At 45.7% G+C, this 56,903-nt stretch carries 62 protein-coding genes (1 of these 62 running past the window's edge); 18 read left to right on the top strand and 44 right to left on the bottom strand.

The window, feature by feature from the left end; all coding sequences use genetic code 11:
- Together doeA and Q7V21_RS17170 are read left to right on the top strand one after the other, a co-directional pair.
- Positions 1-421: the 3' portion of an ectoine hydrolase gene (doeA, locus tag Q7V21_RS17175; protein ID WP_304918453.1), read on the top strand. It extends 839 nt beyond the left edge of the window; 421 of the gene's 1,260 nt are visible here — the last part of the coding sequence; its start codon lies off the left edge, out of view; its stop codon occupies positions 419-421.
- Positions 422-436: 15 nt separating this feature from the next.
- Positions 437-1,798, top strand: coding sequence for an NAD-dependent succinate-semialdehyde dehydrogenase (locus Q7V21_RS17170; protein ID WP_304918452.1), 1,362 nt, complete (start codon positions 437-439; stop codon positions 1,796-1,798).
- A 51-nt stretch (positions 1,799-1,849) separates the two neighbouring features.
- Here the strand turns inward: Q7V21_RS17170 and Q7V21_RS17165 are convergent, their stop codons facing one another.
- The 9 genes from Q7V21_RS17165 to Q7V21_RS17125 form a co-directional block, all read right to left on the bottom strand.
- Entirely contained in the window at positions 1,850-2,203 is a 354-nt protein-coding gene (locus tag Q7V21_RS17165; protein WP_304918451.1) for a DUF3325 domain-containing protein, read from the bottom strand.
- Positions 2,200-3,795 (bottom strand): PepSY domain-containing protein, encoded by a 1,596-nt coding sequence (locus Q7V21_RS17160; protein WP_304918450.1) that lies wholly within the window; start codon positions 3,793-3,795, stop codon positions 2,200-2,202. The genes Q7V21_RS17165 and Q7V21_RS17160 overlap by 4 nt, the downstream gene beginning before the upstream one ends.
- 4 nt (positions 3,796-3,799) lie before the next feature.
- Complete coding sequence (locus tag Q7V21_RS17155; protein WP_304918449.1) at positions 3,800-4,093, bottom strand: hypothetical protein; 294 nt, start codon at positions 4,091-4,093, stop codon at positions 3,800-3,802.
- Between the two features lie 5 nt (positions 4,094-4,098).
- Positions 4,099-6,525, bottom strand: coding sequence for a TonB-dependent receptor (locus Q7V21_RS17150; RefSeq protein ID WP_304918448.1), 2,427 nt, complete (start codon positions 6,523-6,525; stop codon positions 4,099-4,101).
- A 176-nt stretch (positions 6,526-6,701) separates the two neighbouring features.
- Positions 6,702-7,697 carry a FecR domain-containing protein gene (locus tag Q7V21_RS17145; protein ID WP_304918447.1) on the bottom strand — a complete coding sequence of 332 codons (996 nt, stop codon included), beginning with the start codon at positions 7,695-7,697 and terminating at the stop codon, positions 6,702-6,704.
- Positions 7,694-8,230, bottom strand: coding sequence for a sigma-70 family RNA polymerase sigma factor (locus tag Q7V21_RS17140; protein WP_304918446.1), 537 nt, complete (start codon positions 8,228-8,230; stop codon positions 7,694-7,696). Before Q7V21_RS17140 ends, Q7V21_RS17145 begins: the two co-directional genes overlap by 4 nt.
- Positions 8,231-8,375: 145 nt before the next feature.
- Complete coding sequence (locus Q7V21_RS17135; RefSeq protein WP_304918445.1) at positions 8,376-8,963, bottom strand: membrane integrity-associated transporter subunit PqiC; 588 nt, start codon at positions 8,961-8,963, stop codon at positions 8,376-8,378.
- A 12-nt stretch (positions 8,964-8,975) separates the two neighbouring features.
- Positions 8,976-10,649 (bottom strand): intermembrane transport protein PqiB, encoded by a 1,674-nt coding sequence (pqiB, locus tag Q7V21_RS17130; protein WP_304918444.1) that lies wholly within the window; start codon positions 10,647-10,649, stop codon positions 8,976-8,978.
- Positions 10,642-11,982 carry a paraquat-inducible protein A gene (locus tag Q7V21_RS17125; protein ID WP_304918443.1) on the bottom strand — a complete coding sequence of 447 codons (1,341 nt, stop codon included), beginning with the start codon at positions 11,980-11,982 and terminating at the stop codon, positions 10,642-10,644. Before Q7V21_RS17125 ends, pqiB begins: the two co-directional genes overlap by 8 nt.
- A 245-nt stretch (positions 11,983-12,227) precedes the next feature.
- Between Q7V21_RS17125 and Q7V21_RS17120 the strand changes: the two genes are divergently transcribed.
- The gene (locus Q7V21_RS17120; protein WP_304918442.1) at positions 12,228-12,482 is read left to right on the top strand and encodes a DUF4282 domain-containing protein; all 255 of its coding nucleotides are present in this window, start codon (positions 12,228-12,230) and stop codon (positions 12,480-12,482) included.
- A gap of 60 nt (positions 12,483-12,542) precedes the next feature.
- On the opposite strand, the gene Q7V21_RS17115 is transcribed toward Q7V21_RS17120, so the two are convergent.
- From Q7V21_RS17115 to Q7V21_RS17075, 9 genes are all read right to left on the bottom strand, one after another.
- Entirely contained in the window at positions 12,543-12,884 is a 342-nt protein-coding gene (locus tag Q7V21_RS17115) for a zinc ribbon domain-containing protein YjdM (protein ID WP_304918441.1), read from the bottom strand.
- 132 nt (positions 12,885-13,016) lie between these two features.
- Positions 13,017-13,487 carry a VOC family protein gene (locus Q7V21_RS17110; RefSeq protein WP_304918440.1) on the bottom strand — a complete coding sequence of 157 codons (471 nt, stop codon included), beginning with the start codon at positions 13,485-13,487 and terminating at the stop codon, positions 13,017-13,019.
- A gap of 1 nt (position 13,488) precedes the next feature.
- Positions 13,489-13,872, bottom strand: a complete 384-nt coding sequence (locus Q7V21_RS17105) for a YciI family protein (protein WP_304918439.1) — start codon at positions 13,870-13,872, stop codon at positions 13,489-13,491.
- Between the two features lie 58 nt (positions 13,873-13,930).
- Entirely contained in the window at positions 13,931-14,761 is an 831-nt protein-coding gene (locus Q7V21_RS17100) for a YciI family protein (protein ID WP_304918438.1), read from the bottom strand.
- A gap of 10 nt (positions 14,762-14,771) precedes the next feature.
- On the bottom strand, positions 14,772-15,209 hold the full coding sequence (locus Q7V21_RS17095) for a nuclear transport factor 2 family protein (RefSeq protein WP_304918437.1): 438 nt from the start codon (positions 15,207-15,209) through the stop codon (positions 14,772-14,774).
- A 109-nt stretch (positions 15,210-15,318) separates the two neighbouring features.
- Positions 15,319-16,545 (bottom strand): RNA polymerase sigma factor, encoded by a 1,227-nt coding sequence (locus Q7V21_RS17090; protein WP_304918436.1) that lies wholly within the window; start codon positions 16,543-16,545, stop codon positions 15,319-15,321.
- Positions 16,546-16,570: 25 nt separating this feature from the next.
- On the bottom strand, positions 16,571-17,239 hold the full coding sequence (locus Q7V21_RS17085; protein ID WP_304918435.1) for an SDR family oxidoreductase: 669 nt from the start codon (positions 17,237-17,239) through the stop codon (positions 16,571-16,573).
- 157 nt (positions 17,240-17,396) lie between these two features.
- On the bottom strand, positions 17,397-17,987 hold the full coding sequence (locus tag Q7V21_RS17080; RefSeq protein ID WP_304918434.1) for a DUF5610 domain-containing protein: 591 nt from the start codon (positions 17,985-17,987) through the stop codon (positions 17,397-17,399).
- A gap of 61 nt (positions 17,988-18,048) precedes the next feature.
- Positions 18,049-19,275 (bottom strand): MFS transporter, encoded by a 1,227-nt coding sequence (locus Q7V21_RS17075; RefSeq protein ID WP_304918433.1) that lies wholly within the window; start codon positions 19,273-19,275, stop codon positions 18,049-18,051.
- A gap of 416 nt (positions 19,276-19,691) precedes the next feature.
- On the opposite strand from Q7V21_RS17075, the gene Q7V21_RS17070 reads away from it, so the two are divergent.
- Entirely contained in the window at positions 19,692-21,797 is a 2,106-nt protein-coding gene (locus Q7V21_RS17070) for a TonB-dependent siderophore receptor (protein ID WP_304918432.1), read from the top strand.
- A 100-nt stretch (positions 21,798-21,897) separates the two neighbouring features.
- Here Q7V21_RS17070 and Q7V21_RS17065 read toward each other — a convergent pair whose 3' ends face one another.
- Both Q7V21_RS17065 and Q7V21_RS17060 read right to left on the bottom strand, forming a co-directional pair.
- Positions 21,898-22,461: a hypothetical protein gene (locus tag Q7V21_RS17065; RefSeq protein WP_304918431.1), complete on the bottom strand. Its 564-nt coding sequence runs from the start codon at positions 22,459-22,461 to the stop codon at positions 21,898-21,900.
- Positions 22,462-22,512: 51 nt separating this feature from the next.
- Positions 22,513-23,211 (bottom strand): hypothetical protein, encoded by a 699-nt coding sequence (locus tag Q7V21_RS17060; protein WP_304918430.1) that lies wholly within the window; start codon positions 23,209-23,211, stop codon positions 22,513-22,515.
- Between the two features lie 198 nt (positions 23,212-23,409).
- Here Q7V21_RS17060 and Q7V21_RS17055 point away from each other — a divergent pair, with 198 nt between their 5' ends.
- Both Q7V21_RS17055 and Q7V21_RS17050 read left to right on the top strand, forming a co-directional pair.
- Positions 23,410-23,934 (top strand): histidine phosphatase family protein, encoded by a 525-nt coding sequence (locus Q7V21_RS17055; RefSeq protein WP_304918429.1) that lies wholly within the window; start codon positions 23,410-23,412, stop codon positions 23,932-23,934.
- A gap of 190 nt (positions 23,935-24,124) precedes the next feature.
- Complete coding sequence (locus tag Q7V21_RS17050; RefSeq protein ID WP_304918428.1) at positions 24,125-26,416, top strand: mechanosensitive ion channel domain-containing protein; 2,292 nt, start codon at positions 24,125-24,127, stop codon at positions 26,414-26,416.
- A 46-nt stretch (positions 26,417-26,462) separates the two neighbouring features.
- Here the strand turns inward: Q7V21_RS17050 and Q7V21_RS17045 are convergent, their stop codons facing one another.
- Positions 26,463-27,317 carry a hypothetical protein gene (locus Q7V21_RS17045; protein ID WP_304918427.1) on the bottom strand — a complete coding sequence of 285 codons (855 nt, stop codon included), beginning with the start codon at positions 27,315-27,317 and terminating at the stop codon, positions 26,463-26,465.
- A 149-nt stretch (positions 27,318-27,466) separates the two neighbouring features.
- Between Q7V21_RS17045 and dbpA the strand changes: the two genes are divergently transcribed.
- Together dbpA and Q7V21_RS17035 are read left to right on the top strand one after the other, a co-directional pair.
- On the top strand, positions 27,467-28,849 hold the full coding sequence (gene dbpA / locus Q7V21_RS17040) for an ATP-dependent RNA helicase DbpA (RefSeq protein WP_304918426.1): 1,383 nt from the start codon (positions 27,467-27,469) through the stop codon (positions 28,847-28,849).
- 80 nt (positions 28,850-28,929) lie between these two features.
- Entirely contained in the window at positions 28,930-29,868 is a 939-nt protein-coding gene (locus Q7V21_RS17035; protein WP_304918425.1) for a sensor domain-containing diguanylate cyclase, read from the top strand.
- 148 nt (positions 29,869-30,016) lie between these two features.
- On the opposite strand, the gene Q7V21_RS17030 is transcribed toward Q7V21_RS17035, so the two are convergent.
- From Q7V21_RS17030 to Q7V21_RS16995, 8 genes are all read right to left on the bottom strand, one after another.
- Positions 30,017-30,364: a helix-turn-helix transcriptional regulator gene (locus tag Q7V21_RS17030; RefSeq protein WP_304918424.1), complete on the bottom strand. Its 348-nt coding sequence runs from the start codon at positions 30,362-30,364 to the stop codon at positions 30,017-30,019.
- Between the two features lie 141 nt (positions 30,365-30,505).
- Entirely contained in the window at positions 30,506-31,003 is a 498-nt protein-coding gene (locus Q7V21_RS17025) for an aminoacyl-tRNA deacylase (RefSeq protein WP_304918423.1), read from the bottom strand.
- A 57-nt stretch (positions 31,004-31,060) separates the two neighbouring features.
- The gene (locus Q7V21_RS17020) at positions 31,061-31,615 is read right to left on the bottom strand and encodes a TMEM165/GDT1 family protein (protein WP_304918422.1); all 555 of its coding nucleotides are present in this window, start codon (positions 31,613-31,615) and stop codon (positions 31,061-31,063) included.
- Positions 31,616-31,902: 287 nt separating this feature from the next.
- On the bottom strand, positions 31,903-32,403 hold the full coding sequence (locus tag Q7V21_RS17015) for a hypothetical protein (RefSeq protein ID WP_304918421.1): 501 nt from the start codon (positions 32,401-32,403) through the stop codon (positions 31,903-31,905).
- Complete coding sequence (locus tag Q7V21_RS17010) at positions 32,396-33,133, bottom strand: tRNA threonylcarbamoyladenosine dehydratase (protein ID WP_304918420.1); 738 nt, start codon at positions 33,131-33,133, stop codon at positions 32,396-32,398. The genes Q7V21_RS17015 and Q7V21_RS17010 overlap by 8 nt, the downstream gene beginning before the upstream one ends.
- A 74-nt stretch (positions 33,134-33,207) precedes the next feature.
- Positions 33,208-35,256, bottom strand: a complete 2,049-nt coding sequence (locus Q7V21_RS17005; protein WP_304918419.1) for a DUF3488 and transglutaminase-like domain-containing protein — start codon at positions 35,254-35,256, stop codon at positions 33,208-33,210.
- Positions 35,246-36,214 (bottom strand): DUF58 domain-containing protein, encoded by a 969-nt coding sequence (locus Q7V21_RS17000; protein ID WP_304918418.1) that lies wholly within the window; start codon positions 36,212-36,214, stop codon positions 35,246-35,248. The genes Q7V21_RS17005 and Q7V21_RS17000 overlap by 11 nt, the downstream gene beginning before the upstream one ends.
- The gene (locus tag Q7V21_RS16995; protein WP_304918456.1) at positions 36,214-37,125 is read right to left on the bottom strand and encodes a MoxR family ATPase; all 912 of its coding nucleotides are present in this window, start codon (positions 37,123-37,125) and stop codon (positions 36,214-36,216) included. The genes Q7V21_RS17000 and Q7V21_RS16995 overlap by 1 nt, the downstream gene beginning before the upstream one ends.
- A 94-nt stretch (positions 37,126-37,219) precedes the next feature.
- Between Q7V21_RS16995 and Q7V21_RS16990 the strand changes: the two genes are divergently transcribed.
- A complete protein-coding gene (locus Q7V21_RS16990) occupies positions 37,220-37,513 on the top strand; it encodes a ferritin-like domain-containing protein (RefSeq protein ID WP_304918417.1) in 294 nt (97 codons plus the stop codon).
- Between the two features lie 51 nt (positions 37,514-37,564).
- On the opposite strand, the gene Q7V21_RS16985 is transcribed toward Q7V21_RS16990, so the two are convergent.
- On the bottom strand, positions 37,565-38,329 hold the full coding sequence (locus Q7V21_RS16985; RefSeq protein WP_304918416.1) for a TatD family hydrolase: 765 nt from the start codon (positions 38,327-38,329) through the stop codon (positions 37,565-37,567).
- Between the two features lie 34 nt (positions 38,330-38,363).
- On the opposite strand from Q7V21_RS16985, the gene Q7V21_RS16980 reads away from it, so the two are divergent.
- Positions 38,364-38,825: a hypothetical protein gene (locus tag Q7V21_RS16980; RefSeq protein ID WP_304918415.1), complete on the top strand. Its 462-nt coding sequence runs from the start codon at positions 38,364-38,366 to the stop codon at positions 38,823-38,825.
- Positions 38,826-38,827: 2 nt separating this feature from the next.
- Here Q7V21_RS16980 and ggt read toward each other — a convergent pair whose 3' ends face one another.
- Positions 38,828-40,501, bottom strand: a complete 1,674-nt coding sequence (gene ggt / locus Q7V21_RS16975) for a gamma-glutamyltransferase (protein WP_304918414.1) — start codon at positions 40,499-40,501, stop codon at positions 38,828-38,830.
- A complete protein-coding gene (locus Q7V21_RS16970) occupies positions 40,498-41,496 on the bottom strand; it encodes a rhodanese-related sulfurtransferase (protein WP_304918413.1) in 999 nt (332 codons plus the stop codon). The genes ggt and Q7V21_RS16970 overlap by 4 nt, the downstream gene beginning before the upstream one ends.
- Positions 41,497-41,592: 96 nt before the next feature.
- On the opposite strand from Q7V21_RS16970, the gene Q7V21_RS16965 reads away from it, so the two are divergent.
- The gene (locus Q7V21_RS16965; RefSeq protein WP_304918412.1) at positions 41,593-42,039 is read left to right on the top strand and encodes a hypothetical protein; all 447 of its coding nucleotides are present in this window, start codon (positions 41,593-41,595) and stop codon (positions 42,037-42,039) included.
- A gap of 145 nt (positions 42,040-42,184) precedes the next feature.
- Here the strand turns inward: Q7V21_RS16965 and Q7V21_RS16955 are convergent, their stop codons facing one another.
- The 3 genes from Q7V21_RS16955 to Q7V21_RS16945 are packed head-to-tail and all read right to left on the bottom strand — an operon-like array spanning position 42,185 to position 44,831.
- Positions 42,185-43,147, bottom strand: a complete 963-nt coding sequence (locus tag Q7V21_RS16955; RefSeq protein ID WP_304918410.1) for an iron ABC transporter permease — start codon at positions 43,145-43,147, stop codon at positions 42,185-42,187.
- Positions 43,144-43,917, bottom strand: a complete 774-nt coding sequence (locus tag Q7V21_RS16950; RefSeq protein WP_304918409.1) for an ABC transporter ATP-binding protein — start codon at positions 43,915-43,917, stop codon at positions 43,144-43,146. Before Q7V21_RS16950 ends, Q7V21_RS16955 begins: the two co-directional genes overlap by 4 nt.
- Positions 43,914-44,831 carry an ABC transporter substrate-binding protein gene (locus Q7V21_RS16945; protein WP_304918408.1) on the bottom strand — a complete coding sequence of 306 codons (918 nt, stop codon included), beginning with the start codon at positions 44,829-44,831 and terminating at the stop codon, positions 43,914-43,916. Before Q7V21_RS16945 ends, Q7V21_RS16950 begins: the two co-directional genes overlap by 4 nt.
- A 66-nt stretch (positions 44,832-44,897) precedes the next feature.
- Here Q7V21_RS16945 and Q7V21_RS16940 point away from each other — a divergent pair, with 66 nt between their 5' ends.
- Positions 44,898-45,434 carry a hypoxanthine-guanine phosphoribosyltransferase gene (locus Q7V21_RS16940; RefSeq protein WP_304918407.1) on the top strand — a complete coding sequence of 179 codons (537 nt, stop codon included), beginning with the start codon at positions 44,898-44,900 and terminating at the stop codon, positions 45,432-45,434.
- Positions 45,431-46,165 (top strand): S-methyl-5'-thioinosine phosphorylase, encoded by a 735-nt coding sequence (locus tag Q7V21_RS16935; RefSeq protein ID WP_304918406.1) that lies wholly within the window; start codon positions 45,431-45,433, stop codon positions 46,163-46,165. The genes Q7V21_RS16940 and Q7V21_RS16935 overlap by 4 nt, the downstream gene beginning before the upstream one ends.
- Here Q7V21_RS16935 and Q7V21_RS16930 read toward each other — a convergent pair.
- Positions 46,149-46,784, bottom strand: coding sequence for a CsiV family protein (locus tag Q7V21_RS16930; RefSeq protein WP_304918405.1), 636 nt, complete (start codon positions 46,782-46,784; stop codon positions 46,149-46,151). The two genes, Q7V21_RS16935 and Q7V21_RS16930, sit on opposite strands and share 17 nt — an antisense overlap.
- 130 nt (positions 46,785-46,914) lie before the next feature.
- Here Q7V21_RS16930 and Q7V21_RS16925 point away from each other — a divergent pair, with 130 nt between their 5' ends.
- Genes Q7V21_RS16925 through Q7V21_RS16910 form a run of 4 tightly spaced genes read left to right on the top strand, consistent with a single transcriptional unit; the run spans position 46,915 to position 50,057 of the window.
- Positions 46,915-47,838 carry an SPFH domain-containing protein gene (locus Q7V21_RS16925; protein WP_304918404.1) on the top strand — a complete coding sequence of 308 codons (924 nt, stop codon included), beginning with the start codon at positions 46,915-46,917 and terminating at the stop codon, positions 47,836-47,838.
- Between the two features lies 1 nt (position 47,839).
- Positions 47,840-48,280, top strand: coding sequence for an NfeD family protein (locus Q7V21_RS16920; protein WP_304918403.1), 441 nt, complete (start codon positions 47,840-47,842; stop codon positions 48,278-48,280).
- 2 nt (positions 48,281-48,282) lie between these two features.
- A complete protein-coding gene (locus Q7V21_RS16915) occupies positions 48,283-48,882 on the top strand; it encodes a histidine phosphatase family protein (protein WP_304918402.1) in 600 nt (199 codons plus the stop codon).
- A complete protein-coding gene (locus tag Q7V21_RS16910; RefSeq protein WP_304918401.1) occupies positions 48,879-50,057 on the top strand; it encodes a cupin domain-containing protein in 1,179 nt (392 codons plus the stop codon). Before Q7V21_RS16915 ends, Q7V21_RS16910 begins: the two co-directional genes overlap by 4 nt.
- Position 50,058: 1 nt before the next feature.
- Here Q7V21_RS16910 and Q7V21_RS16905 read toward each other — a convergent pair whose 3' ends face one another.
- Positions 50,059-50,571 (bottom strand): zinc ribbon-containing protein, encoded by a 513-nt coding sequence (locus Q7V21_RS16905; RefSeq protein WP_304918400.1) that lies wholly within the window; start codon positions 50,569-50,571, stop codon positions 50,059-50,061.
- 70 nt (positions 50,572-50,641) lie between these two features.
- On the opposite strand from Q7V21_RS16905, the gene Q7V21_RS16900 reads away from it, so the two are divergent.
- Entirely contained in the window at positions 50,642-51,127 is a 486-nt protein-coding gene (locus tag Q7V21_RS16900; protein WP_304918399.1) for a disulfide bond formation protein B, read from the top strand.
- 44 nt (positions 51,128-51,171) lie between these two features.
- Here the strand turns inward: Q7V21_RS16900 and infA are convergent, their stop codons facing one another.
- From infA to dnaX, 7 genes are all read right to left on the bottom strand, one after another.
- The gene (gene infA, locus Q7V21_RS16895; RefSeq protein ID WP_009726411.1) at positions 51,172-51,390 is read right to left on the bottom strand and encodes a translation initiation factor IF-1; all 219 of its coding nucleotides are present in this window, start codon (positions 51,388-51,390) and stop codon (positions 51,172-51,174) included.
- A gap of 48 nt (positions 51,391-51,438) precedes the next feature.
- Positions 51,439-52,152, bottom strand: coding sequence for an arginyltransferase (locus Q7V21_RS16890; protein ID WP_304918398.1), 714 nt, complete (start codon positions 52,150-52,152; stop codon positions 51,439-51,441).
- On the bottom strand, positions 52,142-52,867 hold the full coding sequence (gene aat / locus Q7V21_RS16885) for a leucyl/phenylalanyl-tRNA--protein transferase (RefSeq protein ID WP_304918397.1): 726 nt from the start codon (positions 52,865-52,867) through the stop codon (positions 52,142-52,144). Before aat ends, Q7V21_RS16890 begins: the two co-directional genes overlap by 11 nt.
- A 3-nt stretch (positions 52,868-52,870) precedes the next feature.
- Positions 52,871-54,049: an EAL and HDOD domain-containing protein gene (locus Q7V21_RS16880; protein WP_304918396.1), complete on the bottom strand. Its 1,179-nt coding sequence runs from the start codon at positions 54,047-54,049 to the stop codon at positions 52,871-52,873.
- Between the two features lie 31 nt (positions 54,050-54,080).
- The gene (gene recR, locus Q7V21_RS16875; RefSeq protein WP_304918395.1) at positions 54,081-54,680 is read right to left on the bottom strand and encodes a recombination mediator RecR; all 600 of its coding nucleotides are present in this window, start codon (positions 54,678-54,680) and stop codon (positions 54,081-54,083) included.
- Between the two features lie 8 nt (positions 54,681-54,688).
- Entirely contained in the window at positions 54,689-54,997 is a 309-nt protein-coding gene (locus Q7V21_RS16870) for a YbaB/EbfC family nucleoid-associated protein (protein WP_304918394.1), read from the bottom strand.
- An 18-nt stretch (positions 54,998-55,015) separates the two neighbouring features.
- Positions 55,016-56,903: DNA polymerase III subunit gamma/tau (dnaX, locus tag Q7V21_RS16865; protein WP_370654082.1), on the bottom strand; the 1,888-nt coding region annotated here is incomplete at its 5' end.

Below are 56,903 nucleotides of genomic sequence, written 5' to 3'. Positions count from 1 at the left end.
TTTCCAACCGGGTATGACGGTATCAGATGCCGACAATATGATCCGCAATATCATTACCAAAAATGATATCGGTGCGCGGCTGGTGACGCGTTCTGGTTACTCAATTGGCATCGCCTTTCCACCCAGCTGGGATGAAGGCTATATCGTTAGTCTCAAGCAAGGTGAATCAGCCGTACTTAAACCGGGTATGACCTTCCATATCATTCCATGGATGTGGGGAGTTGATGGCGATAAAACATGCGGGATTTCTGACACCATCCACATTACCGAAGATGGTTGCGAGTCGTTTTTCACTATGGACCGGGATTTTGTAGTGAAAGCCGATCAGGGCAAACAAAAGCTCATCTCAGTGGATAAAAATCCTAAAAGCGAAGCGAAAGCCGACAAGCAAATCGAGCGCGCCCAGAATTCCGTCAGTTAATCTATAGAGGTTCTCATGTTAACCACAACCAATCCGTATACCGGTGAAAAAATCGATAGTTTTCCCTGCCTCACTAAAAATGAAATGTATGCCCGTATCGGTGAAGCCAACACAGCTTTTGCCGATTGGAGTGACCGTAGTTTTATTGAGCGTGGCGAGGTATTACATGCTGTAGCCAAACAATTACGTGCTGAAAAACATGATTTGGCACAATTGATGGCATTGGAAATGGGTAAGCCGATTAAAGAAGGTGTGCCCGAAGTTGAAAAAGCCGCTTTTTGTGCGGAATTTTATGCAGATAATGCCGAAAAATTTTTGAGCCGAGAAACCATCGAATCAGATGCGTCACTTAGTTATGTCTGCTATCAGCCATTAGGCACATTGCTTGGCATTCTGCCGTGGAATGCGCCGCTGTGGCTGGCTTTTCGGTATCTGGCACCAGCGTTGATGGCGGGGAATACCTGTGTGATGAAGCATGATCCGCATGTGCCACAAACAGCCCAAGCCATTGCCAATGCCTTTGTCAAAGCCGGTGCACCGGAAAATATTATGGTAAATCTGCCCCTGGAAACCCCAGAGGTCGAATTAGCAATTCGGGATCCACGCATTATGGCTATTTCGTTTACCGGTTCCGGTGGGGCGGGCAGGAAAGTCGCAGAACTGGCAGGCAGTGAAATCAAGCCTTGCGTGTTAGAGCTGGGTGGCTCCGATCCCAGTATTATTCTCGCAGATGCCGATCTGGAAACGGCAGCTGATGTAGTTTGTCTGTCCCGCGTCATTAATGCCGGTCAATCCTGTATTGCCGCCAAACGCATTATTGTCGAGGCTGAAATTTACGATCATTTTGTGGAGCTGCTTAAAACTCGGCTGAGCAAATTGCAACTGGGTGACCCATTGCAGCCCAATACCGATATCGGCCCCATTGCCCGTAAAGATCTGCAATTGAATTTGCACCGACAGGTTGAAGATACCGTCGCCGCAGGTGCCAAATGTTTATTGGGTGGTGAATTGCCTGATACCAAAGGTTTTTTTTATCCAGTGACCTTATTGACCGGGGTGACACCGACGATGTGTGCATTTCGTGAAGAAACCTTTGGCCCGATTATGGCCGTTATTAAAGCAGAAGATCACGAACATGCACTGGAGATGGCCAATGACACCGAATATGGGCTGGGAGCCAGTGTCTGGACTAAAAATAGCGAGTTGGCTCAACATTTAGCCATGCAACTTCAGTCTGGACAGGTCGCGATTAACGGCATTGTCAAAACTGATCCGAGATTACCTAGCGGAGGCATCAAAGGTTCAGGTTATGGCCGGGAACTGGGACCGCATGGAATTCGTGAGTTTGTGAATGCCAAGCAAATCTGGATTAAATAAACCGGCATGCCATTCGCTGGAATGGAAAGCTACATCTCCTCTGCAGAGATATCACCCAATTAAAAAAAGAATCATGGTGATACTGCCAACCAGCACAGCCGACCAGCCAAGCGTGATGACTGTTTCAGGTCTGTAAGTGAACAACATCGCAAGAGCGAATGTGGTTATTGTCAGGATGCCAAACCATAACACCAAGCCGTTACCCACTCCCTGACTGATAATGGCGGCAATAAGTGAAGCCGAAAGCAATAGGCTGGCAATAAGCGGAGAGAGTGAACGCCATTTCATGCGTTGAGAATGTTGTTTTGGTAATTGACGATAATGACGGTCCATATTCATTGCCAGACGGGTCATTCCGGCAAAGGCTAACGATATTGCGCTTAGGGTCGCAAGCAGTGTTGTCATTGAATATTGTCTTTGAGCAAACGGGATCGGAGAGGTCTGGTTGGGGTTGGGGTTGATATAAGCTTCTCTTTATGGTTGTTTTTTACGCGTTGTGCCGCAATCGCAAAAACCAGGCTTAGTCCCAACATAGTCAGATCAAAGCCAGCCAATACCCAGTCTCCAGCCTGCAAACTGTGAATTAAATGACGGTCAGAGGTGATCATGTTGACCAGCGGCACAGCGATAAACAAGCTGGTGGCAAGATAAAGCTGACCGCGCCAAACGGCATGTATGGGGCGACAGGCTGCATAAACAAACATCAAAGACCAGCTTATAAACATGACATGTGCTTCCCAGTCAGCGCGTTGAGCTAATTCGACAGGGAGTAAGCGATTGGCCAGAAAGTAGCAGGCAATAGCGATCGGCAAACCAACGATGGTGGCCACATTGAGTCTTTCAACCAGTTTCAGACCAAGATGTTCAGTATCTCGTTGTTTTTCAAACTTCTGACGGCGTTTTTTTGCCCAGAGAACCAAGCCCGTCGCAATCATCATTGCGCCCAGCAGACCAGAAAAGAAATACAACCAGCGTAGTAATGGGCCTGCAAACAGACCTTCATGCAAGCCCAATAAAACGTCACGGGTAGCTTTTACATTTGTCTCATAAGCATGGCGTATTTCCAGTTGCTCACCGGTGACCCCATCAAATATTAATCGATTACTGCTGCGCAAGGGGCCGGACGCATGGCTGTCAGAGATGATGACTCTTGCATGCTGGTCACCGGGATTTCGGATATCTACCAGCCTAATCTGGTCTTTGCCCAATACTGTTTCGGCCGTGGTTACTAATTTACTTAGCTCGGTAAGTTCAGCCTTTTGACCACTTGAACTCACCTCTGCCGCAGAACTAAAAACCTCCTGATTGAATTGCTGGCGTGCATCGTCTGCAAAACCATAATGCGCCGAGATAATCACCGGTACATAAGCCAACATCATAAACACCAGACCAGAATAGGTAATCATCAGTTGAAAAGGCAGTGACAGCACACTGCTCAGATTATGCAGATCCAGCCAGGAGCGGGATCCTTTGGCCGGACGAAAGGTGAAAAAGTCCTTAAAGATTTTTTTATGAATAATGATGCCGGTAATCAGTGCCAACAACAGAAACATGGTTGCGATGCCGACCACAATATCGCTGATGTTGCGTGACATATAATGCAAACGCCAATGCATCTGGTATAGCAGCTGACCGCCGCCGGTATCTCTGGCGGTGAGCAAAGTATTGTCTTCAGGACTGAACATTCCGCCATGAATGGCACCATCCTGCTGCCATAACACTCTGGGAAAGGGATCGTTACGGTCAAGTGCTCTGACAATCAGCCATCTGTCTGCTGGCAAGCCATTGTTGCTTAGAAAATCTTGTGCCTGACTGATAAATTCGCCGGTATCGGTATTCAGAACGGCAACAGGCAATTCTGGCTGCATCCAGCGATCAATTTCTGTATCGAAATAACCGGCTGTACCGGTAATAAACATAAAATAGAGCAACCAGGCAAATAGCAGCCCGGTCCAGGTATGTAAGCCTGACATGGATTGACGAAAGCTGGTCTTCATCGCATCAGATCACTAAAAACCATGCCAGACTGCCAGTTAAAGCAATTGTGGCTATCAAGCCGATGTAGATCTTGCCAATGCTTTTTTGATGGAAGACCCACAGTGGCACTACGATGAAACAGGCAAAACTCATCAACATTGCCGCTAATGCAGCATCTGCTGTCGAAGAGGTTACTGCGGCTGCCAGAATGATAGATAGGGTTACCCCCAAGACATAGCCGCCAAAGATAGCGGCTATGATGCGGAGCAGTAATGCTATCCAGCGATGGATATTTGAGTTAGCTGTAATTAATGACACAAATATCAGAACTCCAGTCTTACGCCGCCAAATACAGTTCGGGGAGCACCAACGCTGATACGGGTATTGCCGCCCGATGCAACAATATATTTCTCATCGGTCACGTTTTTGACCCCCAGGTCTAAGCGCAATTGCTTAGTGTGTCCAACAGGGAGGTAATACCAGAACCCGGCATCAACCAAGGTATAGTCACCGAGTTTGTAGCTATGCTGGTTATCACCATAACGATTGCTGGCATGGGTGATACCACTGCCAAAGCCCAATCCTCTGAATGCACTCTGTGGATTCTGGAATTCATAACTGGCCCACAGGCTGGCTGTGGTGTTGGGCACATTGCGTGGTCGATTACCATCAGTTGCTTCATTAGTGCTCTCTACCTGGGCATCAAGCATGCCAATTGCACCACGCAGATTGAATCCATCGACTGGGTTGGCGGTCATAGTAAATTCGACACCCTTGGAGGTTAGGCCTCCGACAAGCTCCGGCTCACCATTAACAAATTCAACCACGTTATCTTCACGTAAATCGAATACCGCGCCAGTAATGAAGTAGCGATTATCACTGGAACTCCACTTGACGCCGGCTTCAACCTGTCGGCCTTCACTTGGATCGGAGCGGAGCACACGTTGATCGCCAGAATAAATACTCTGCGGTTCGAACGTATCGGCATAGCTGACATAGAGGTTCAGACCTGGCAGCGTTTCCCAGACCAGACCCACACCTTTGGTCAATTTGCCGCTTCGCCCTGAGTCGCTCTTATTGGTCGTGCCTGCCAGGAGATTATTTTGCTCATTGTTATTACGGAACCGTTCATATCTCAAACCAACATCCAGCGTCAGTTTGTCGGTTAATAAGATATCCATGGCAGAAAAGAAACCATGAGATCTAACGTTGGTTTCACTTGCGCTATAGCTATTGGGTGTATTGATATCATTGATTAAGGTAAACGAATCAGGATCAAATACCGTTCCGCCTATTTGATTGCTGCCACTGGCGTTTTTCCACTTCTGATTAAACTCACGATATTCGATACCGGTTGCCAGTTGAACCGGCACGATGCTGTCGATCTCGCCAATCAATTGCGAGCGGATAAATTTATGAACAACTTCACTATCACTGTTTTTAATGACTCTTCTTGCCAGCACATTGTCAGCAAGACCGGAATCTGGTCCCACAGCAGAAACTTCAGCTTTGATATCCTCGCTGGTTTCCCGACTGTAGAACAGCTTGTTAACAACTTTCCATGCTGGATTAGCTAATGGAACGACGATATTAAGTTCGAGATGATTTACCTCGGAGTCACGCTCATTCGGGATATTGCCATCGTATCGAGTCTTGTGAGAGACATCGGCTATCTGGCGTTTTGAGTCGCCGACCGGGATGGTAATCAGGCCACGGTCAACTTCACGGCGGTCCCGGGTGTATTCATGGTTCAGACTGACCAGCCAGCCCGTGTCATCCTGCCAGAGTAGTGAAGAAGACAAAAACTGGCGATCTACTTTAGTATCACGAAAGGTATCGCTGTCTTCCAGGGATCCGGTCAAGCGATAGGCCAGATTCTCGCTGTCGTCGATTGGACCTGTGAGATCAATAACTCCACGACGCTGACCATGTTCATCAAATGTGGTTGAGATTGAACCTTCACGTTGGAACTTCGGTTGTTTGGTTTCGATATTAACAATACCGCCTGGCGACATGCGGCCGATATCTGCCACCGGCCCTTTGATGATCTGCACATTATCGATAGTAGCCGGATCCACGCGGCTGGAGTTTCCAGATGGCACGCCATTGCGATAGACATTGTCATTACGTTCGAAACCGCGGATCAGGGTATGTTCACGTGTACCACCGAAACCATCTGCAACGGCCATATTAGGTGAAAAACGAAAAGTATCAGCCATTTCACGCGCCTGCTGGTCGAGCATAAGCTGTTCAGGAATCACGTCAATACTGCGCGATACCTTGTCCAGGCTTTTGGGCAGTCTCATTGCCGTGTCGGCATAACGACTTTCATAGCGTGACTGAGGTGTGCCAATAACTGATAAAGCACCCAGTTGGTATGAACTATCCTCATTCTGCATAAGTGAGGATTCTGGCAATGGTTCGCGAATTGGTTGCAGCACATAGTTGTTATTGTCTCGAATGAACTCGATATCACTGTTTTTCAGCAATTCCTGCAACCCAGACTCAGCAGTGTGTTCACCTTCTAGTCCAAAACTTTGAATTCCCTCTATTAATTGAGCATCTGCCGACAGCAAAATCCCAGCCTGAGCAGCAAACTTGCTGAGCGTGCTGGAAAGTGGGCCAGCAGGGATACCGTAATATTTTGTTTCTGCGTAGCTAAATGCTGAAAAGCTTAATAAAGTCAAAATGAGTAAACCACTTAAAAGTTGCCGATGAGCCATTGATGCGAGCTTTACTGTTTTAGTCATGAAGGTATCCGTGTTCCCAGAAAGAAAAAAAGCTATTCATGGGTTACGCCGAACAACTCGCAAAAAAGTGAAACGATTTATAACTTTTTGTAATATCACCTAGAGTCTTCTAGGACCTGTTTTCTGAAAATTAAAGAAAATCTCAGCGTTAGTTTTGTGCAGATAAACATAATTGGTTAACGTCGCGAATCCACCCGCCAAATTTTCTCATTTACCTGCCAGAAATTTACCGGCAGAGATGATTCTATGGCACTGATGATCTGATATGTATCACTCAAGGGGTAGGCTCCAACCAGTTTGAGATCACTGATGTCGTTGGAACAGATAATGTTGCCTTGTCGATATCGGTTCAGCTCAGAAACAAAATCACATAAAGGCATGTTATCGGCGATTAATATTCCGCTGGTCCATGCTTCTCGGCTGTGATCTGCATCAAGCTCAGATTCAATAATCCTATTTTCATCAAATAGTCCTTGTCGGCCGGCAGTGATCACAGTGGTTGAATTTGCTTTATGAGGTTGAATTTTTACTGCTCCTTCAAATACATTCAGCTCAGTTGTTTGATTAAGATGCCGCACGGTAAATCGGGTGCCGATGGGTGTAAGCCGTCCGTCGGCAGTATCGATTACCATTGGTCTGGCTGGCTGGATATTGTCGGGGGCAGTAGTGACCATGATTTCACCTGAAGTCACCACAATTCTTCGAAGTTTTTCGCTATAAACTGTTCTGACGCGAGTATTGGTGTTCAGCGTGATTGTGGTGCCATCATGCAGTTTAATGGTGTTGATTTCACCAATCGCCGTTTGATAGTGAATTTCTGAAGAAGCAATGAGGTTGGGGGTGAGCTGGTACCAACCAACAGCGGCTACAAAGCACACAAAACAAAAAATAAACAAGTTCTGCACTATTACAGCAGATAATTTTGTACGTTTTGTTTTTGCCAATAATGCTCGTGTTGCCTGGCTATCTGAACGATCTTTTAATTTTTGAAATGATCCAGAAACCTGTTCAATCTGTATCCAGGCCTGTCTGTGCAACGCATCAGCCATGAGCCATTCCTGCCAAAGATTTTCATCTTCCTTGTTGACTTCACCCGATTGCAATACGGCAAACCAGTCTGCGGCTTGCATCAAAATAGTGTCATTTAGTGAATTAGCTGATTTGCTGCTCATTTGTCTGCAGACAGATTGATAATTCGTAAGCATTGCAACATGGCCTGTGACATATAGTTTTTTATAGTTCTTTCCGACACGGCAAGTTTTAAGCTTATTTGTTTATAGGTCAGGCCATCGAGTTGTGATAATAAAAATGCCTGACGTACTGGCGAGGACAAGGTATCCAGCATGGAATCGATTTGTAGTAAGGTTTCTATGATTTCGGCGCGTTGTTCTTCGGAGGGATAGGTAAATTCAGGGAGAGTGGCTAACGCTTCAAGATAAGCCCGTTCCAGCTTTTGACGACGCCAGATATCGTTGACCAGACCATGAGCAATAGTAGTGAGATAGGCTCTGGGTTCCCGCAATTGAGACAGCTCATCGCGTTTGAGTAACACCCTGACAAAGATACTCTGAATTACATCATAGGCTTGCTCATCACAATCGAGTTTTCGTTTTAACCAACGATGCAGCCAGCTTCGATGTTCTTGATACAGTGTGGCCACCGGATCGGAATCATAGACATGGCCGTTGCTCAAGGTCTGCTCCATAAATAGTAATGAGAATGTTTCTCATTATTTATTAAGAGTGAAAGACTGTCAATTTTAGGATCTGCTGTTATTCCATTGCCACATTAGATCGAGCTCGCTATACACGAATAATCTTTATGGTGATTCAGTTCAGTTTTGCAGTAAATTAGCGTTGCTTAATTTGCGATGCCAGCTGTACGGCCAGTTTATCCAGATTGCTGCCCAAAGCTCGAACCAGAGCGGGGTAGCCGTCGGAGGCCAGAGTGGTTTCAATGTTGAATGGTGCAATAACCAGCAGATTTCCCTGACTATCCTGGAGTTGCCATTGTCCACTGGTTATAGCTTTGCCATTAAAATGCCCTTGAAACTGTTCAATTTCCAGCTGTAGCGTCAATGTATCCTGTTTCAAGCCACGACTATCCGAAACCACCAGCCGATCCGGAAGCTGTGAACTCAACCGATTACGTAAGCCACGGCGAATTTGTTGCGCCAGATTTTCTGCCCAAAGATTTTCCCGTGCCTGATGCAGGGTAATATCATCCAGTTGCAGCACAATGCGATCACTGTCGAGAAATTCCGCCAGACGGATGGAGCCGATGACCAACACCTGTTCAGCACTAGTTGAAACCTGTGATGTGGTTTGTGCCGTTTCCGGCAGGTTATACCGCTCGGTAGTGACAGGTTTACCGGCGCAAGCCAACAGACTCAGTAGCAGCAGTGCGCTAAATAACGATTTAAAGAATGTTAATAACATGGGGCATCCTGATTATTCAGTCGGGGCTCTGGGTAAGGGATCGCTGCTGTTTCGACGATCAAAAATCAATGCATTGGGCTGTTCGCTCAAAGTCCGGGCAACGGGTTGAATATCACGCAGTAACTTTTCCAGTCGTTGCAAAGTGCCGGTCATCTCCTGATAGGCCGAAGAGTCCGGTGACAACCCTTGAAGAGTGGTACGTATTTCCGCCAGTGTCTGATTAATGTTTGCCGGTATTTCCTGTGTTTCTGAAGCATTGACCAAAGTTTGAATGCTGCCAGTCAGATCTCGGATTTCGTTGAGCATGGTTTCTGAGCTTTCCAGCGTTCGATCCATACTGGTTAATATTGGTTCAACTTCCAGCTGATTCAGTTTGTCCAGCAAATTAGAGACTTTTTGTTCTATTTGAGCCAGACCGGTCGAGGTGGTTGGCATCACCGGCAGTCCTTCAAATTTTCTGGCAACAAACTCAACCGATTCGTCACGCTGGAAATTAAGATCGACAAATAATGAACCGGTCAGCAGATTACCTGATTTTAACGTCGCTTTTAAACCGGCATTAAGCATCCGGTCAAAGCGGGCTTTCCATTCTTCAAGATTTACTTTTTCATTACTGCCCAGTCGTTGTGGCTCTAGGCGAATCAATACAGGAATTGCAAAACCGCTCTGTGCATTGCGTTCAGGCGAAGTAAATTTCCAAGGCACACTCGAAACAGTACCGATACGTATACCCCGGAATTCAACAGGCGCACCTTTGGAAAGTCCACGGACGGTATCCTCAATCAACAATACATATTCCAGATATTGGGTGTAGGCTTCCTGACGGGCACTTTCTTCATCACCATATAAAATAAATGTGCTGTCGGCTTCAGCGGGAGCGCCAACCGGTAAGTCTTCGAGCACACCAAAAGTGACGCCACCACCTAATAAAGCCTCAAGTGAAGCAATATTGACCTTGAACCCTTCGGAGTCTAACTTTAAATCCACGCCACTGGCCGACCAGAAACGAGTACTTTCGGTGACCAGCACATCGTAAGGACTTTCGATAAATAACTGGTGACGCATTTCACGGCGTTCACTATCAAATTCGGCGCTTTCAACCCGGCCAACATTAAACCCCTGATAATTGACAGGATCACCAACACGCAATGAATTACCTAGCTGGCTAATTAAGCTTATTCGTAAGCCCTTGGCCCCTAGTGTCGAGAGGGGGGGTTGTTCAAGAACAGCAAATTCTCGTTCGCTGATATCACTGCTACCTGGCTGTAATTGAATAAAGGCACCGGAAAGCACGGTATTCAATCCACTGATGCCTTCACGGCCAATACGTGGTTTAACCACCCAGAAGCGGGAATCTTCAACCAGCATCGGCTCTGCCTCGGGATTGATACGCGCAATGATTAAGGTGTGGGTTAAATCATCGGATAAACGAACCTGTTCCACCTGACCAATATCAACATTGCGGGTTTTTATCATGGTCTTACCGGCTTCGATACCTTCGGCATTGGCCATGGTTAGGGTGATTCTTGGCCCGATCCGTGTGTAATTGTCATATATCAGCCATATTCCAATCAGTAAGGCCACAATTGGCACAATCCAGATCGGTGAAAACCGGGATTGTTTACCAGATCTGGCTTTGTGCAGATCGGTTGGTTTTTCTTCACTGGTGACGGGGGCATCACTCATTTATGGTTTCCTTGGACGGCTGTTTCAGTGCTGTTTGGGGCGAGTCCCAAATCAACCGTGGATCAAAGGTCATCGCCGCTAACATAGTGAGTATCACAACTGCACCAAACGCTAATGCAGCCGGACCGGGTGTAATCGACATGAGATTACCGGCTCTGATTAATGCCACCAGTATAGCGACTACAAATAAATCTACCATGGACCAACGGCCAATAAATTCAGTTACCCGATATAGTTTGGTTCTTGCATTCGCTGTCAGTTCGTTACTTTTCTGTACCACAATAGATAGCCAGATTAACGCCAGTATTTTGCCCACCGGGACGACGATACTGGCGAAAAAAATCACGGCGGCGATCGGCCACGATCCTTTTTGCGATAATTCAATCACCCCCCCAATGATGGTGGAGGGATTACTTTGTCCCAATAATGTTGTGGTCATGATCGGATAAACGTTGGCAGGAATATACATCACGATAGCCGCGGCCAAAAGTGCCCAGGTTCGCTGCAAACTATGCGGTAAACGTAAATGTAAAGGTTCGCCACAACGTCGGCAGTGACCATGACCGATATCTGAAACTTCGTTAATGAGTCCACAGGTGGAACAACCTGCCAAGCTTTGAGATGCAGCAGTTTCTCCGGTGCGGATACCTTTAGGAGCCTGTGGCTCTCCCGCCAGTGAAAACCACATCCAATCAGCGTCAATTGAGCGGGTAGTCATCAATAGCAAAATAGCAAAAGCACAAAACGCCCAGAACGACACGCCTAATACAATCTGTGCCATACCGGCAATTTTAATCAGACTGACCAACGCCGCGATAATAAACACATCGGCCATCATCCAGGGATTCAAGTGGGTGAGCGAACGGGCAATGCCCCGACTGAATGGAAAGGGGGCTGCACGTAACAAACCCAGTTGCAGCCATATCACACCGCATAGATAGACCGCAGGCAACACAATGATGGTTAATGCAACAATGATCGCCACCAACGGCTGATGAAAACCAATCATGCTGGTGGCGGTTTGAGTGAGTTCGATGTTGTTGCCAATACCTCTGGCTTCAAAACTGACAAACGGAAATGAAATTGCCAGAATCAAGGCAATTAAGGCACTGATGGCTAAAGCCATGCTGCGTTGGGCGGGGCGAAAATGTCGACGTACCAAAATATGACCACAGCGGGGGCAGGTGGCATGTTCGCCGCCCCGAAGTGCTGGCAAAACCACTACCCAGTCACACTCATGACAAGCACGCATTCTTCGTAGTGAAATACGGCTTTCCGGTGAGGAAGGAGCAATATCAGCAGGGATATTTTCGACTGTAGCGGGCTGCTTCAAATCAGTTTTCCGTGACGTTGTTCGAGAAAGGAAAGGTGATAGCTGGCATTATACGCATTGGCAATAGATATGTTGGGTATCAGTAGACAGATGTTAAATACCGTTCTTTTGATATGACATTTAATTAAAAACGATGTTCATTTATTGCCACAGGGTGGTTCATTGAAGCACCCAAATACCGAAAAGGATGTTGGTTAACAAATCCCCGCATCCGCTGATATTAAACTTTTAAGGAGTATAAGAAAGTGAGAGATGTTCTGTTTTTTGATTCTATGTTAACGCCAAAAATTATTACATTGGTTTATTGGCTGCTGCTGTTTTTTGCGATTGTTTCTGGACTCGGAGCAATGTTTAGCGGCTTTGGCGGAGTAACCTTTGGCAAATTCGTTATGGGATTGGGCATAATTATTGGTGGTGCTGTGGGGGCACGAATCTGGTGTGAACTGCTTATTGTGTTATTCAAAATTCACGAAAACATCAAAAAAGTAGCGGACAAGTAAATCACACAAAAAAGGGCTCGTTTAGAGCCCTTAACTTTTTGTCACTATGCTATCGAAGTGTCAGACTTTTTTTACAAACTGCGATTTAAGTTTCATCGCACCGATGCCATCAATTTTGCAATCAATATCATGATCGCCATCCACCAGACGGATGTTTTTGACTTTGGTACCGACTTTTACTACCAAAGATGAGCCTTTCACTTTCAGATCTTTGATGACCGTTACGGTGTCGCCATCCTGTAAAACATTACCGTTGGCATCGATAATCTCATTTGAGGCTTCGCCCTTGTCCATCACCTGATCGGCTGACCATTCATAAGAGCATTCCGGGCAAATCAGAATATTGCCATCCTGATAGGTATATTCAGAATCACACTTCGGACAATTGGGTAAATCACTCATTTCAAACCTCATGGTACGTTGGCATAGCGCGATATAGTACGCCAGAAGCCATTTTTTTGCTGATAAAAAGAAGTTTAAAACAGCAGAGTCATTTTCTAAAAAACATTGTCCATGTTATTTTTGATAACTATTTTAGTTGGTGTGTTTGTATGCCTGTTGTAGCTGAAGGATATCCAGTTTGTTCATCGACAGTAATGCCGACATGACTGCCGGAGCGCGCTGTTTATCCTGCAACATTTTATCCAGCATAGCCGGCACAATCTGCCAGCACACGCCGAACTGATCCTGTACCCAGCCGCATTGCAATGTCATGCCACCATTGACTAACAGTCTCTCCCAAAGCCTATCTATCTCGGCCTGATTTTCACAGCTGACCAACAATGACAGAGCATGATTAAAGGCCACATCCGTACCACCATTCAACGCAATAAACTGCTGTCCTTCAATCTGAAAAGTAATCGACAGCAATGAACCTGCAGGGCCTGGACCCGCGCTGTTGTAATACAGCCGATCCACTTCCTCACCGCCAAATACCGACAAATAAAACGTAACGGCTTGCTGGGCATTGTCGTTGAACCACAGGCAGGGCGTGATTTTTTGCATCTCAGCCACCTTGACCGCCACTGCTGTTTCTCTCGGTTTGCAATTCACGCACCGGACGGATTTCAATACTGCCATAACGGGCCGGTGGAATATTGCCAGCCAGTTGAATGGCCTCATTGATATCGCGAGCTTCCAGTAAATAAAACCCGGCCAGTTGTTCTTTGGTTTCGGCAAACGGACCATCAGTCACCGTGACCTTGCCATTGCGAACCCGCAACGTGGTAGCGGTTTCAACTGATTGCAATGCATGGCCATCAAGCATATGGCCACTGTTTTGCAGTTTTTCACCACAGGCCATACATTCCTGATTCAGGTTGTCCCATTCCTGCTGGGTCATCGCGTTCATAATATTTTCCTGGTAATACACCAAAGCCAGATATTTCATCTCACTCTCCTTAGGGTCTGTTGACCTTATAGATACCATTTTTTTGGGGGGGGTATTTTTACAAGATACATTGGCCACAATTAATCATCCACGGTGTACCAAACCTATCGACCAGCATGCCAAACCGTTTGGCCCAGAACGTCGGTTCAAAGGGCATCTGTACCATGCCGTTCTCAGCCAGTTGATTAAAGATGGTTTCCGCCTGCTGTTCATCTTCAAAAGCAATCTGCACATGAAAGCCTTGTGGTTTTTCAAACATGCCGGGCGGACAGTCTGATCCCATTAACATCCAATTGCCGACTTGCAGAGAGACATGCATGATTTTGTCAGTAAACTCGGCAGGCACTTCCTCTGCCATTGGTGATTCAGCTCCAGTCATTATCATCACAATATCGCCACCCAACACCTCGGCATAAAACTCAAACGCTTCACGGCAATTGCCATCAAATAACAGATAAGAGCTGGTGGACAGCGGTTGTTTACGGAGTTTTTGGTCAAGATCAATATGTTTCTGTAGCCCAGGTCCATCAGCAAAATCGCTCATTTCATAAAGCTGTCTGAGTTCCAGTTCAACATTGCCATCAGCATCTTCTTTCGGCCAGCGTTTGACCCAGTCCAGCGCTTCCTGTTTGGAGTTGACTTCAATAATGGTAAAGCCAGCCAATAATTCTTTGGTTTCGGTAAACGGACCATCGGTGATGATTGGTTTGCCCTGCTGGAATTTAATACGTGCTCCATCCGCAGACGGTTTTAAACCTTCACCGGTTCGTAATATGCCTGCCTGCGCCAGTTGCATATTGTAGTCACCCATCGCGGATAACAACGCCTCACTGGGCATTACGCCATTTTCAGTATCTTTATCGGCCTTGCGTAAAATCATAAATTTCATTTTGGTCTCCTTACCATGATGTTTCGGGTGTCAGATGGAACATGGCGGTTCCGGTTGTCATATCAAAAGGCAATGAAAAATGCTCGTGAACAATCAGCCATTTGCCGTCACGCTTTTGATATACCTGTGTTCCACGGATCCAGCCGACTTGTTCTTCACCGGTTTTATTATCCTTACCACCACATTGATTAAGGAAAAAACACACGGCAAGCTCACCATCCACTTTGATATCAATCTGGCCGATTTCAAATTTAGTCATGCTGCACATCTGTAAGCAGTTTTGCCAGTGCGCCTGATACTTGCTGCGATTGGTAAATTGCAATTCAGCAATCGCATCAAATGCCCGGACATCTTCGGCATAACAAGGCATGATTTTTTCAAGATTCTGGCTGAGAACGGCCTGTTTCCAGTTTTCCAGTTGTTGTTCAACTTCAGTTTTCGCGTTCATTTATCTCTCCTGTTTAAAAGGCTCATAGGTGAGCCTTATTAAGTAGTCGAATGAAAAATTACTAAATCGACAGCAAGGAAATAATTTTTGAATAAAACCGATTTTACCGCTAGGACGGAGCGGGAAGTTCAGCTAACCGCCGTTGCAGAAAACGCTGTTCAGGGACTTGTTGAGTTAACGCAAGCGCCTGCTGATAGGCCAGACGTGCTGTATCAAATTGTTGCAGCCGTCGACATAAGTCAGCTTTGGCAGCATAAATCAGGTGATAGTGATTAAGCTCACCCTGCATCAGCAATGCCTCGATGAGGTTTAAGCCAACTCCCGGTCCTTCGAACATCGCGATCGCCACTGCCTGATTCAATCTGATAACGGGGGAATCGTTATATTGCAATAGCGCATCATAGAGCCCCACTATCTGTTGCCAATCGGTCTGCTCAAAGGACTTGGCTTCTGCATGCACGGCAGCAATAGCAGCCTGTATGGTAAACGGGCCAAATCGTTGGCTTGCCAAAGCCTGGAGCACCAGCTCGCAGCCTTGCACAATCTGTTGTTGATCCCATAAATCACGGTTCTGATCTTCCAGTGTAATCAGTTCGCCATTGGCATCCACCCGAGCGTGTCGTCTTGAGTCTTGCAACAACATCAATGCCAACAAGCCCGTTACTTCCGGTTCTGGTAACAATTGTTTTAATAATCTGCCAAGGCGGATCGCTTCGCTGGCTAAATCATGTTTAACCAGCAGATCACCATTGCTGGCGGAGTAGCCCTCATTGAATACCAGGTAAATGACCTGTAATACGGATTGCAGTCGTTCAGGCAATTGTTCTGCTGCTGGCACTTCATAAGGAATAGCGGCTTCACGGATTTTATTTTTGGCGCGGACAATGCGTTGTGCCAGCGTGCTGGGCTTTTGTAAAAATGCCCGGGCCACTTCTTCAGTGGTCATGCCGCAGACTTCTCGTAAAGTCAGTGCCAGTCTTGCTTCTTCAGCCAATGCCGGGTGGCAACAGGTAAATATCAGCCGTAATTGATCGTCTTCAATCTGCTGCTCATCAAACGTTGTTTCTTCTGCGGCCAATTCATCGATCACCGTATCCAGCGAATGATCAAAGCGTTTCTGTCGCCTGAGTTGATCGATGGCTTTAAAGCGAGCCGTGGATATCAGCCAAGCTCGTGGATTATCTGGAACACCATCCATTTCCCATTTCTGCAGGGCAATTGCAAAGGCCTCATGCATGGCTTCTTCGGCCAAATCAAAATCACCCAGCAAACGAATCAATGTGCTGAGAATCTGGCGTGATTCTGTTTGGTAAATCCGATCGAGCAACAGTTTCATTTATGCATTTTTAGGCTGGTCTTGTTTAACCTAACCGACCTTTTACAGATTTTATAAAAGCTTGTTGAATCGGCAAATCACCTTGATACAACTCTTCAATTTGATTAACCGTTTCAGAATGATCCAGACATTGAACAATGCAGGCGGCCACATCAGCTCGGGAAATAAACTGCTGCTGTTCATCAGCGGGACGAGTGGTGGTAATTTTGCCGGTTAACGGGCCATCAGTTAGTCTGCCGGGACGTAAAATGGTGTAGGGCAGATGACTTTCCATAAGGTGTTTATCGGCGAAATGCTTACAAATGTTGTAATGCTTGATGGCGGGGGTGCCATGTTCCGGATCGCCAGCATCGCGGGAACTGACCATAACAAACTGTTTAATATCGTGCTGCTTGGCTTTGTCGATGGCTTTGCAGGCGCCCCATAAATCCACCAGAATGGTTTTATCGGCACCAGTTTTACCTCCTGAACCGGCGGTAAACACGACTTTATCGCAACCAGAAAAGACGTCATCTGACAGTTCATTTTCCAGATCTGCAATCACTACTTCGACGCCTAACTTTTCAAACTCGGCTGCTTGTTCTGCTTTACGTAGCATGACTTTAACCGGCAGTTGTTGTTCGGCCATCATCTGAACCAACAATTTGCCAATTTGGCCATTTGCGCCGATGACAAGGGTCTGTTTCTCTTGCATGTTTATCTCCTGTGATTGAAACACGGGACGATCTGAGGGTAATTAGAAACCCTCGGAACATGAGAACAGAGTACGTCGAGTATCAAGCAGAACTCAAGAGCGGGGAATGAGGGTGGAGCGAAACCGCCACCCAAATTGGATGGCGGTAAAAAGCTTTTTAAGCTTCGCGTGAAGATTGATAATTTTGCAAAAAGGCCTGTAAACCTTGCTGAACTAAATCATAGGTTTTATCAATATTGCTGGCAATATCACCTTGCAGCACATTCAGTCCACCGAGAATACCGCGAGCTTCTTTGAAACCTTGATCAATACCGCCACCAATAACTTTGACGAATGATTCAAGTGCTTCATCCAGCGACATATTCTGGCGGGTGCTGTAATAAGCATCAAAAAAAGCGGTGCTCATCTGCACAATTCGATCGGCAGTGGCCTCAGGTGAGACATCAAGTCCAGAATCATAGGCTTTTTGAATTGCGTTATCACCGAACTCGGGACGCAATACATCATTAATGCCTTCCAGTGCTGTTTTGAAAAGCAAAGCCATCGCACCATCGCCATTGCCTTCACTGATATTAAAAGAAACCTGCAGAATCGATAAATTCAGTTGGCTGTTGGATTCGGAAACAGAAAACTTTTTTTCCTGTGCCAGAGCAGAAATCTGCTGGCCCAAAGGAACATCCTGCTTATTGACGGGATCTTTAGCCATCGAGCTGACGGTTTGCCCAAACGGGGCAGTATTGATAGTCATATTCTTGTCCTCAAATGGAACTACGCTAAAGTTAGCGGCCAGTTAAAAGGGGACTTTAATTTTAATTTGCAGTGTCGTTGAAAGCTTTTTCTGCTTCACGGATCGGAGCCAAGGCCATGCACCAGCCCACAGCCATAAATACCAGCATTCCAACTAATATGGTTTCAAACTGGATCCCGCCGTCAATTAAAAAACCTAAAACTGCAGGTGCCAGACCCGTTGAAAATACCATTAACGCCGATTTCACACTGCGAACTCGGCCCAGATGTTCACGTCCCCACAAAACTACCAGCAAGCTATCAACCACTGGTGAAGACATGCCAAGGGAAATACCTGCACCAATCATTAAAATCAGAATGCCTGCATTGCCACCGATCAACACTGCCAGGATGATCGAAAAGGCAAAAGGCATTAAGTAGAGTCTTGCCAACAATGCCACACCCCATTCATCTACCCAGCGTCCGCCCAGTAAGGAGCCGGGAAAACGGGCAATGCCCATCGCCGTTAACCCCAGCGCATAGGCTGTTGTGGTGGCATTTAAATCCATCGTCATTTGGGCCTGAAAGATAAAAATACCGGTCAAAGTGACTGGCAAAGCCATGGTCAATGGAATAATCAACCAGAATCTTTTTTCCAGCATCGGGTTGGGTCCCTGAATTTTGTTACCACTGCTATCGCGTTTGATTTCAGGTGCATCAGGCCACGGTGCCATAAACAGTAATACCACCCACAGCAGGAATATAACGGCAGCGACTCCCCACCAGATTTGCTGCCAACTCAGCCATCCGATTAACAAGGCGATAACCGGGGCTAAAATAATTTCTCCCAGCGGCATTCCCAGGCTAACCAAGCCTAAAGCTCGGCCACGATTAAGAGTAAATTCTCGGCCCGCCAGTGTGCTGCCAAAATGTGTCATCAAACCCTGGCCACATAAGCGTACTAAGCCTAAACCAATCACTGCCGGGATCAGCCAGGGTGAAGTAGTCAGTAAAATCACGCCAGTGAATAATGCGGTCAGAACTAACAAGGCATAACGTCGAGGCGCAATCCAATCCAGTTTCTGGCCGTAATGTAGCACCAGAAATCCACTAATCATAGTGAGGGCTGCATAGACAGCACCAAACTCACCCGCAGATAAATTTAATGAATTGGCAATATCGGACTGAAACAAACCAATAAAAAAGCTTTGTCCAAGATTGCCGGTAAACAGCGCGACAAAACCAATGGCCAACAGACCAAATTGATTGCGGATCAAACTGAAATAACTGTTTGTTTGAGGAGAATTCATAGATTCCGATGGTTATAGATAAGCAGACTGAAGTTTTCCCTGGGATGGGAAAGTCTATGGTTGGGAAAATTATAAAGCACTGAACTAAGTACAGGCTAATCAACTTAAACCTAGCCTGGTGATAAAACTACTTAAATTCTAGGCACTGGTTAAATCCATTTGTGTTGAACATTCTTTAGCTTCGTAAATGCATTGTCCAGAATCTCTATAGCTTGAATCCAAAGAATTCTTTTGAGGCCATATTTCAGCTTTAAAAGACTATCCCACCCGGTTAAATTGCTTGTTAGTTATCAGATTATGGCTAATGCATTCCAAAGAGTACTTGCTTACAATAATTTACATTAATACAAATGCAAATGATTTGTGTTAGCAAATATCGGCGTGTAAACTTTTTCAAATTTATTTCAGGTAAATTTATGAAAATTGGTACACGACGAGTCATCACATTTTCTCTAGCATCACTTTGCTGCGGAATGGCAATTGCTGATACTGAGCAGCAACCAATTACAGATCTGCAACAGCAAGAAACGTCTGACAATGTCAGTCTGGATTCTCTTCATGTATATGGTGAGCCAGAGGAGACCAAATCAGCTACAAAACTGGATTTGACCGTTTTCGAAACACCTCAAATCGTATCGGTTATTTCGAATGATCAGATCCAGGATTTCGCTTTACGAGATGTAAACACACTACTTAAATATGCCCCCGGAGTAACGGTAGAGCAGGTTGAAACGGGACGAACGTATTACACCGCACGCGGTTTTGACATAGTCAATTTCCAGTACGATGGTCTGGGAGTGCCTTTTTCATTCGGACTGACTCAAGGTCATGATGACACGGCGATATATGAAAAAGTTGAAGTTATCAAGGGAGCAAGTGGTCTGATTACCGGGCTTGCTAATCCTTCAGCGACAATTAATTTTGTTCGTAAACGGCCTACTGATGAGTTTCAGGCTTCTGCAAAAGCATCTTATGGCTCATGGAATACCCGTCGAATTGATGCTGATATTTCGGGACCGATTAACGATCGGGTGCGTGGACGTCTAGTCGTCGCAAAAGAAAAAGGCGATTCTTATCTGGACCGCTATACGACTGATCGGGAAGTGTTTTATGGCATCGTTTCAGCTGATCTGACAGATACAACCGAATTGACTTTGGCTCACAGTGTAAATGACACATACAGTAAAGGTAATTCTTCTGGTGCTTTACCGCTTTTTTACAGCAACGGTACTTTAACCAGCTACGATGTGTCGACTAATACTGCCCCAGACTGGGCTTATCAGGATGTGAAGCAAACACGAAGTTTTATCGAACTGGATCAGCAGTTAAGTGAGAACTGGTCAATAAAAGCTATCTATACGGAGAATAAACAAGAAAAACAGTGGGATTCATTCTATATAACGGGTAGCCCAGACGCAGTAACGGAAGAGGGATTAATTGCTCACGCCAGTCAGTACGATGCAGAAGATAAAGAAAAAATATTCGATCTATATCTGAGTGGTCAGCTTGAATTAGCCGGCAGAGAACATGATCTGGTGGTAGGCATCAATAAAGCTGATATTAAACTTACAGGACGATCTATTTACTCCAGTACCTGGAATTATGACCCAGTAGGGGCAAATTGGGCGGCAGGTGCAACACCCCGTCCGGTCTTTGATATTTATGATGCAGCAACACAATCCACCAATATTGATCAAGATCAGGATTCGGCTTATTTTTCAACCCGGCTACGTGCCAATGACCGACTCTCATTTTTACTGGGGGCCAGAACCGTCAAAATCAAACAGGACGGCATCAGTTATGGTGCACCGCAAAAGGTGTCTGAATCAGAGACTGTGCCATATGTTGGTGCCACATACGAGATAGTCGATGGAACCATGTTGTATGGCAGTTATAGCGAAGTATTTAAGGCCCAGACATGGGTCGGGGCCGATCTGTCACCATTAGGATCAGTGAAAGGCGAAAGCAGAGAAGTTGGCATTAAACAGGAATTGAATAATGGCCGTGCCGTTTTAACCCTGGCTCGCTTTGAATCGAGACAAGAAAACTTTGGTGAATGGGTTTCACGCGATACAACGACGGGATTGAATATTTATCGTGGCATTGAGCTGGAAAGTAAAGGTTATGAAATTGAACTGTCAGGTGAAGTAATCGATCGTTTAAATATGAGCATGGGCTTCACGCATCTGGATATGGAAGACGAAAACGGTGACAAAACACGTACTTTCATACCCACTAAACAATTCAAAGTTGCCGCCAGCTATCACGTTCCTCAAGTGATCGGACTCAACGTGGGTGGTGGAGTCAGATGGCAGAATGAAATTTATTTCGGTGATGTTAAAGTTCAGGGAAGTTATGCCTTGGTAGATATGTTTGCTCAGTATCAGCTCAATCAGAACATTTCACTTGCCTTGAATCTGTATAACGTTGGCAATGAAAAATACCTTGAAAGTCCGCAATGGGGACAGGCGAATTACGGTGCATCAAGAAGTGCCATAGGCTCTGTTACCTGGACATACTGATTTTTGGATGAAAGATTCGGGCATCATATGATGCCCGAAAACTGTAAAACAGAGCTTATTCAAGCTGTTTAAAAGATGGTTTTTGCCAGAAAAATCCGCTCTAGATCCGCAGCAGGTTTTGGATGATCTCATCTTCGGTTTTACCCTGAGTGCGAAGGTTGTAGTAGTACTGGCAAAGTGCCGAGAAACTGTGCGGAGTCTGTAATGTTGGCAGCTTGGTGAACCATTCCAATCGATCTACCGCGGTTTCATTAATACGATGTTCGAGCAGCATATCTTCTAGTTGGGCGGCACGATTGGCAATCATGCGGTGACTTTCATCAAACCGGTCAGCTGCGATGACCAGCAGTTCTGCTGCACGTTCAATTTCAGCTTCTTCATCGGTCACTTCAGCTCGGCTACGTTTTACCAGCCATTCCTGTGGAGACATTTCAACCTGTCCGTCCAACCATAATGGGATCTTTGATTCATCAACGACTGGCACGGCTTCCATTTGCGGGGCATCTTGCTGATCACAGGCCGACAGCAAAAAAATAACAGATAAACAGACGATTAAGCTTAACGGTGAAGTTGCGATGGTCCGTAAAAACATATTGACTCCAGATTGTGCTTTGCCGGAAAACGACAACGATTTGGCATAGTAGAGTGCTACAGCTAAAAGCACATCAGAGTTAATCCTGATTTACTAAGGAAGATGTCCTGAGTTGTTGAAAAATCAGTCGGGTAATTTCTTAGAGTCGTGCTCGGTTTTTTTATGTTTATTGAAAAATCTGGGGTTTTTTACAATAAAAGACCAGATCCAGCGTTCAAGAAAGGATTTTGCCTGGGCTTTTTTCAAATAGCCGTAACCCAATACCGAAATAATCAATGCGCCTATCGCATCGACGATTAGGTCATACATGGTATCGGTTAATCCGGAATCATCACTGAACATGGGTTTTTGCATATTGGTGCCAAAAATCTGATCCATCGAAAATTCAAAGATCTCCCATAAAGCACCCATACCCAGAGCAAACATGAAAGCAAAAAATGCCACAAAGCCTGGTTGCATTTGCATGTGGACACTGTCATTTTCATTCATCAAATATACTAAAAGAAAACCAGTAATCCCGAGCAAAAATCCTGAGGTTGTGTGCAGCGCAATATCCCACCACCAGAACTTGGTGTAATAACCATGAACTTCGCCCAAAAAAATCGACGCAAAAATAAAGCCGATGGCCATCAGCTGAAAAACGGGGGGCACATGAACATTGAATTTTCTGGCTAGCAATATTGGAAACAGAGTAATGATAATGATACCGGTGGTAATCACTGCGTTAAGCCATTGTTGTTCCCAAATCGCCCCGGCGAGTCCAACAAATAAGAGAAACTGTAATACCAGTGTCAGTCTTCGCGGCATGGATTTGCTGGGCATAGTGGCTCCGGAGCTCTCGCAATTAATACACAATGTATGGTCTAGGACTTGTTGATCTTTCAGTTACAACTTATGCGACTCACAAAGAACAACAGGCGCTTGGTGTGAGGAATTATACATATGAGATTCTTATAACTTACGGACGTTCATCAATAATCTCAATTGTGAATCGAATTTGGCAGTATTCAGGAAATTGTGATGACTTATATGCGAATAATTTCTCTCGTTTTGGCGTTGTTTCCGCTGCAGGCTTTTGCCGAGCAGATAATTATTTTTCGTCACGCACTTGCCCCCGGTGTGGGGGATCCTGCGGAATTTGAACTTTCAAATTGTCAGACACAACGTAATTTATCTGAGCAAGGTCAACAACAAGCCATTGCGATGGGCGATAAGCTCCGTGAAATGGGCATCATCGAGGCAGAAGTTTTCTCCGGGGAATGGTGCCGCTGTCTGGAAACAGCTGAGTTATTGGGTTTTGGTACACCACAGAAACTGACTGCACTGAATTCATTTTTTCACGTATCGAATCGGCATTTAAAAAGTCAGTTTCTGGCAGATTGGCGAGCGCATATTGTCCAGAGGGGAAAGCATAAAGCGACGATCTACATTACACATCAGGTCAATATCTCTGGGCTGCTGGACAGATTCATGTCATCGGGTGAAGGAGTGCTAATAGAGGTGAATAAACAGGGTGAGCTGGAAATTGTATCGGTTTTGCAATGAAACCTTTTGCCCTGTTAAAGTCACTAAAAATGCAACATTATCAGCCTGATTGAGCTTAACCTCCCGGTGACTCAGGCTGATAGCTAATCAAGAATAATGTCTGCCTCGTGTTCAAGCCATTGCATAATGGTTGAAAATCAATTGAAGCGTATTCACCTAAGGAGATTTCACTGTCGTGTGGCTTTTTGATATGAAATGGAAGTTAACCTCGATTTTGCTGACGATGTTGTTAAGCTTCAGCCTTAACGAAGCCGTTTGGGCAGAACCCGCTGCTTCAGAAAATAATCAAGCGCATTACTCGGCACTTGCCGATACGCTGGAAAATGAACAGGCGCGAGAAAAACTGATTGCCGAATTACGTGATTTGGCAGCAGCAGCTGGCGCGATGGATGAGGCAACGGAATCAGTCAATCTGGTCGCCCAACCCACTTATGCGCGGCAAATTGCCAATAAAACCCAAGCGGTTGCACAAGAAATCGTATCAACTATTGGCGCTGGATTTTCGGTTTTATCCGGAATAGCTTCGGGTGACGAAAGTGCCTTTGATTGGCAGAAAATGCTGGATGAAATCTTCATGGTGTTGGTGGTCATCGCCAGCACTTTGTTAATGTTTTACGTACTGCGAAGTCTCGCCAGGCATGCTTTTCGCCGCGCCAATAACTGGGCAGAAGCAGATGGAGAATATCCGGCTTTCAGAAAATTCAGTGCCATTTTGCTGGCAGCCGCAGTTGATTTACTTACGGTCGTGTTAGCGTGGGTTGCGGGTTACGCCGTGGCCTTGTTTGCGGTTGGCAGCAATGGGGAAATGAATGTCAGTCAGTCGTTATTCTTAAATGCGTTTCTGGCGATTGAAATATTCAAAGTGATTTTACGCACCGTGTTTGCCGGACGCGATGCAGCCTTACGTTTGTTGCCCATCACTGCGGAAAGCGCAACCTATTGGCATATCTGGTTGGCGCGTCTGACCAACTTTATTGGTTACGGTATGTTACTGGTAGTGCCATTGGTTAACTTGAATATTAACCCTGTAGTTGGCCAATTAGTCAGTGTGCTGGTGGTATCAAGTGCATTTATTTATGCGGTTGTCGTGATTATGCAAAATCGCATTTCGGTTAAACAACGCTTGTTACTCTATGCTCAACAGGCGACGTTTAGTTTTTCTCGCGTTAGTCTTGGCATTCTGGCGCGTAGCTGGCATGTGTTGGGAATGGTGTATTTTGCCGTGTTGGCAACGACGCTGTTACTGCGTCCCGAAGATGCCTTGCCGATGATGCTTAAAGCGACATTTCAAACCATTCTGGCCTTGGTTGTTGGTAGTTTAGTGGCGAAGTTTCTGGCTAAAACCATTGGTCGCCCGGTACATGTTTCAGACGATTTACGTATGCGTTTTCCGTTGCTTGAAGAACGGGTAAATGGCTTTGTACCAAATATCTATAAAACCTTACGAATTTTGCTGATCATTATTGTTGCCGCAGTAATTCTGGATGCCTGGGGCATTTTCAGTCTTTCGGCGTGGTTAGCATCTGAAGCCGGCATGCATACTATTGGCACGGTTATCAGTGTGGCGGCAATCTTAATCGGCGCGATGGCTATCTGGATTGGTTTAGCCAGTTGGATTGAGCATCGGCTTAATCCAAATGATAACAGTCAGTTGCTGACAGCCAGAGCTAAAACCCTACTGACGATTTTCCGAAATGCGGCGGCGATTGCTTTGATTATCATGACGATGATGATCGTACTGGCAGAAATCGGCGTCAATATTGGTCCATTACTGGCAGGTGCAGGGGTACTGGGTCTGGCAATTGGTTTTGGTGCACAGAAACTGGTCCAGGATGTGATTACCGGTGTGTTTATCCAAATGGAAAATGCCATTAATGTTGGTGATATTGTCTCTGCGGGCGGCATAACCGGTACGGCGGAAAAACTTACCATACGCTCATTAGGGCTGCGTGATGTATCTGGAACCTATCATATGATTCCGTTTTCATCTGTGGATACCGTTTCCAACTTTATGCGTGAGTTTGCTTACCATTTAGGTGAATATGGCGTGGCTTACCGTGAAAATACCGATCAGGTTATTGTCCATCTGCGAGAAGCGTTTGCCGAGTTAATGACCGATCCAGAACAGCGCGTAAAACTGCTAACTGAAGAGCTGGAAGTGGATGGTGTAACAGCATTGGCAGATAGCTCAGTGAATATCCGGGTGCGAATTAAAACTCTGCCAGGTATGCAGTTTGGGGTAGGTCGTGCGTATAACCGTCTGGTTAAACAACATCTGGATGCAGCGAGTATAGAGATCCCATTCCCGCATATGACTATCTATTTTGGTCAGGATAAAGATGGTTCTGCACCACCGGCACCATTGAAAATGGTTGGTAGCTCTGACCAGGCTATTCAGCTTGAGCAAAAACAAAAAACGAATAAGCCAAAATCTTCTAAATCCAATCCCAAAGATAAAGAGGATTTTGACGAAGAGCACTAAGCTTTAATTGAAACACCCTGTTAAGGCCGGCAGGGTGTTTTTTTATTTAGCCATTGAGCCTTTGCCGAATCAGATGTTGCATATTTCTGGGGCCAGTACAGTTATCACATTCAGTCAGAGCAGTCTGCAAAGCAGTGTCCGCCGACTGATAATCCTGTTTTAAATAAAACAGGGTGGCTGTCATCAACGAAGCATTCTGATAATTATCCAAAAGATCATCTATAACCAATTGCAAACCAGGATCGGCACTGAAATAACGTAAATCACGGGTGTCAGCTTTTAACGCTAAATCTAATGCCCAAACCGCCTTGGCTGGTTCACCTTGCAATGCCGTCGCCAGAGCGAAGCCAACTTGTGGCAGCGATGCTTCTGGATCCTTGCTGGATTGAGCTTTAAATGCGTTTATGGCGGTGGTGGCTTCATAACGCGATAACGCTTCCCAGCCATCCACAGTGGCATGACGGGAAATAGTATTGGTTTGTGTAACTACATTAGGTCGACTGCTGGCATAACTTCTGAGCGGGGCTACCGTTTGATAACTTTGAGAGTAAATCAGTGGCGCTACGATACTGATATTGCTACCGCGATAACTGTAATAACCTGAATGATGGCGTGGCCGGGGGGTGTCGTAATGCCGATAATGCGGTTTATAGGTGGGATAGCGGTGATGGTTAAGCCTTGGATCTAACCCAAAAGATCGATGACCGGCAATTCCAGTAGAGGGATAGCGATAATAGCGTTGACCGGAAAAACCAGCATGAGGTCGATGATGAAGGTTTTGGCCAAGCTGCACATTAACCGACACATCCGCATAGCTGGTTTGGCTTGTCATTAATCCCAATAATCCACTAAGCAGGCTAGCGGCCAATATGGGTAAAAACAGGGTTTTCAATAATGACATAGCCATTACCTCGCAATTGGCTGGCTGATGCAATTCAGACTGTCCGTCGAATTGTTGGTTCAATACTGGTAATAGAAACTCAGGTAAAGCAATGTTTCAGCGAGCTTTTTGATATGATGCTCGCTTTCTTTCCTTCTTTAAAGCTCCCCATGTCTGTTACTGATTTTTCATCACTAAATTTACCTGCCGAACAACTGGCTGTCCTTGATTCTCTCGGTTATACGCAAATGACCGCTGTACAGGCACAAAGCCTGCCGCTGATCCTGCAAGGCAAGGATGTTATTGCTCAAGCCAAAACCGGTAGTGGTAAAACGGCTGCCTTTGGTATTGGATTGTTACAAACGATTCAACCAGATTTCTTTGCTGTTCAGGCGCTGATTATTTGTCCTACACGTGAATTAGCCGATCAGGTAGGTAAAGAATTACGCCGTTTGGGTCGAGGTATTCCCAATCTCAAGCTGGTGATGTTATGTGGTGGTAAACCTTTAGGTCCGCAAATAGCGTCGTTGGAATACGGTGCACATATTGTGGTTGGCACGCCGGGCCGGATTCAGGATCACCTTAAAAAATCCACGTTGAAGCTGAATAAAGTTAAAACTGTGGTGCTTGATGAAGCCGATCGCATGCTGGATATGGGCTTTGTTGATGCGATGCAAGAGATCATCAGACAGACACCGAGTTCACGACAAACCCTGTTATTCTCAGCGACCTTTCCCGACGGCATTAAACAGATTAGCCGCACTATTCAGCGTGATCCAACAAGGATTACCGTTGAATCACAACACCAGCAAACAGTGATTGATCAGCTGTTTTATGAAATCAAAAAACATGAACGTAACAAAACATTGCTAATGTTATTCCAGCATTACCAACCCAAAAATGCCATTGTTTTCTGCCATACCAAAATACAATGTGATGAAGTGGCAGAGTTGTTGAGAAATAATAAAATTGACGCGCAACCGATTCATGGCGATTTGGAACAACGTGAGCGGGATCAGGTGTTAGTGCGCTTTGCCAATCAGAGTTGTCCTGTTCTTGTTGCTACGGATGTGGCTGCACGCGGGCTGGATATCAAAGCGATTGAAATGGTGATTAACTATGAATTACCACGAGATCCGGAAGTCTATGTGCACCGTATCGGTCGTACCGGGCGGGCAGGGGAGTCTGGTCTGGCCATGAGTCTGGTGGCTGAAGCTGAAGTGCCACGCATGCTGGCAATTGAAAAATATCAGAAGAAACCTTGTCGCTGTGATGTGCCGGCTTCTTTGGATCGTGATGATAGTTTTACACTGGAAGCTAATATGGTGACCATTCAACTGGATGCGGGGCGTAAAAACAAACTCCGTCCGGGAGATATTTTAGGTGCTTTAACCGGAGATGCTGGTTTGGACGGAGCCGATATTGGCAAAATCGATATCTTTGATATGTCGAGCTATGTGGCTGTCAACAAATCGGCATTACGTCAGGCAATGAATTATCTGGCGGATGGCAAAGTTAAAGGTCGTGCTATTCGTGCCCGCAAGATTCGCTGATTTTTAAAATGTTTTGTGTTAAAACCTTAATTAACATGTGGAAAGAGTTCACCTAACGGTAAACCCTATCGAGTTTTGTTATGACCGATTTGATAAATGATGTACCCACCGAAAACAATGTTTATAAAACCCTGTTGGAATCGACCAAAGCGATTCCCTGGAAGCTAGACTGGGCAACATTGCAATTTACCTATATCGGTCCACAAATTGAGGAATTGCTTGGCTGGGAATCTGCCAGCTGGCAAACGGTAGAAGACTGGGCGACTCGTATGCATCCTGAAGATCGTCAGTGGGTCGTCGATTATTGTGTTTCGCAGTCCCAATCCGGCATTGATCACGAAGCAGATTATCGGGCGCTGCACAAAAATGGTGGTTATGTGTGGATCCGTGATGTGGTCCATGTTGTACGTAAACAAAATGGTGAAGTCGATTCATTAATCGGTTTTATGTTTGATATCACTGAGCGTAAAAAAACCGAACAAGAACTGTTCAAGCTGCAAAAAGAGTTGGAAGAACTGTCATTCAAAGACGGCTTGACTGGCGTGGCCAATCGCCGGATGTTTGATAGTGTTATCGAAACTGAATGGCTCAAGGCTAGGCAGAATAAACAGCCATTGTCATTGATCATTATAGATATCGACTTTTTCAAAGAATATAACGATTGTTATGGGCATTTGCAGGGTGATGATTGTCTGAAGCAGGTGGCATCAACCTTAAATGGCGTTGCCGCACGTTCGCGTGATTTTTTCGGACGGTTTGGTGGCGAAGAGTTCGTGATGTTGTTGCCTGAAACTGATGAAAATTCTGCCTGGTCGGTGGCAGAACGCTGTCGGCAATCTTTATTTAAAAAACAAATTCCCCATGAACATTCAAAAGTAAGTCAGTTGCTAACCATTAGTCTCGGCGTCAGTACGATGATTCCTTCGCAAAATGGCGATCACACTGAACTAATCGACAGAGCTGATAAACAGCTTTATCAGGCCAAGCAAAAAGGACGCAATTGTATTCAATCTGCTTAAGCTAGATTACCGCAGGTACGATTGGTCGACATGGCCACACCCATCGTTTTAAGGGGGGAAGACCAGATTATTTGAATATGCCGCGACTTCTTTGAATTGTAAACCAGGATTATGCTGACGTTTGGTAGAGGCAGCTTTACCCAGTCGGTTATTTATCTCCACATGAAGCGGTTTGATATTCAGGACAGTAAAGTGATTGCAATACGGCAATAATGCGCAGCGCGGCGTCGCCGTTGAGTCGGTAATAGACGGTTTGTGAGACTTTGCGGGTCACCACTAATTCAGCATGACGCAGACTGGCAAGGTGTTGGGATAAGGCAGACTGACTAAGTGGTACCAGCTGATTAAGTTCACTCACGGACAGCTCTTGATTTCCCAATGCACATAAAATCATTAGCCGATGCTCATTGCTCATTTGTTTGAGTAAATCTGCCGCAGCTTTGGCATAACTATGCATTTCACTCATGTCAGGAAAAGACAGGGTGTTAGTGCTCATGGAATGTCCTTGCAAAAACAATGTTGCAAGTATATTTGTTTTTTCTAAATTAGCAGTTAATGATTTACCCGGCTAAAAACAAAACACGTTTTGGATGAAGAGAAAGAAACAGCTGGCGAGCACACGCCAGCTGTGAGTGCGTTACTCTATTTTTACAAATTCGCTGACCGGCACGCCCGACATCACCTTTTGTAACTCATTAGCGTTTAAGGCAAGTGCATAACCCAACACACCACTGCCGATAATGACCTGATCGAATTGGAATGCACTTTTATCAGCTAAAACCGTTACAGCTTCAGGTAAAGCAATTGGCGGCACGGCACCGACCACATAACCCGTGGCTTCCGGCACTTCATCAAATTCAGCCATGCGCAGTTTCTTCTCACCCAGATGTTTTCGTAAAGCTGCCCAATCGGCTCGTCCGCCTCCCGCCATTGCCAATAACACGAATTTATCCGATCCGGTTTTAAATAACAGGCTGCGAATTACTGAGTTGGGATCACGGCCCTGGCTGCTAAGTAATTCCTCCAGGTTACGAATAGGTTTTTTATCCTCACTGAGCGGAATTTCAATCACCTCATAATGAATAGCATGTTTCGTTAATAATTCGGTGACTGGGGAGCTGATAGTCTGGCTCATGGGTTCTCCATCAAAGTAATTCGAAAACGGTACTGTATGAATTTACCACCGAAACTGTCAAAGCATGAAAGTAAGCAGACCCAAAACCATAAAGACACTACTGGCTGCATAACGCGCTGCATTTAACGGTAATTTTTGCATCAATTGATGACCAAATAATACAACTGGCACATTCGCCAGCATCATGCCAATGGTTGTGCCCAATGTAACAAGAAAGAACTGCTGGTATTGGGCGGCCAATATAACGGTAGCAATTTGAGTTTTGTCGCCAATCTCGGCCAGAAAAAATAACACCAATGTAGCGACAAAAGCTCCATAACGATTCAGATTGGAAGACGCATCTTCTTCTTTATCAGGAATTAATATCCATAACGCGACGGCAATAAAACTGAGACCAATAAGTAATTGCCCAGTTTGCGGGGAAATAAACTCGGTGATCCACACGCCCAGCCAGGCGGAAAGACCATGATTAAGCAGGGTGGCGACTAAGATGCCGAATATGATGGGAAGGGGGGTGCGAAAACGTGCTGCAAGAAATAAAGAAAGGAGTTGGGTTTTATCACCAATTTCCGCCAGGGCGACGGTGGTGGTTGAGACAAAAAATGCTTCCATGAGATTAGGTACTCAGGCGGGATAGAAACCAAAGGCAAATAACAACTACCCGCCTATGGAGTTGTTATTTGCCTCAGGTCTTGCCAATGCCATTCTAGCGAATGACACGAATCTGCCATGCGTCTTGAGGACACAAGTATGTTGACAGATTCACGCACTAGGTCATGTTTATCTCTCATCAGCGATGAGAGATAAACATGACCTAGGTGGGTAGACTACTCCCCTAAGACAGCTGGCATTATAAGCATGCTGCTAATCAGCTGCAATCAAATTTTTTAAAGCCCTACTTAAATTCTCAGTTGCCAAGTAGGCTGATTGTCTTGATCAATAATGTTATGTGCGATCAACCATTGCTGCGCATCTTCAGCATCTTCTTCAAACCAGGTCTTGGCGCTGCCTAGGCGAAAGCTGTATCCCCAACTGTCCATATCCTGCATCATGCGATCACTACCCATATCAGGCAGAAAATCACTGAGCAGAATTTGCAGATAACAGACGCCGTTTTCTTCGTCGTAATCTCCCGCCGCATCGGTATCTAATACAGTCCGACGTTGACTATCCATACAAATAAAATGACCGGCTTCATGCAAGGCAGAATGCACTGGTGTGTCTAAACGCAATAGCAATTGATTACCAACCAGACCGGCTTCACGTTCACCAAAAAAACTGCCGGGAATGGTTTCATGCTCAGCAACTTGTTTGATTTCAATGCCGTAAGGTTGAAGCAGTTTTTGCAGTTGTTGTTGGTAAAACGCCGTGCAGTTCAGCACATCTTGCGGATCAGACACGTCGGGCATCACCAACAATATGGTTGATGACTAAACCGGCCAGAGTTAAACCAAAAATCGAAGGCATATAACTCACGGTGCCGTTTACTGCCCGGGCGCGTCCACGACTGACGGGTTCAGGTGGTAATGGTGGCAAAGGATATTCCAGTGAATAAACGGTTTGAATACCCTTACCGACACCTCGTTTACGTAAATGCGAACGCAATTGCTTGGCGAGTTTGCAAATAGAGGTATTCATTAAATCGCCGGTCCGCACCTGAGTGGGATCAAGCTTGCCACCAGCGCCCATACTGGAAAATACCGGTAACTGATTACGCCAGGCAGTTTCTAATAACGTGGTTTTACTACTCATGCTGTCAATCGCATCAATGATGACGTCAAAGCCTTGATTGAGGGTGTCGGGAATACTTTCCGGGGTTAAAAAATCAGTTATAAGGTTCAACTCGCATTGCGGATTAATATCTGCGATCCGCTGCGCCATAACCTCAACTTTGTGTTTGCCGACAGTCGAGTTCAATGCCACCAGCTGACGATTCATATTGGACGCTGACACCACATCATGATCGACCAGCGTCATTTTACCCACACCCATGCGCGCCAGTGCTTCAGCAGTAAATGAGCCAACACCACCCATACCCGCCAGAAAAACATGACTGTTTTGCAGCCGTTCAATGCCAGTATCACCGAGCAGAATATGTGTCCGCTCAAAGAGCGGGTTGCTGTGCGCCATTCGTATTCCTCTACAACTAATGTTTTGATTGGGGCTATTTTCCGATAACCGTCCGGTAATGGCAAAAGACCCTGTTAGGGATGAGGATTAAATTGTTTTACCGAATGGAAGAAATCCTGTTCAACGGCATCGCCGCGATAACGTAAATGCAGATAAAGATCACTGATGATTGAAATTTGTTGTTGATACGCGGGTAGAGCCAGCCGCGCTCGATGCGCAAAATCTTCTGGACCTTCATTGGGCTGACGCACAATGCCATGTCGGGCCAGCTTGTTACAAAATTTTTGATAAAAGCGTTGTACTTTATCAGGCGATATAGACTTCAGTTTTAATGTTGTCCAGGCAATCCAGCTAAAAATAAGCGCAATACCGATTGCCAGCCACTGAATCATTTTCTGCCAGTCAGGTTGTTGCATGCCAAGTTTTTTAAGTAACTCAAGCTGTCTTTCTGGCCCATAACTGATCACCCACATATCCCAGGCACTATTCAACGCATCCCAATTATTTTTTGCAGACTGCCACATTTCTACCAACCGATCATTGTTGGCAATGACCCTTGGAGAGCGTCGTTCAGCCGGTAATAAATCACCTATGCCAAAATCTACCCGGTGAATCGATACCGCAGCAGTAGGATCAACTCTGATCCAGCCTTTATTCGGCAGCCAGACTTCTGTCCAGGCATGGGCATCGCGTTGCCGAACGGTCAGAACTTGATCGACTGGATTGATTTCACCACCCTGATAACCCGTCACAATGCGGGCTGGAATGCCGCCAGCACGCATTAATACGGTGAAGCTCGCCGCATAATGTTCACAAAACCCCTCTCGGGTTTCAAACAGAAACTGGTCAATACTATCGCCGCGCAATGCTGGAGGCGTCAGGCTGTAGCTGAAGTTCTGCTGGCCAAAATATGCTAAAACGGCAGCAATATATGCCTCATTTGTTTCACTTTTTTCGAGCAGCTGTCTGGCCAATTGCTGACTGCGTGGATGACGATCATCCGGCAGATTCAATCCGTAACCCAGATACCGATCCATTTCGGGATTAAACTGATACTGAGTATGCGATGTTAATTGATACTGCACGCGTTGCTTGATGACATCGCGGCTATTTAATTCACCATCCGCCGTGAGCTGGGTCTGCATGTTCTGCGGATAGGTCGTGGGGAAATCCAAAGCAAACAACCAGCGTCGGTCGTGTGGTTCCAAGGTCATGCTGTAGGATGATGTTTCACCAGTGACATGAATTTGTAAGACCTGATCCTGTTTCTTCTGCTGCTCATTCAAAGGCAGCCAGCGTTTCCCGTCGGTATGCCAGAAGACTGGTCCGCGCCAATAAAGATGCTGCCGGTCAGGAAACTGGTTGTTCTCGAACTTAACGCGAAAGGCAATGGCATCGGATTGAATCAGCTGGCTGATATTGCCAATAGTGATGTCATCAGACATGCCACTGATAGCACTATTTCGTGGTGGTACTTCGCCTAACGTCATGCTGTCCGGCAGGCTGTCGGGGATATTCATCGCATCATTGGGCAGCCCCCAGATAGGCCCGGAAATACGTGGAAACAGCACAAACAATAACAGCATTAACGGTGTGGCTTGTAACACCATAATGCTGGCTTGTTTAACGCGGTTTTTAGCCGAACTATCAGTTTCATTGGCGGTAATCAAACAACTGGTCAGCAGGATCACATTGACCAACATCAGAACGACGATAGGGATGCTCTGATTAAAGAAAAAGTGGGTTATCACCAGGAAAAAACCCATAAAGCAACTTAGATAATAATCCCGCAGACTTTTGACCTCGACAATCTTAAAGGCTGCCATAGTGGTCAGTAATGCTACGCCTGCATCGCGACCAATGGTCACGCCATAACTGTAAACGACCAGTATGATGGTCAACACTGCGCTGACCGAGTGCAGTACTTTCAACAGGCGTTTATCGGCGGGTAACGACCAACCGCGCCAGCTATGCATCATTCGCCAGCTCATCATTAACAGGAATATCAACGCCACCCAGATGGGCTGATAGAAAAAATGCGGAATGGCAATAATCGTCAGTGTCACCATTAACCAATGAATGGCGCTTGAAGATGGGGCGATAACCGGCTTTTTACTGGCCATACAATGCCAGAGTTTGCAGACATTGATGCCGATGCTGTTCACCACGATTGATGGCAATGGTTTGATTTGGCATAACCAGCCCGTATTGCATTCCGGCTGCATCGGCGGTGAGGATCCACTGACACAGCTGAGATAACTTGGCTTCGGTATCTGGCAACTCAGCCACATCTTGCCATTGCAACCGCAGACTCTGTCCTGTCGGACTACTGAACTGTTTGGTACGCAATATTCCATCCCGAGCCAGAGCTTTCCAGGCAATATGCTGTCTGGCATCACCTTCTCGATAACGATGAAAACCGGCAAAATCATCAATCCCTTGATGATGTTGCAAAGCACCACTTTCTTCCATAGCCGAGGCGAGTGGCATAGGCTTGTTACCGATGGGCTTGGGGTAAACCAATACACGCTGTTGAATATCAATAAAAAACCAGCTGAATAACAAACCAACCGGATAAATACTGGACAATCGCAGTCGACCTAAATCCTGCCAGCCTCTGTGCTGGGAGGGGATTGGAATCAGATGCAGACTGTTTTGTTCTGCAGCAATGAAAGCGACTTTATACAGATTTTCATAGCGGGAAAATTTTTTAAACGGCCACCAACTTGTGGCAGAAGGAGCTGATAGATAGGCGATTTCCAGTTGCCGAATGGGACGCGGAGTTTGATTGGTAAAGGTTATCGGCAACAGAATGTTTTGCTCACAAAAGGTCGGTTCAGCTTGCCCAAGCTGATAATCCAGCTGTCGTACATTGCGGTAGCTGTGATGCATTGCTACATGACCGACACCTACCAACAAAAAGCAGAGTAAATGACCAAGGCTATTGTTGTAATTAATGGCGCCCAGCAACATGACCAGAATTAAAATCGAATAGCTCAAGCCATAGCGGCTGGGCAAAATAAATACCCGGTAGCGCTTTTGTTGTCGCCAGCGCTGCCAGTATTGACGCAGTATTAACATCAGGGAATTGCCACCTGCTGCAGAATATCGTTCGCCCAATCAGCAGATTGCAGATGTTCTCGCGCTTGCAGACGATGCTGCACAATACTTGGAAAAACCGCCTGCACATCTTCGGGGATCACAAAATCCCTACCACTTATCATTGCCCAGGCTCTGGCAGCTTGAATCAGCCCCAAACCTGCACGCGGAGATAAGCCGTTATAAAACTGACCGGTTTGCCGGGTATAGGCTAATAAGGCTTGTACATAATCAATCAGTGCATCACTCAAAGTGATTTTGCTGGCTGATTGCTGTAATTCGAGCAATTCATCTGGGGTGATTTCAGCACTAAGCTTTTTTAGCATCTGCCGTCTATCTTCACCAATCAATAAAGCGCGTTCGGCCTGATGATCTGGATAGCCGATTTGGATGCGCATCAGAAATCGATCGAGTTGCGATTCTGGCAGTGGGAATGTGCCAATCTGATGAGTGGGATTTTGCGTGGCAATGACAAAGAAAGGATCTTCCAGTGGATAGCTTTCACCTTCAATGGTGACTTGTTGCTCTTCCATGGCTTCCAGCAACGCACTTTGCGTGCGGGGTGAGGCGCGGTTAATTTCATCGGCTAACAGTAACTGGGTAAAAATCGGCCCGCGATGAAAACTGAACTGATGTTTTTCGGGGTCATAAATTGATACCCCAAGAATATCTGCTGGTAGCATATCGCTGGTGAATTGCACCCGCTGAAAACGTAAGCCTAAAGTAGTGGCCAGTGTGTGTGCCAATGTGGTTTTGCCGACTCCCGGTAAATCCTCAATCAATAAATGGCCACGGGCTATCAGACAGGATAATGCCAGTTTGACCGCGTGTTGTTTGCCAAGAATCACCGCGTTAATAGCATGGAGTATGCGGTCAGTGCTGCCTTGCGTCATGGAAAGTCCTGTATTGATGTAGGTTATGGTTGATGTCGGAATAGACATGTTAGTTTGTTCAGGGTTCTTAATCATTTATACATAAGGATTTTATATGTCAAACGAAGGTTATCACGAGCCGTTTAACGAGTTATCTGACGAAACTAAAGATATGCACCGTGCAATAGTTTCTCTGATGGAAGAGCTGGAAGCCGTAGATTGGTATAACCAGCGGGTAGATGCGTGTAAAGATCAGGAGTTGAAGAAAATTCTTGAGCATAACCGTGATGAAGAAAAAGAGCATGCAGCGATGACGTTGGAATGGATTCGTCGCAAAGATAAAAAAATGGATGAGCAATTACGCGATTATTTGTTTACTGAAGGCGAAATCACGCATCATCATGATTAGGGCTTTTTCAGCTCACAACAGAAGCGGAGATGAAAGATAAACAAGCCCTAGTCAGATACTGAAAAGTCGTCGACAATTCGAAGTGGTGACTTCGGCGATATACTCGCTTGATTCGCCACGTAATTGACTGAGTTTTTCCAGGATCACCGGGATATTTTCAGGGGTGTTACGCTGACCCTGATAACCGCAAAGCGGCATATCCGGCGCATCGGTTTCCAGCACTATTTGCGATAGAGGCAAGTCAGTAAACAGCCTTTGCAGTCTTTGCGCTCTTGGATAAGTCAACGCACCGCCAATACCTAATAGAAAATTGAGAGCGCGATATTGTTCAGCTTGTTGGGCGCTGCCACTAAAAGCATGCACGGTGCCACCAGGTAATTGTTTTTGGCGTAACAGTTTGAGAACATCATCATGAGCTTTGCGCACATGCAGAATAACCGGCAAAGCGTATTTAACAGCGATATCCAGCTGGGCTTCAAACAAGCTTAATTGGGCAGCTATATCGGCGTCAGCGACATAAAAATCCAGGCCGATTTCACCAATCGCGACCGGCTTGTATTGTTGTACCGCCTGTTCCAGAAGTTGTGCTGCATCTTCAGGATGTTCTTCCATAAACATCGGATGACATCCTAAAGCCAGCGAAAGCATTGGGGTACTGTTACATAACTCGATTTGTTTGGGCCAGCTACTGACAGTGACACCTGGGATCACAATTTTTTCGATACCTGATTGAAGGCAGTTTTTCAGGATAGTCTGACGATCTGCATCAAAATCGTTAAAGTCGAGATGGCAATGACTGTCAATCAGGTGCAACATGTTGAGACTGCCTTTATAAACAGAGGAACATATCATGTCAGAAATCTATCATGAAGCCAGTAAGCCACATGAGCGCTTAATGTTCAACGTGGCGATATTTCATTTTTTGGTTCCGGCGATTTTGTTTGGCACCCGAAACCTGTGGTTGATTTTCTCATTATCGCTGTTGGGTTCCCTCGTCATGATTGGCTCAATTGCTTATAAAGCACATTATTCACAACATGAGTCAGCACTGGTTCAAGCTCATTGGAAGCTGGCCTGGAAACGCAGTGTGTATCTATTAGGTGCGTATCTGGTCGCGGCAATAATATTCGGTGTTGGTTCGTTTTTATTGATGGCACAAGCTGATGAAAGCATGCGATTTATTCAACGTTCAGTATTGGGATGGTTTGCTTTGGTACCGATCTCGTTAACGTTAATTGCGTTGATCGTGCTGGAGGGCAGTGCGTTGGTGCAGTCGCGCAAAGGCATCATGCCATCAGAGATGAAGTTATAAGATTATTTTGTTTCGATAACTATTGTCTCACTGCGTGCCAGCCCCTCGCCACGAGGGTCGCTGGCGGCACTGAGATTGCTTGTTAATTTATCTGCGACAATCACCTGCATATTGCCAAACTGACGGTTTAATACATCCAGTTGGTGGCCCCGATTAAGCAAATCCTGTTGATCCGCTTCACTGAAACCGGGCGTTTCCATCTGTACCCGATCTGGCAGATATTGATGATGTAATCGTGGTGCAAAAACAATTTCTGCCGCGTCCAATCCATCCATAAAATGCAATATGCCTTGCATGACCATGGTAATAATTCTGCTGCCACCAGGCGTACCAATAACCAATAGCCGATCATCATTTTCAACAAAGCTTGGTGTCATGCTGGAAAGTGGTCGTTTGCCGGGTTCAATGGCATTGGCGGACTCACTGACCAGATCATAGGCATTGGGGCTGCCACTTAACGCTGAAAAATCGTCCATTTCATTATTCAGCAATACGCCGCTGTTGCCAGCAACAAAGCCGCTGCCAAAAGGAAGATTAATACTAAGCGTGGCGGATACTCGATTACCATATTGATCAACTATCGAAAAATGCGTGGTGTCTTCACCTTTATTACTGAATTCATCCGCTAAATCATCACTTTTGCTGGCAGTTTCTGCATCAATATCGGCAGCAAGCTGCGCCGCGTAATTGGCATCGGTCAAATACTCCGGCACCTCGACAAAATCACTGTCACCTAAATGTACAGTGCGTTCGCGATAGGCCCGCCGCATGGTTTCAATCAACCAATGCCGTTTTTGCTGGGCGGTTGCCTGCAGATAATCCAGAGTATTCAATTGATTGAACATTAAACTGATTAACTGTCCGCCAGCTGACGGTAAAGCGGCGGTGGTAATGGTGTAATCGGCAAATTGGGTTTGCACAGGCTGACGGATTTTCAGTTGATAGTCGGCCAGATCCTGCTTGGTCCAGATACCGCCAGCGGCTTGCACTGCATCCACCATCTGATCAGCGATTTTTCCTTGATAAAAACCATTGCGACCATGCTTGGCAATGGCTTCCAAGGTGTTCGCCAAATCCTGCTGGATAATCATTGTGTCTAAAACGGGGATCTCATCGTTATCTAAAAATATTACTTTTGCTTCAGCATTTAATGCCTGTTGCCGAAATCCCATATAGCGCTGATAACGCGGTGTGACAGCAAAGCCTTCTCTGGCAAAGCGAATTGCGGGCGCGAGAGTAATCGATAGTGGCAACTTACCGTAATGCTCAGCTAAATAATCCAGTGCAGCTGGGGTTCCTGGAATGGCCGCTGCCAAGGGACCATTAAGTGAAAGCTCGCGAAGTACCTCGCCATTTTCATCCAGATACATATCCCGATGTGCCCTGGCTGGTGCGGTTTCACGACTATCGAGCATGATTTGATGCTGATCGGCATCTCGATGTAATAACCAGAAACCGCCACCACCTAAACCAGAGCCTGCTGGTTCAACCACCGCAAGAGCAGCACTGACGGCTATTGCGGCATCAAAGGCATTACCGCCTTGTTGCAGAATTTCAAAACCGGCTTCAGTCGCTAAAGGATGCGCAGAGGCAATTGCCGCTTGTCCGCTTTGATTTTGAGCAAAGCTAAGCGGAACAAGAACTAAATAGAGTATTAAGCTGGTGAATAATCTCATTGAGGCTGTTTTTGTTGGGCGGCAAGCCTATCCTGTTCTCTACGTCTGGCTTTTTCCAGTCGGTGATGTTCGGCTGCTTCGTTGGATTCCATTCCTATATGCGCTTCACCACGTTGCCGGGCGAGTTGAATCTGTTTTTCACGTTCAGCATAGCGGGCTTTTTGATCGGCAGTGGTTTTGTCAAAACAATGCGGACAGGAAACACCACGCTGATATTTATCGCTCTGTTTATCTTCTTCAGTTATCGGTAAGCGACAGGCGTGACACTGATCATATTCGCCTTTTTCAAGGCTATGATTGACAGTTACCCGTTCATCAAATACAAAACACTCACCTTCCCAGAGCGATTCCTGCTCAGGCACATCTTCCAGATATTTGAGAATGCCGCCTTCAAGATGATAAACCTCTTCAAAACCTTGTTCTTTCAAATAGGCCGTGGATTTTTCGCAGCGAATACCGCCGGTGCAGAACATCGCGACTTTTTTATGTTTTTTTGGATCCAGATGTTGTTTTACATATTCCGGAAATTCACGAAAACTTTCGGTGTGCGGATTAACAGCGTTTTTAAATGTGCCGACCTGTACTTCATAGTCATTACGGGTGTCGACCAGCAAGACATCAGGATCACTGATCAACTGATTCCAGTCTTTGGGTTTGACATAGGTACCGACGGATTGTTTGGGGTCAATACCTTCAACACCCATCGTGACGATTTCACGTTTTAATTTTACCCGGCTGCGCAGGAATGGTGGTGTATCGGTATACGATTCTTTGTAACTCAAATCTTCTAATCTGGGATCGCTGCGCAAATAATTCAGCAATGCATCAATCGACTGACGCGAGCCGGCGACAGTGCCATTAATACCTTCCTGTGCCAGCAATAAAGTGCCACGCACTTCATGATCGAGCATGAATTTGAGTAACGCTGGTTTAATCGCAGCGTAATCTTCAAGTGTGACAAATTCATATAGCGCGCAGACCACAGTTTGAGCCATAGTTGGTATTCCGTAACTAGTAAAAAGCCCCATATTTTACAGGGAGATTGTTGGGTCGTGTATGCTGACTTGACAGCAAGTCTCAGCAAGCAGTAAATGATTTTACCAATCAACACAGCGAGGTGTGAAATGGATGAATTGCAACAACTTAAAATAGAAAGTGAACAGTGGCGGGCTGATCATCTTCGCTGGTTGGCCGATGCTGACTACTGGACGCATCATACCCAACGACTGGCTGCTGTGTTACATAAGCTTGAACGTAGTCTACCGGAACACAGTGCCAAGCTTGATCAACATGTCAGATTGATCATGCAACATGAAGAAACTATTAACCACTACGAATGTGGGCTTGACCCTAATTGTATGTCCACTTGTGACAGTTATATTGATATAGAAAAGCAACGGGCATTTCACGATAAATTGCGAAAACTACATTTAAAAATGCGTCAGCATCATCAACAATTTACTGAGCAATATAAAAATCAGATGGCGAATTTTTACGAACAAGCGCAAATGTTGATGCAGGAAATTGCTGCAATGTAACCTACCACCACTAACGGACTCGCCCGGTATTGGTGTGAATAAAGTTGGATTTCGGATAAAAACCTACGCTGCCAGCCCATCCTGATGATAGTGACGGTGCAGCCAATAACTGGCTTAGAGTTCTTCAAACTGTCCGCCATCTGCATTAATGCTGAGTTTTATAGCGCATTAACAACCATAAGAAAAACGGTCCGCCTAATAGTGTGGTGATAACGCCAACCGGCAATTCTGCAGGAGCAATGATTAATCGGGCGATCGTATCGCAAATCACTAAAAAGCTACCGCCGAACAGCAGGGTTGCCGGTATCAGATAGCGATGATCTTCTCCAATTATCAATCGACATATATGTGGCACCATCATGCCGACAAAGCCAATCGGCCCGCACAAGGCAACGATAGCACCTACGCATAACGAGGTGACAAAGAATAATGCATAGCGAACATACTTCACTGAAACACCTCTACTTGAGGCTATTTCATCACCGGCCATTAACAAATTCAGTTCACGACTCAGATAAATAATCACTACTGCCGTCAGTGTAACAAAAGGTAACAGTTGCTTTAATTCCTGGTAACCGACAACGGTTAAACTGCCCATCAACCAGCGAATGATTTGAAAAGAATCGGCCACATTACTGAGATATTGAATAAACAGGATCAGGCTGGAAAAGAAAAAACTGATAGCAACACCGGTTAGCAATAAGGTTTCACCAGAAAAACCAAATCGAAATCGACTGATGCTGTAAACAAAACTGATGGCGATTAACGCACCGGCAAATGCACTTAGGCTGGTGGCACTTAATCCTAAAACCGTGAAACTAATACCTGCATAAACACTGATTGCCGCACCTAACGACGCGCCACTGGCGACACCGAGTGTAAATGGCGTGGCTAGCGGATTACGGAACATTGCTTGAAACACCATGCCACAAAGCGCCAGCCCACAGCCCGCGGTAAATGCAAATAACACTCTAGGAATACGCAATTCATAGATGATCATTTGCTGGATTTCTGCGGAACCAGCCGCTGCAAAATCCAGCCATGGACTGATAATTACCACCATAACGGTAAACAGGCTCAAGCCGAACAGTTTAAGTCTTATGCTCATGATTCATCCGCCAAGGCAATCAGTCGGTCATAGCGCGGGTGTTTTATAAACACAAAGGCTTGTTGGTAAAGTTGTTGTAAACGCTCGGCATTAAGAAACTGTTCAGCCGGACCATGCCACAGGCATTTACCATCGAGTAAGGCCAGCACATGTTTGCTGTGCTGCGCAGCGTGATTAATATCGTGGGTGACTTCAATAATGGTTTTATGATGCTGCTGATTGAGCTTACGGATCAGTTGATGAACTGCCACCTGATGATGTGGATCCAGAAATGCAGTCGGTTCGTCCAAAATCAATACAGGCGTATCCTGCGCTAAAGCAGCTGCGATCATCACTCGCTGACATTCACCACCACTTAAGGTTGACATCTTGCGATGGCGAAAAGGCTGACATTCGGTGATATCAAGGGCATTTTCCACTATATCGTGATCATAGGATTGCCATTCTGAAAAGACATGGTGATGGCTATATCTAGCCATTCGCACATAGTCATCCACGGTAAAGCTCAGATGGTTTCCACCATTTTGCGGAACATAACTGATAAGCCGTGCCAGTTTTTTGTGGCTAAACTGCGAAATTGGCCTGGAATCAATGGTAAGTTTGCCTTGATGAATTGGCAAAATCGCGATCAGGGTTTTTAAGAAAGTGCTTTTCCCTGAGCCATTTGGACCAACAATGCACAGGTAGTCACCTTGCGCGATATCACAACTAATGGCCTCAACTAATGTTTTGTCGGCAATCTTGACCGAAATATCGTGAGCACTAATCAATGTGAATCCACCTTTTCCCAATCAATTTGAGGATGGAAAATCTGTGCCAGATGTTCAGCTAATTGAATAATCCTGGGGCCGGGGATCACTGCGTAATCCGCTTGAATAATGTGTAATTGATTGTTTTGAATCGCATTGATTTTATCGAGCCGTTGCCATTGTTGCTTTAGTGCAGCGATATCCGGCGAATACACTTCAGCATCCGGGAAAATATCGATAATAACTTCAGGGTTAAGGCGTAATAATCCCTCTGTTGAGAGCGCTGGAACGCGCAGACGTGTACCTTGATAGACATTGGTGGCACCAAGGAAAGGCAATAAATCATTATAAAAATCCTGTTGCCCGGCGATATAAACTTTATCCAAATAATTGGTATTGGAGCTATGAGCAATTGCGATTAAAACGCTGGGTTTGGGGTGCCCGGCCACTTTTTGGCGAAGGGTTTCAAGCCGAGCATCAAAATCAGCAATCAGGTTCTCAGCTTGTGCGCTTTGCCCTACAGCAGAGGCGATATCAATGATACTGCGACGAATACCGGCCAGACTGGAATTATCGATACTTAATGTGGCAATGCCTAATTGTTGCAGCTGCTTTTTTAGCGCGTGCTGACGCTCCAGCAGGATCACCATATCCGCATCTAACCGAACAATCTGTTCCAGATTCGGGTCAAGATATCCCCCAACTTTGGGTAAGTTTGTTACTTGTGCGGGATATTGACAGTAGTCTGTTACCGCAATCACCTTGTCGCCAGCTTCGATGGCAAACAGTGTTTCAGTGATGCTGGGAGCCAGACTAATGATGCGTTGGGGGGACGATATTGCAGACGCAATGCTATCTGGCTGCGGTTTTTCAGGCTGCAGCCAGACGAAAATAAATACCGTGATAAACAGCAGAATCGGCCAAAAACGTGCCATTTTGGCTTTCCCGTACCTAAAACAGCTTATTATACTGCCTGATCTTGATGCAGATAGGTAAGGTGTATGAAGCAGATAATGTCAAAAGCAGAGTGTTTGTTTACTTTGCAGGAGATTGATGAAAGTTTGGAACGACTGGCAACGCAGCTGGACGAGGATTACCACGATAAAAATCCGGTGTTGTTGTGCGTAATGAATGGCGCGGTGATGACCATGGGACATTTGCTGCCAAAGCTGCCGTTTAATTTGGAAACCGATTATATTCATGCTACCCGCTATGGGGATAAAACTGTTGGCGGTGAATTGAATTGGCGTGCAAAGCCGAATATTGATCTTAATCAACGGCATGTTCTGCTGGTAGATGATATCTATGATCACGGTGTGACCCTAACGGCGTTGCGGGACTTTTGTCAGCAGGCTGGTGCTATTTCAGTGAAAGCGCTGGTTTTAACAGATAAACAGCACAATAATAAATATGGCATTCAACCGGAATATATAGGTTTACAGTTGCCAGACCGTTATGTTTTCGGCTTTGGCATGGATTACAAAGGCCATCTGCGTAATGCGCCTGGTATTTTTGCTATCAAGGAAAATGCATCATGATCGGATTGATTGGTGGCAGTGGTTTAACTCAGTTAGACGGTTTGGTGCTTGAACAGCAAATGCAGCGCGAAACACCTTTTGGTGAACCATCAGCACCATTAATGATAGGCAAGTTTGCCGGTAAAGATGTCGCTTTTCTACCCAGGCATGGCGAACATCATACTATTCCGCCACATTTGATTAATTATCGGGCCAATATCTGGGCGATGCATCAGTTAGGCGTTGATCAAATCCTCGCTGTCGCTTCGGTGGGAGGTATTACTGAAGCATACAACCCCGGCACCATCGCCTTACCTGATCAGTTGATTGATTACAGCTGGGGGAGGGAATCCAGTTTTGCCAGTGAGGATTTTTCAGCGGATAAACATATTGATTTCACTTATCCATTTGATGAGACCCTGCGTCAGCAAATACAGTTGGCTGCCAATATTGAAGAAATGAATGTGATCGATGGCGGAGTTTATGCTGTCACCCAGGGACCAAGACTGGAAACCGCTGCCGAGATCCGCAAATTTAAACAGGATGGCGCCGATATGGTGGGCATGACCTTGATGCCCGAAGCAGTATTGGCCAGAGAGCTAAATATCGCCTATGCCAGTATTGCGATTGTCGCTAATCATGCCGCTGGCATGAGTTCACATCCAGTGTCCATCGAAGTCATTCTGGAAACCATGGATGCAACAATGGGTCAGGTTCATCGCTTACTGAAGTGTGCTATTCCGCTGTTGTAGCTTCACCCTCAGAAGGCAAGGAATAGGTTTCCGGGCCGGTCATATTGGTTAATACCTGATCCGGAGTAGATACTGGGATCAGTTGCAAAATAGCCCCAAACCGCGGGTGATCAAAATAATGTACCTGACGACTACGAATACGGCGTAATTCCACTAAACGTGGTTGATGCAAAGTATGGAAGGAATCACTTTCAACCGAACGCACACCATCCTGTAACCACAGATCCAGATTGGCATGCAGGTAGGTGGCGATATGAAAACGCACCTGACCTTTTACCCGATCGGATTCTATTGCGACTGCCTGCGCACGATTACGATTACCTACCGCTTGTTGCCACGATTCATGACTGACGACACGATAGCCCGCTGAATTGCGCAAACGCTGTGCAATATCACCGAGATTTTTATTATCGGCGGGTTGAATAGCATTGTTAGCCATACCAACGCGTAATGGGGCGGGATCCTGCAAGGTAAATAGAGGGGATTGTTCATTGTCTGATGGATTAAGCACTTCAAACACAACCAATTCAACGTGATACCACTGCTGAGCTTGTGCGGTGAGACCAAAACTCATTAAAGCGACAAATAATATGCTGTTGGTTAGGTTTAGAAATTTCATAGAAAAGCAGTCCCGGATGACGAATGTGGCTATTGTCTAACGCTGACCCGAAAAAGTCCAAGATCCACCCGTTTATTGTGCATTGCTGGTATCATCCAATGAACATTAAAAGTCGCAATGGAGCAGAGTAATGGAAGGTTTTTCGCTATTTGTCATCGTGGTGCTGGTACTGGCCGTTGTCCTGATTTTAATGGGCGTCAAGTCGGTCGATCAGGGCTGGGAATATACGGTTGAACGTTTTGGGCGCTATACCAAGACCCTGCGTCCGGGTTTAAATCTGATTGTGCCGGTGATTGATAAGATCGGCGCACGCATCAATATGATGGAGCAGGTTTTGGATGTGCCTTCACAAGGCATTATCACCAAGGATAATGCGATGGTACGGGTTGATGGCATAGTGTTTTATCAGGTTATTCATGCCGCAAAAGCTGCTTATGAAGTCAGTGGCCTGGATAACGCGATTCTGAATTTAACCATGACCAATGTACGGACAGTGATGGGCTCAATGGATCTGGATGAACTGTTATCCAAACGTGATGAAATCAACACGCGATTATTGACGGTGGTGGATGACGCAACCACACCCTGGGGAATTAAAGTCACCCGTATTGAAATCAAGGATATTGAGCCACCGGCTGATCTGATTGAAGCCATGGGCCGTCAAATGAAAGCCGAGCGGATTAAGCGCGCCAATATTCTTGAAGCCGAAGGACATCGCCAATCAGAAATCCTACGCGCAGAAGGTGAAAAACAAGCTGCTGTTTTGGAAGCTGAAGGTCGTCGGGAAGCTGCTTTCCGGGATGCCGAAGCCCGTGAGCGTCTGGCAGAAGCGGAAGCAAAAGCGACTACTATGGTTTCAGAAGCCATTGCTCAAGGTGATGTTCAGGCAGTGAACTACTTTGTTGCACAGAAATACATTGAAGCACTCAAAGATATGGCCAGTGCCAACAACCATAAAATCATTATGATGCCACTGGAAGCGAGTAGCGTAATTGGTTCATTGGCCGGCATTACCGAGCTTGCCAAGGAAGCCTTCATCAGTAAAGAGAAGTGATATGCCCTTTATCGTAGATTTCTGGCATTGGTGGGTTTTGGCGGTGGTGTTGATAACACTGGAAATTATCTTGCCGAGTTTTTTTGCATTGTGGTTGGGAATCGCGGCATTTATCACCGGTCTGTTATTGCTGCTATTTCCAGACATACCATGGCAGTTTCAATGGTTGATGTTTGCCGTGTTATCGGTGTTAAGTATCGTGCTGTGGCGCAGATATTATGTCAAACATCCGATTGCAACGGATGAACCATTACTCAATCGGCGTGGCGAACAACATATCGGCCGTATTATTACGCTGACCAACCCGATTGTGAACGGACAGGGCAAAGTGATCCTTGATGACTCCACCTGGAAAGTGCATGGTCCAGACTGCCAAACGGGCACTCGTGTTCAAGTTATCGCTGTGGATAACGTCATTCTTAAAGTTGAAATTATTGGTTAACGATGGCTTTACTGATCGATTTAATGCGTCATGGAGAACCCCAGGGCGGAATGCGTTATCGCGGGCAGCTCGATGACCCTTTAAGTGAGCTGGGGTGGCAGCAAATGCGCTCTGCTACTGCGAATCTTCCTCCCTGGCAGCACATTGTCAGTTCGACCCTAAGTCGCTGTGCGGATTTTGCTCAAGAACTTGCGGATAATCATGCCATTCCACTGCAACTGGATCAGCAATTTACTGAAATAGGGTTTGGTGATTGGGAAGGTAAAACTGCCAGTGAATTGGAGCAACATCATAAAGCAGCATTTTATGCATTCTATGATGATCCGATTAACAATACTCCCGCGAATGCCGAACCACTTTTGGCGTTTCAAAAGCGTATTCAGCAAGCCTGGCAAACGCTAGTGCAATCCCATACCGATAAACATATTTTATTGGTCGCTCATGTTGGCGTGATTCGTGTGATTCTCACCGAGATATTAGCGATGCCTTTAGAAGCTATGTTTCGAATTCAAGTGCCTTATGCGGCTATCAGCCGCGTTGTGATATACAACGAAGGCCCACGACTCTATCCCCAGTTACAGTTCCATGCGGGGACGCTATGACAGCGTTTTTTAATACCGGTCTCAGCCAGCAGCAGTTTCTGGATGAATACTGGCAAAAAAAACCTTTAGTGATCCGGCAGGCTTTTTCTATGCCTGTCAGCGATCTTAGCCCGGATGATCTTGCGGCGTTCGCTGGTGAGGCAGAAGTCGAATCACGGTTGATTGAGGAATACGGTGACAAGCCCTGGCAACTGCGGCATGGTCCATTTGACGAAGAGGATTTTGCCGATTTACCAGAGACGCATTGGACTTTGCTGGTACAGGATATGGATAAACATTATCCGCCTCTGCAAAACCTGCTCACAGCCTTTGATTTTCTCGCAGACTGGCGCCGTGATGATGTAATGATCAGTTATGCACCTGAAGGCGGATCGGTGGGGCCACATACAGATAGCTATGATGTGTTCTTACTTCAGGCACAGGGGACCAGACATTGGCAAATCAGTGATAAGCCGTTAGTTGATGCAGTTTTCAGAGATGATACTGATTTACGCATATTGCAGCAGTTTTCAGCTGATCAGGATTGGGAGTTACAGCCCGGAGACATGCTCTATCTACCACCACACTTTGCCCATCATGGTGTCGCATTAAACCCCTGTTTGACGTTTTCGGTGGGGTTTAGAGCTCCATCGCAGTTACAGTTGCTCGATGCATTCAGTCATACTTTGCTGGAGCAGGATATTGCCGAACAACTGTATGCAGATGCTGATGTGAAGGTTATTCACTCTGCAACCGAGATTGATACCACTGCAATCCAGCGTTTTCAGACGTTACTGCTCGACAGCATAACTGACAATAACGATTTGATATCTTTAGCTGTCGGACGGCTGGTTACCGAAACCAAATCAACGTTGCAGGATTTGGCCGAAGAATTTGTAACCGATAAACTCACATTAGTTGAACTGGATGAACGCTTCAGGGCGGGTGAGTATTTGCAGCGCAATGAGTATTTACGTTTTGCCTGGCACAAACATTCAGTAGCAGCGTATTTATTTGTAGCCGGAGAAGCCTATCGCGTTGAACTTGCCGCTGCAGAACATCTCTCATGGTTAACCACTAAAGCGCAAATTCATGAAACAGATTGGCAATCAATCCGCAACTTTCCAATGTTAATGGAGGCCTGCTGCGAGTTGATTGCCGAAGGCGCGTGGTATTGGCCGGAAGACTTTATTTGAGCTATTTAGTCTGACGTTTGAATTCGGTATGGTGACATTTCGGGCAAGGTGGAATGCGTCCGGTTTTTTTAAAGTGCATTTCTGTGCCGCAGGAATCACAAACTAAAGTGCCGATGCCGGTAATTTCTCCAGTGTGATACTGCAAGGCCATTTGTGCTTGCGTGGCTAATTGGCCGAGTTCAAGCCGAGTCCGATCGGCAACGGAAGCAAATAATTCATAAAGCCGTTCTTCAACTAGTTGTAAATCAAAATTAAACCAGGTGGAAAATTCTTTTCCTGTGGTTTCAAGATATTCTGCTGCATCCTGTAAATCCCGTTCAACGTAATAGGCAATCTTGTCGGCTTCTTCTGCAGTCACTTCACGTAATTCAATAGCACGAAGTTTTGCCAGTTCGATACGTTGCTTAAGAGTTGGAACAGCATTCGCTTCAGCATCATCAAAAAAGTGATGGATGCGTTCCATCATTTTGTCATAGGCGGCGGTGAACTTTTCTTCGAAGTTATTATCTGACATGACTTAAGCCTTTATCTGATGCGGTTTTTAGGTTAACTTAGCACAAATTAATCCAACGGAGGAAACCGTTTTGATCACAGCACGCAAGCTTTTGTTTGGCGGGTTCTTATTTTGTTTCGGCTTGTTTCTGGCTGCTTTATATATGCAACATGTAATGGAGTTGGAGCCATGTCCGTTATGTATTTTGCAACGTGTGTTTGTGATGATTACCGGAGTATTTTTCTTAATCGCGGCCATACATAACCCTGCTAAAACAGGTATCCGAATTTATGCAGGATTGATCAGTTTATCGGCTTTAATTGGTGGGGCGATTTCAGCACGGCATGTCTGGCTGCAAAACCTGCCAGTAGATCAAGTTCCAAGTTGCGGACCTGGAATGGGTTTTATTATGGAAAATTTTCCGCTGACGGATGCATTGTCGTTAGTGTTAAAGGGATCTGGAGAATGCGCCGAAGTTTCTTGGACGTTTCTGAGCCTCAGTATTCCTGCATGGACGCTGCTGACTTTTATGGGGATGTTAGGCTTGGCTATTTTAGCTGTCTGGCGGCAGCAATAAACTGAAATTGAATAACGAAGCAGATGTTAGGTTATGTTGAGCGACTAACGGGCACGATAAACGATGCGGCCTTTGCTTAAGTCGTAAGGTGTCAGCTGTACAGTTACTTTGTCACCAGTCAGGATGCGGATATAGTTTTTACGCATTTTGCCGGAAATATGTGCTGTTACAACATGACCATTTTCCAGTTCAACACGGAAAGTAGTATTAGGCATTGTGTCGATTACAGTGCCTTCGAATTCGATATGATCTTCTTTTGCCATACAGGTCTTAAATTACCAAGCTATTAAAAGATCCATTTTGCCGTAAAATCACTGATTATTCAAAGCTTTTTTATCAAAATTGTGCCATTGCCCATCAAATTGTTGTAAAGCGGAGAAACGACTCTTATAACGCATTTTAGGACTATCACCGATCCAATAGCCTAAATAGAGCCAAGGCAGATTTTGTTGTTGCGCTAACTCGATCTGTTTCAATATAGCAAAAGTGCCTAATCCTCTTGCAGCACACTCAGGATCAAAGAAAGTATAAAACGCTGAGGCTGCATTGGTTACAAAATCGGTAATGGCAACTGCGAGCAAACCCTGCCGCGTTCTGAATTCAATAAATGCCGTATCACTCCAGCTGCTGGTGAGGAACTGCAAATAGGTTTCTTTACTGGGATTATCCATTCCGCCTCCTGCATGCCTGTGGGCAAGATAGCGTTGATAGAGATCAAAGTGTTCCGCATTAAAAACGGCTGGAGTGATGTTTATATACACATCATTATTGTCACGTAGACAACGTCTTTGACTGCGGTTCGGTCGAAAGTTATTCACATCTATTCTGACTGGCACACAGGCGTCACATGCCGGACAGAATGGTCGATATACGTGATCTCCGCTGCGTCTGAATCCGTGTTGGATAAGTTGACTGTAAAGTGCGTTTGTTAGCGGCCGCAGTGGATCGGGATAAATATTTCGCGCTAACCGGTCTTCAAGATATGAACAGGCATGCGGTCTGTCCTGATAAAAATCAAGGCTCATAAACAAAAGGGGATGTGATTGTTTGCCAACTGCCGGGCTGGCCAGGTAGGGCGCATAACTGCTGCACTTGCGGAACAAAACTTTCTCTTGGCATTGTCATTGCACCCAGGCGGGCCAGGTGATCAGAATACACCTGACAATCGATCAGCGGATAGTGCCACTGTCTAAGCTGCTGGGCGAGAGCAACTAGCGCAATTTTAGAAGCGTTTGTTTGATAACTGAACATGGATTCACCAAAAAACATTTTGCCAATGGATACCCCGTAAATACCACCAACGAGCTGATCATGCTGCCAGCATTCCACACTATGCGCATAACCAGCCTGATGCAGTTCTGTATAGGCCGCAATCATTTCGTTATGGATCCAGGTTTCATGTTGTTCGTCAGTTTTTTTAGCTTGTCTGGGGGCCGCACAGGCCTGCATTACGGCTTTGAAATCTTGGTCAAATGTAATGTTAAAAGGTTTCTGTTTTAGTGCTTTTTTTAAACTTTTACTGATATGCAGATTATCCGTTTGAAAGACCATGCGTGGATTTGGGCTCCACCATAAAATCGGATCATAGGCATTAAACCAAGGGAAGATCCCTTGACGATATGCATTCAGTAACCGAGTAAGAGATAAGTCGCCACCAGCAGCCAATAAGCCATGTGAGGTCGCTTGTTCAACTGCTGGGAATGGACTGTCTGCGGATACACCTAACCAGCTGATAGCCATTATTTAATCATTAAGTTGTAAGTTAAGCTCTTTCGCCCAGAAAAGTGCATCAAGATATGCTGCCAACAGTGCATCGGCACTTACAATAGAATAATCAATGGCGGACCAGTTACCGCGCTCGTAATTCAATACCTGATTTAATGCCATGCCTGCTGCACCCTCTTTATGGAGTAATGCAGTATGCAATTCTTCACTTAACGGCAAGTCTTGCAATAACACCTCAAGCGGTTTATCCATCAGTGCATCAAGAGTAGAAAACAGACCAGCAGCAAAAAACACATCGGCATGGCCTTTGTAATATTTTGCTAACAGCTCACACATCCGTCCTCTGATCATGGCGGTAGTGCGTAGTTCATTTGGTTTATTATCGAGTCCAGACAGACATAGCAGGCTGGCCCAGGTTTTTATTTTATTCTGACCCAGCATCACAATGGCCTGCCGAGTACTGCCAACCTCACGAGGCAGGCCAAAAAAAGCAGAATTAATCAAACGCAGTAATTTATAGCTTAAGGCAACATCTTGATTAATGATTTCAGCCAGCTCATCAACCTCTACTTCTGGATCCTGTAATTTAACCAGTAGTTCCATTAAGGTTTGAGCCGCGGGAGCGATTTTTTTGTCGAAACTGGTATCCGGCAGAGTATAGAAAAATCCCTGCAACAAATCGATATTGTGTAATTGACACAAGCTGAATTGCTTGGCTGCATTAACATTTAATGCACATAAAACCGCATGCTTTTGACGCCATTTAGGTAAGTTTGCGGATAACTCGTCTGCAGAAAAAACATCTAAATCAATCAATAAGGTCTGGCTTTGACCATTTGCAGATTTTGCGTTTACGGCATAACTGACATGTGTGGACGGCGGTTTAGCTAATGACTTTTCATTTGCTTCAATGATCAAATCAATACCTGGCATTGAATACTCAAAAAGTGCTTGTTGCCAGGATGCCGGAATAGTTAATAAGGTTTTTTGATTATGATTGATTGCTTGCAGAATATCCGAGAGCTGCGAGAGGAATTCAGGAACCGGCGCATCTTCATCCAGAGAATTACCATTGATATCTAGAAAGGTCAGATGATAGCTATCTACATCAAGCTTTTTGGAAATAAACAACGGCTGGCGGTGAATGAGACCGTTAAAGTGTTTTAGTGCGTCGTATGCCGTGTAGATTTCCGTCATGTAAATCCGCTCTTTAAAAAATCAGTTTCGATTAATAGGTTTCTCGTCCAGAAAATGCATGAGAAAGTGTACCACTGTCAACATACTCAAGTTCACCCCCCAGTGGAATACCATGTGCCAAACGCGTCACATAAATGTCTCTTGCCCGAGCCAATTCGCTGATGTAATGCGCTGTAGCCTGTCCTTCAACCGTAGGATTGGTCGCCAGAATAACTTCGGTCACGGTTTTTTGTTCGAACCGTTCAATCAGAGCGGGTATGCCTAGCGCTTCAGGGCCAATACCGTCCAAAGGTGATAAATGACCTGTCAGGACAAAATATTGGCCTTTATAATGCGTTGCCTGTTCGATGGCAATAACATCGCTAGGCATCTCCACAATACACAGTTGATCTTCACGACGGGTAGTATCACTGCAGCGACTACAGATATCTGTTTCGCTTAATATACGGCAACGTTGGCAATGTTTTACATTAGCCAATGCTTTGCTCAGCATCTCAGCCAGATGCTCGCCACCGCTGCGATCCCGTTCCAGTAAATGAAATGTCATTCGCTGAGCGGATTTCGGGCCCACGCCGGGTAAACAGCGCAGAGCCTGAATCAATTGATCAATACTGGGTCCGAGAGTTGCCATATTTTATGCTAGAAAGGCATTTTCATGCCGGGTGGCATCATACCGGCCATACGTTCCTGAGTGGTTTTCTCAACCTGTCTCACAGCGTCATTAACGGCAGCAGCGATCAGATCTTCAAGCATGTCTTTATCATCCTGGAACAGGCTGTCTTCGATGCTCACACGTTTTACGTCATGTTTGCCGGTCATGGTGATTTGCACCATGCCACCACCAGCCTGACCGGTCACTTCAACCTTGGCCAGTTCTTCCTGGGCTTTTTGCATATTGGCCTGCATTTGCTGGGCCTGTTTCATCAGATTACCTAATCCACCTTTCATAGTAGATCCTCTTTAAAGTTATAGGGGTTTAATTGATGTATCGATTATACGGGCATTAAATGCGTTTTTGATCTGTTCCACGACGGGATCATTGTGAATCGCATCCACTGCTTGTTGTTGAATTTCAGCGGCTTGCTGCGCACGTTCAGCGGCCAATGTCGGTACATTATCTCCATCTGTTGCTTCAGTAAATACTAATGAGACGTCGAAATCGAGTTGTTTACTGACGGCTATTTGCAATTTTCCGACAGATTTTTCATTGGCTAGATGTTGTAATTCGGGGGCAACGGAAAGGTAAATTTTATTGTTATCGGTGCGAATAAATGCACAGTGATCAGCGAGCTGTCTGGCGAAAGCAGAAAGTTTTAACTGTGCAATCAATGTGGTCCAGTTAGCTGTGGTTAGACTAATCAGCGGATGCGAATCGCCTGATTCCGGTTGCTGAACTTCTGAAGCCAGGGTCTGCTGAGCCTCTTTTCCGGCAATGAAATCTGTTTGATGTTCTAAAGACGGTTCATTGATTTCAAGTGTTACCGTATTTGTTTCAGCTTCAGGCTTGGATGCTGATGTCGATTCAAAGGGGGAAGGAGGGGTCTCTTCAGTCGTGGAAGAAGACATCTCAGCCGTTTCAATATATGGGGTTTCCGGTGCCGCGGCAGGCACTGGCTCAGAGTGAACTTGCGACTTTTTTACGGGGGGCTGTCCCGCATGGATATTGACTGCTTGAGGCTGAAAACTCAACATGCGTAACAAGGTCATTTCAAAACCACTGCGCGGATCAGCTGCATAAGGCATATCACGCTTGCCATGCAACGCTATTTGATAAAGCAGTTGTACAGTTTCAGCACTGAAAACAGTGGCAAAATTTTGTAAAGCCGCATCATCTTGCTGATCGAGAGTCTCTGTGTCGTCAATCAATTGGATTGTTGCAATACGCTGCAGGCTGGTCATTAAACCATCCAGCACCACGACAAAATCACGCCCTAAAGAAGCCAGTTCGTCAGTATGCGCCAGCAGTGCTTTGGCATCTTTGGCAGCAAAGGCTTCGAGTAATTGAATCAGTTGCTGTTGTGAAACACTGCCCAGCATCTGACTGACAATTTCTGAGGTGACTTTGCCACCGGCAAAAGCAATTGCCTGATCCAGTAAACTCAGTGCATCCCGCATACTGCCATCGGCAGCAAAGGCAATCTGGTTTAATGCCTCGGTTTCAAACTCTATGTTTTCCTGTTGCAGAATAAACGCCAGATGATCGGCGATTTGTTTGATATCCAGCCGACGCAGATTGAATTGCAGACAGCGTGATAAAATAGTGACCGGCAATTTCTGAGGGTCAGTTGTCGCAAACAGGAATTTAACGTGGGGAGGAGGTTCTTCCAGCGTTTTTAACAAAGCATTAAAACTGCTGGTAGACAGCATATGCACTTCGTCAATCAGATAGACTTTGTAGCGTCCACGGCTGGGAGCATATTGAACATTATCCAGCAGCTCACGGGTATCATCGACTTTAGTACGTGAGGCCGCATCAACTTCAATCAAATCAACAAAACGACCATTGTCAACTTCAACGCAGCTATTACATACACCGCATGGAGTCGAGCTGATGCCTTGTTCGCAGTTGAGAGATTTAGCAAAGATCCTTGCTAAAGTTGTTTTGCCCACCCCACGAGTTCCAGCAAACAAAAACGCATGATGCAGACGGTTTTGATCAAGACCGTTGATCAGCGCGCGTAATACATGCTGCTGGCCGACAACTTCGGCAAACTTTTTGGGGCGCCACTTGCGGGCCAGTACCAGATAACTCATGTAGCTTGTCAGATACCCAATGTGGTCATAAGGGTGGTGACCCAAACCAGCCCAATCTCGGCGCCCGAGTCCGATGGCTGCGCTGCTCCCTTCCGGGCCT

The organism is Methylophaga sp. (genome assembly GCF_030651745.1).
Note: the sequence above shows the minus strand (reverse complement) of the source record. Positions and strands in the feature narration are given on the sequence as shown.

Excerpts from the sequence above, each read along its gene's own strand:
- Q7V21_RS17170 (WP_304918452.1), top strand. The coding sequence starts at position 437 with ATGTTAACCACAACCAATCCGTATACCGGTGAAAAAATCGATAGTTTT.
- Q7V21_RS17165 (WP_304918451.1), bottom strand. The coding sequence starts at position 2,203 with ATGACAACACTGCTTGCGACCCTAAGCGCAATATCGTTAGCCTTTGCC.
- Q7V21_RS17160 (WP_304918450.1), bottom strand. The coding sequence starts at position 3,795 with ATGAAGACCAGCTTTCGTCAATCCATGTCAGGCTTACATACCTGGACC.
- Q7V21_RS17150 (WP_304918448.1), bottom strand. The coding sequence starts at position 6,525 with ATGACTAAAACAGTAAAGCTCGCATCAATGGCTCATCGGCAACTTTTA.
- Q7V21_RS17145 (WP_304918447.1), bottom strand. The coding sequence starts at position 7,697 with ATGAGCAGCAAATCAGCTAATTCACTAAATGACACTATTTTGATGCAA.
- Q7V21_RS17140 (WP_304918446.1), bottom strand. The coding sequence starts at position 8,230 with ATGGAGCAGACCTTGAGCAACGGCCATGTCTATGATTCCGATCCGGTG.
- Q7V21_RS17135 (WP_304918445.1), bottom strand. The coding sequence starts at position 8,963 with ATGTTATTAACATTCTTTAAATCGTTATTTAGCGCACTGCTGCTACTG.
- pqiB (WP_304918444.1), bottom strand. The coding sequence starts at position 10,649 with ATGAGTGATGCCCCCGTCACCAGTGAAGAAAAACCAACCGATCTGCAC.
- Q7V21_RS17115 (WP_304918441.1), bottom strand. The coding sequence starts at position 12,884 with ATGAGTGATTTACCCAATTGTCCGAAGTGTGATTCTGAATATACCTAT.
- Q7V21_RS17110 (WP_304918440.1), bottom strand. The coding sequence starts at position 13,487 with ATGCAAAAAATCACGCCCTGCCTGTGGTTCAACGACAATGCCCAGCAA.
- Q7V21_RS17105 (WP_304918439.1), bottom strand. The coding sequence starts at position 13,872 with ATGAAATATCTGGCTTTGGTGTATTACCAGGAAAATATTATGAACGCG.
- Q7V21_RS17100 (WP_304918438.1), bottom strand. The coding sequence starts at position 14,761 with ATGAAATTTATGATTTTACGCAAGGCCGATAAAGATACTGAAAATGGC.
- Q7V21_RS17095 (WP_304918437.1), bottom strand. The coding sequence starts at position 15,209 with ATGAACGCGAAAACTGAAGTTGAACAACAACTGGAAAACTGGAAACAG.
- Q7V21_RS17090 (WP_304918436.1), bottom strand. The coding sequence starts at position 16,545 with ATGAAACTGTTGCTCGATCGGATTTACCAAACAGAATCACGCCAGATT.
- Q7V21_RS17085 (WP_304918435.1), bottom strand. The coding sequence starts at position 17,239 with ATGCAAGAGAAACAGACCCTTGTCATCGGCGCAAATGGCCAAATTGGC.
- Q7V21_RS17080 (WP_304918434.1), bottom strand. The coding sequence starts at position 17,987 with ATGACTATCAATACTGCCCCGTTTGGGCAAACCGTCAGCTCGATGGCT.
- Q7V21_RS17075 (WP_304918433.1), bottom strand. The coding sequence starts at position 19,275 with ATGAATTCTCCTCAAACAAACAGTTATTTCAGTTTGATCCGCAATCAA.
- Q7V21_RS17070 (WP_304918432.1), top strand. The coding sequence starts at position 19,692 with ATGAAAATTGGTACACGACGAGTCATCACATTTTCTCTAGCATCACTT.
- Q7V21_RS17060 (WP_304918430.1), bottom strand. The coding sequence starts at position 23,211 with ATGCCCAGCAAATCCATGCCGCGAAGACTGACACTGGTATTACAGTTT.
- Q7V21_RS17055 (WP_304918429.1), top strand. The coding sequence starts at position 23,410 with ATGACTTATATGCGAATAATTTCTCTCGTTTTGGCGTTGTTTCCGCTG.
- Q7V21_RS17050 (WP_304918428.1), top strand. The coding sequence starts at position 24,125 with ATGAAATGGAAGTTAACCTCGATTTTGCTGACGATGTTGTTAAGCTTC.
- Q7V21_RS17045 (WP_304918427.1), bottom strand. The coding sequence starts at position 27,317 with ATGTCATTATTGAAAACCCTGTTTTTACCCATATTGGCCGCTAGCCTG.
- dbpA (WP_304918426.1), top strand. The coding sequence starts at position 27,467 with ATGTCTGTTACTGATTTTTCATCACTAAATTTACCTGCCGAACAACTG.
- Q7V21_RS17035 (WP_304918425.1), top strand. The coding sequence starts at position 28,930 with ATGACCGATTTGATAAATGATGTACCCACCGAAAACAATGTTTATAAA.
- Q7V21_RS17030 (WP_304918424.1), bottom strand. The coding sequence starts at position 30,364 with ATGAGCACTAACACCCTGTCTTTTCCTGACATGAGTGAAATGCATAGT.
- Q7V21_RS17025 (WP_304918423.1), bottom strand. The coding sequence starts at position 31,003 with ATGAGCCAGACTATCAGCTCCCCAGTCACCGAATTATTAACGAAACAT.
- Q7V21_RS17020 (WP_304918422.1), bottom strand. The coding sequence starts at position 31,615 with ATGGAAGCATTTTTTGTCTCAACCACCACCGTCGCCCTGGCGGAAATT.
- Q7V21_RS17010 (WP_304918420.1), bottom strand. The coding sequence starts at position 33,133 with ATGGCGCACAGCAACCCGCTCTTTGAGCGGACACATATTCTGCTCGGT.
- Q7V21_RS17005 (WP_304918419.1), bottom strand. The coding sequence starts at position 35,256 with ATGGCCAGTAAAAAGCCGGTTATCGCCCCATCTTCAAGCGCCATTCAT.
- Q7V21_RS17000 (WP_304918418.1), bottom strand. The coding sequence starts at position 36,214 with ATGTTAATACTGCGTCAATACTGGCAGCGCTGGCGACAACAAAAGCGC.
- Q7V21_RS16995 (WP_304918456.1), bottom strand. The coding sequence starts at position 37,125 with ATGACGCAAGGCAGCACTGACCGCATACTCCATGCTATTAACGCGGTG.
- Q7V21_RS16990 (WP_304918417.1), top strand. The coding sequence starts at position 37,220 with ATGTCAAACGAAGGTTATCACGAGCCGTTTAACGAGTTATCTGACGAA.
- Q7V21_RS16985 (WP_304918416.1), bottom strand. The coding sequence starts at position 38,329 with ATGTTGCACCTGATTGACAGTCATTGCCATCTCGACTTTAACGATTTT.
- Q7V21_RS16980 (WP_304918415.1), top strand. The coding sequence starts at position 38,364 with ATGTCAGAAATCTATCATGAAGCCAGTAAGCCACATGAGCGCTTAATG.
- ggt (WP_304918414.1), bottom strand. The coding sequence starts at position 40,501 with ATGAGATTATTCACCAGCTTAATACTCTATTTAGTTCTTGTTCCGCTT.
- Q7V21_RS16970 (WP_304918413.1), bottom strand. The coding sequence starts at position 41,496 with ATGGCTCAAACTGTGGTCTGCGCGCTATATGAATTTGTCACACTTGAA.
- Q7V21_RS16965 (WP_304918412.1), top strand. The coding sequence starts at position 41,593 with ATGATTTTACCAATCAACACAGCGAGGTGTGAAATGGATGAATTGCAA.
- Q7V21_RS16955 (WP_304918410.1), bottom strand. The coding sequence starts at position 43,147 with ATGAGCATAAGACTTAAACTGTTCGGCTTGAGCCTGTTTACCGTTATG.
- Q7V21_RS16945 (WP_304918408.1), bottom strand. The coding sequence starts at position 44,831 with ATGGCACGTTTTTGGCCGATTCTGCTGTTTATCACGGTATTTATTTTC.
- Q7V21_RS16940 (WP_304918407.1), top strand. The coding sequence starts at position 44,898 with ATGAAGCAGATAATGTCAAAAGCAGAGTGTTTGTTTACTTTGCAGGAG.
- Q7V21_RS16935 (WP_304918406.1), top strand. The coding sequence starts at position 45,431 with ATGATCGGATTGATTGGTGGCAGTGGTTTAACTCAGTTAGACGGTTTG.
- Q7V21_RS16930 (WP_304918405.1), bottom strand. The coding sequence starts at position 46,784 with ATGAAATTTCTAAACCTAACCAACAGCATATTATTTGTCGCTTTAATG.
- Q7V21_RS16925 (WP_304918404.1), top strand. The coding sequence starts at position 46,915 with ATGGAAGGTTTTTCGCTATTTGTCATCGTGGTGCTGGTACTGGCCGTT.
- Q7V21_RS16920 (WP_304918403.1), top strand. The coding sequence starts at position 47,840 with ATGCCCTTTATCGTAGATTTCTGGCATTGGTGGGTTTTGGCGGTGGTG.
- Q7V21_RS16915 (WP_304918402.1), top strand. The coding sequence starts at position 48,283 with ATGGCTTTACTGATCGATTTAATGCGTCATGGAGAACCCCAGGGCGGA.
- Q7V21_RS16910 (WP_304918401.1), top strand. The coding sequence starts at position 48,879 with ATGACAGCGTTTTTTAATACCGGTCTCAGCCAGCAGCAGTTTCTGGAT.
- Q7V21_RS16905 (WP_304918400.1), bottom strand. The coding sequence starts at position 50,571 with ATGTCAGATAATAACTTCGAAGAAAAGTTCACCGCCGCCTATGACAAA.
- infA (WP_009726411.1), bottom strand. The coding sequence starts at position 51,390 with ATGGCAAAAGAAGATCATATCGAATTCGAAGGCACTGTAATCGACACA.
- Q7V21_RS16890 (WP_304918398.1), bottom strand. The coding sequence starts at position 52,152 with ATGAGCCTTGATTTTTATCAGGACAGACCGCATGCCTGTTCATATCTT.
- aat (WP_304918397.1), bottom strand. The coding sequence starts at position 52,867 with ATGGCTATCAGCTGGTTAGGTGTATCCGCAGACAGTCCATTCCCAGCA.
- Q7V21_RS16880 (WP_304918396.1), bottom strand. The coding sequence starts at position 54,049 with ATGACGGAAATCTACACGGCATACGACGCACTAAAACACTTTAACGGT.
- recR (WP_304918395.1), bottom strand. The coding sequence starts at position 54,680 with ATGGCAACTCTCGGACCCAGTATTGATCAATTGATTCAGGCTCTGCGC.
- Q7V21_RS16870 (WP_304918394.1), bottom strand. The coding sequence starts at position 54,997 with ATGAAAGGTGGATTAGGTAATCTGATGAAACAGGCCCAGCAAATGCAG.